The following is a 57,671-nucleotide window of genomic DNA, read 5'->3' on the forward strand; positions in this document are numbered from 1 at the left end:
CGCCCTGGACGCGGACGTCACCACGCTCGAGGCGTCCCGCTCCGGTTCGGGCATCGTGACCGGGCTCGCGGCATCCGACTTCCCTCGGGACGTGGGTCCCGGCGTGTGGGACATCCACTCGCCCCGGGTCCCCACGTTCGAGGAGCTCGCGGGGCGCATCCGCCACGCGGCGCACGAGATCGGCGCCGAGCGCGTGTGGGTTAACCCCGACTGCGGGTTGAAGACCCGCGGCTGGCCCGAGACCGAGGCCGCACTGGACCGGCTGGTCGCCGCGACGGTCACCGTGCGCGCGGAACTCTCCGCCGACGACGCCGCTCGGACGGCCGGCGCGCCCGCAGGTGCACCGGCGAACGTGGACCCGAACGACGCGACGACCGTGTCCGGGAGCGTCACTGTCGCCGCGTCGTCGACCCCTGCCGCGGATACTCCGGCGCAGCGCTGATTCACCCGTAGGAAACGTCCACCCGGTGGCCGCCGCCGCGCGGCCACCGGGTGGACCGAGGAAGGAAGAAGACCATGACCGCAGCCACCCCCGCTCCGCTGGGCACGCCCATCGTCCGGCCCATCCACCACAGTGCCGCGTACGCGTTCGAGACCCTGGCCGACGCCCGCGAGGTCTTCGCCCAGCGCGCGAGCGGTTTCACCTACGCCCGCACGGGTAATCCGAACGTCGCGGCGCTCGAGGCCGAGGTCGCGCGGCTGGAGGGAGGGGAATGCGCGGTCGCGACGTCGTCGGGACAAGCCGCGGTGAGCCTCGCTTTGCTCACGCTGACCGGGCCCGCGAAGGACGCGCACGTCGTCGTCTCCTCGCGGATCTACGGCGGGACGGTGGACCTGCTCACGGACACCCTCGCGGACACGGGCCTGGAGGTCACGTTCGCGGATCCCCGCGAACCGCAGCAGTGGGAGGATGCCCTGCGCCCCGGCACGCGCGTGTTCTTCCTCGAATCCGTGGCCAATCCGCTCACGGAACTGCCTGAACTCGAGGCGATCGCGGAGATCGCGCACCGCAACGGTGTGGTCGTGATCGTGGACAACACCGTGGCCACGCCGCACCTCTACACTCCCGGGCGCCACGGTGCGGACCTCGTGGTGCACTCGGCCACCAAGTACCTCTCGGGACACGGCGGGCCCCTGGGCGGTGTGCTCGTAGACACCGGGTCCTTCGACCCCACCGAGGACCCCGAACGGTGGCCGTGGCTGACCCGCAAGCACCACCGCTGGGGGGACCGTTCCCCCGTGGAGGTCTTCGGTGCCCGGCGAGCGCTGCTGGGTGTGGCCCGGTGCAAGTACCTCAACGACCTGGGCCCGTGCATGGGCGCGACCACGGCCCACGAGATCCTGCAGGGCATCACGACCCTGGGTGTGCGCGTGGAACGCCAGTCCGCCACGGCGGAGCGACTCGCCCTCACCCTGGCCGAGCATCCCGCGGTGGAGCGTGTCCACCACCCCCGCTTCGGGGATCCGCGACAGCAACAGCTGCGGGAGACCGGAGGCTACCGCGGGGTGGGCGGCGTGTTCTCGATCGACCTCAAGGGAACCCCGGAACAGGTCGAGCATGCCGTGAACTCGCTGCGTCTGATCAAACTCGCGGCCAACATCGGTGACGTCCGTACCCTCGTGGCGCACCCCGCGAGCATGACCCACTGCCGCCTCACGCCCGAGCAGTTCCGCGCGAGCGGGATCACCGAGCGGACCCTGCGCGTGAGCGTGGGGCTCGAGGACGAAGCCGATCTCACGGCCGATCTCTTCCAGGCCCTGTCGGTCATCGCCCCCGCGCACGCACCGCAGCCCCGCTCGACGTCGACCACCGCGGCCCACTGAGCTGCCCGCACCCCCCGAAGGAGACCACCCCATGATCCGCACCGACACCCGCCTGCCCGGACTCGCCACGCGCGCCATCCACGACGGCCAACAGCCCGACCCGACCACCGGCGCCGTGGTCCCGCCCATTTACCAGACCTCCACGTTCGTCCAGGACGGCGTGAACCAGTTCCGCACCGGGGGCCACGAATACAGCCGCGGTTCCAATCCCACACGCAGCGGTTTCGAGGAACAGCTCGCCTCCCTCGAGCAGGGCACCCGGGCCTTCGCGTTCGCCTCCGGGATGGCTGCGGAGGACGCCTTGTTGCGCGCGGTCCTTGCCCCGGGGGATCACATCGTGCTCGCCTCGGACGTCTACGGCGGCACGTTCCGCCTCGTGGACCAGGTGCTGTCCAAGTGGGGTATCGAGCACGGCTTCGTGCCGTCCGCCTCCGCGTCCGACGCCGCGGAGACCGTCCTCCCCGGACGCACCAAGGTCCTGTGGCTCGAGACGCCGTCCAACCCGTTGTTGCGCGTCGCGGACATCGCCGCGTGGGCGCAGGTCGCCGACGACGCCGACGCCCTCCTCGTCGTGGACAACACCTTCGCGTCCCCCGCCCTGCAGAACCCGCTCGTGCTCGGCGCCCACGTGGTCGTGCATTCCACGACCAAGTACATCGGCGGGCACTCGGACGTGCTCGGCGGTGCCGTGGTCGTGGGTGACACCGAGTGGCGGGGTCAGCCGCTGTCCGAGCTCATCGGGTTCCAGCAGTTCGCCGGGGGCGCGGTGGCCGGCCCGTTCGACTCGTTCCTCGCGGCCCGGGGGTTGAAGACCCTCCCGCTGCGCATGGAACGGCACTGCTCGAATGCGCTGGAGGTAGCCCGCTTCCTGCGCTCACGCTCCGACGTCCTGGAGGTCAACTACCCCGGTCTCGAGGAACACCCGCAGCACGAGCTGGCTGCACAAACCCTCACCGGCGGATTCGGCGGCATCATCTCGTTCCGGCCCGCCGGGGGCATCGAGGCCGCCCACGCGTTCGTGCGCGAAACCGAGATCTACAACCTCTCGGTGAGCCTGGGGGGTGTAGAGTCCCTCGCGTGCGTGCCCCATAGCATGACCCACGGTTCCCGGGTGGGCACCCCGTACGAGGTTCCCGAGGATCTGGTGCGCCTGTCTGTGGGGATCGAGGACATCGAGGATCACCTGGCGGACCTGGACCGGGCGCTCGGCGCAGCCAGGTGAACCGGTCCTGACCCGGAAGAGGGACGCGTCGACCCGGACCCGGGACAGGTGCCCGTCGATCTTGGCACGGGACAGGGGACCGTCGATCTTGGCCCGGGCAGGTGGCCCCCGAGAATGCAGCCGTCGGCCACCTGCCCGGTGCAACTGACCGAAACGACCTGCGCAGGCCGCCCCAGAGGCAGACGCGCGGGATCCTCGGAGTCACTCCCCGCGCAGCCCCGCGATACTCAGCTTTTTCATCTCCAGCATGCGTTACCCGCGTTGATGAGGACCACGTGGTAGTCCCCGATCCGCAGATCCGCGGTGAGCAGTTCGCCGGCGAACGTCTGCTGGAAATCGGGCACCCCCTCCGACGGATACCGGGACGAACCGGCGAGCGTGCAGTCCGGCAGGGCGTTCCGGTAGAACGCGACTGCTTCCTCCGCGGCGCCCTGGCACCACACATGCGGGATGATCTTTTCTGCATGGGATCCCACCTCGGGGTCGGTGATCGGTGCGGGGTCGCTCCGGGCGGGGGAGCGCGAAGCGTCACTTACCCCGCAGGATGCGGTGCCAGTAGATCCAAGGAAGGCCCCAGCGGTCGAAGAGGAACGTGGACCTGCGTTCCTTCCGCGGGTCGAACACCTTGCTGCTGGGCTTGGGGGTGCCGTCCGCGGTGAACTCCGCCAGCACCAGCGTGCGGCGGGAGACGGTGAACGGACTCACGGTGTACCCGGAGTACCGGGCAGTGGCGGGCTGCCCGCGCATCGCGGACAGGACGTTCTGCGCGACGACCGGTGTCTGCTTCCGCAGCGCACCACCGGAACTGGAGCCCGGGGTGGCCGCGATGTCCCCGAGTGCCCAGACGTTCTCGTACTGACGATGACGCAGCGTCCCGGGATCCACGTCCACGAACCCGCGCGCTCCCTCGGTGGAAAGGCCGCAATCCACCACCCAGTCCGGGGCGATGTGCGGGGGCGTGAGGTGCAGGAAGTCGTACGAGATGTCCTCCGTGGCACCGTCGGATTCGATCGTGATCGCGCTCGTCCTCAAGTCCACCGACCGGACACGGGTACGCGTGCGTAGCTCGATCCCGTAATCGTCGACCGCCCGTTGTAGTTCATCGTCCACGACGGGGACGCCGAAGATCGTGTCTTCCGGGACGGTGAGGACCACCCGCATGTCGTCCAGGACACCGCGGCTGCGCCACAGATCGCACGCCATGTAGAGAATCTTCTGGGCGGCCCCCGCACACGGGCACGTGGTGTCGGGCATCGTGAACACAGCGGTCCCCGAGGTGGCGCCGTCCACGAGTCGCCACGTCTTCGGGGCGAGATCGAACAGATAGTTAGTGGACGCGTTCTCGGACAGGACGGCCTCAGCCGATCCCGGGATGAAGTCCCAGTCGGGACGCGAGCCGGCGGCGAGCACGAGCTGGTCGTAGCCGATCGTCGCGCCGCTGCCCAGGGTCACCGAGGAGAGTTCGGGATGGACCCGTGTCACGACGTCGCGCACCCAGGTGGATCCCTCCGGCATGACTTTGCTTTGCTCCCGCCGTGCATCGCCCAGGGTCGCCAGGCCGGCTCCCACGTAGGACAAGAGCGGGCGGTAGAAATGCTCCGAGCGGGGCTCAACGATCACGACGTCGCTCTCGCCCTTGCGATTCAGGCGCGAGGCCAGGGCGATCCCGCCATTGCCACCGCCCACCACGACGACGCGCGCTCGGTTCGGAGGCTTCACAGCTGCTTCAACGACCATAGCCCCAGACACTACAGCGTTCCGGCGTGTTAAATGGTGGGAGGCCGCGCCCCCTAAGGGGGTGCGGCCTCGACCACTTCTTTCTTTCATGTTAATCCCGGCGGTGTCTTACTCTCCCACACCCTTCCGAGTGCAGTACCATCAGCGCTGTGGGTCTTAGCTACCGGGTTCGGGATGGGACCGGGCGTTTCCCCCACGCTATAACCACCGGAAACCCTGCCACCAACCCCGTGCACGGTGACTACCAGCAACCATGCGTGGGGTGATGAAACCATGGGGTCCCGTGTTTCGTGGACCAAGCTTTATTATATTACCAACCACTACCCCCAGCCCACCCATCAGCCCACAGGCTGGGGGGTGGGGGGTTGTTGGTGGTCAACCACATGGTGGACGCGAACATCACATTCTTCGAATGAAGGCTGTGTGTGTAGAAGTCTTCGGTGTATTAGTACCAGTCAGCTCCACGTCTTGCAACGCTTCCACATCTGGCCTATCAACCCAGTCGTCTACTGGGCACCTCACACCCCACAAAGGAGGTCAGGAAATCTCATCTCGGAGCAAGCTTCCCGCTTAGATGCTTTCAGCGGTTATCAATCCCGAACGTAGCTAATCAGCGGTGCTCCTGGCGGAACAACTGACATACCAGAGGTTCGTCCGTCCCGGTCCTCTCGTACTAAGGACAGGCCTCCACAAATTTCCAACGCACGCAGCGGATAGGGACCGAACTGTCTCACGACGTTCTGAACCCAGCTCGCGTACCGCTTTAATGGGCGAACAGCCCAACCCTTGGGACCAACTCCAGCCCCAGGATGCGACGAGCCGACATCGAGGTGCCAAACCATGCCGTCGATATGGACTCTTGGGCAAGATCAGCCTGTTATCCCCGAGGTACCTTTTATCCGTTGAGCGACGGCCATTCCACAATGTACCGCCGGATCACTAGTCCCGACTTTCGTCCCTGCTCGAGCTGTCACTCTCACAGTCAAGCTCCCTTGTGCACTTACACTCAACACCTGATTGCCGACCAGGCTGAGGGAACCTTTGGGCGCCTCCGTTACTCTTTAGGAGGCAACCGCCCCAGTTAAACTACCCATCAGGCACTGTCCCTGACCCGGATCACGGGCCGAAGTTAGATATCCAGAGTGACCAGAGTGGTATTTCAACAACGACTCCACCACCACTAGCGTGACGGCTTCACAGTCTCCCACCTATCCTACACAAGCCACACCGAACACCAATACCAAACTATAGTAAAGGTCTCGGGGTCTTTCCGTCCTGCTGCGCGAAACGAGCATCTTTACTCGTACTGCAATTTCGCCGAGTTCATGGTTGAGACAGTAGGGAAGTCGTTACTCCATTCGTGCAGGTCGGAACTTACCCGACAAGGAATTTCGCTACCTTAGGATGGTTATAGTTACCACCGCCGTTTACTGGGGCTTAAATTCTCCGCTTCAACCCCGAAGGGTTTAACGAGTCCTCTTAACCTTCCAGCACCGGGCAGGAGTCAGTCCGTATACATCGTCTTACGACTTCGCACGGACCTGTGTTTTTGATAAACAGTCGCTTCCCTCTAGCCTCTGCGACCCCGACCAGCTCACACCGCGTGGGTGTTCACCAACCAGGGCCCCCCTTCTCCCGAAGTTACGGGGGCATTTTGCCGAGTTCCTTAACCATGATTCTCTCGAACGCCTTAGTATTCTCTACCTGATCACCTGTGTCGGTTTAGGGTACGGGCGACTAGAACCTCACGTCGATGCTTTTCTTGGCAGCATAGGATCACCGAATTCCCTCACCTAAGAGAGTCCCATCACATCTCAGGCCCATGACCCGCGGATTTACCAACGGGTCGCCCTACATGCTTAGACCAGGACAACCATCGCCTGGCTCGGCTACCTTCCTGCGTCACACCTGTTAACACGTTTACCTCCCCGGATCAGGTCCCACGCTCCCCACACACTCCCGTGACCGTAAACGGCCACGGATCGTGATGGTTCGGGTGGTTAGTATCCCCGGTTCGATAGGGTCGGTTCTTCGTCGGTACGGGAATATCAACCCGTTGTCCATCGACTACGCCTGTCGGCCTCGCCTTAGGTCCCGACTCACCCAGGGCAGATTAGCTTGACCCTGGAACCCTTGATCATCCGGCGGACGGGTTTCTCACCCGTCTATCGCTACTCATGCCTGCATTCTCACTCGTTGAGGTTCCACCACTGGGTCACCCCGCAGCTTCACTACCCCAACGACGCTCCCCTACCCACAACACCACCTCAACCACAAACGGCTCGGCTATACGGTGTCATGCCACAACTTCGGCGGTGTACTTGAGCCCCGCTACATTATCGGCGCGGAATCACTTGACCAGTGAGCTATTACGCACTCTTTCAAGGGTGGCTGCTTCTAAGCCAACCTCCTGGTTGTCTAAGCAACTCCACATCCTTTCCCACTTAGCACACGCTTAGGGGCCTTAGTTGATGGTCTGGGCTGTTTCCCTTTCGACTATGAAGCTTATCCCCCACAGTCTCACTGCCACGCTTACACTTCACCGGCATTCGGAGTTTGGTTGACGTCAGTAACCTTGTAGGGCCCATCAGCCATCCAGTAGCTCTACCTCCGGGAAGCAACACGCAACGCTGCACCTAAATGCATTTCGGGGAGAACCAGCTATCACGGAGTTTGATTGGCCTTTCACCCCTACCCACAGCTCATCCCCTCCATTTTCAACTGAAGTGGGTTCGGTCCTCCACGCGCTCTTACACGCGCTTCAACCTGGCCATGGGTAGATCACCCCGCTTCGGGTCTAGATCACGCCACTACACAACGCCCTATTCAGACTCGCTTTCGCTACGACTACCCCACACGGGTTAATCTCGCGACGTAACACTAACTCGCAGGCTCATTCTTCAAAAGGCACGCTGTCACCCCAAAAGGCTCCAACGGCTTGTAAGCACACGGTTTCAGGTACTATTTCACTCCCCTCCCGGGGTACTTTTCACCATTCCCTCACGGTACTGATCCGCTATCGGTCATCAGGAAGTATTCAGGCTTACCAGGTGGTCCTGGCAGATTCACACGAGATTTCACGGGCCCCGTGCTACTCGGGAACAACGTCACACCACGCACACCACGGTTTCGTCTACGGGACTCACACCCCCTACGGTCTGGCACTCACCACCAGTTCGACTACCACAGCGCCACAGCGCCCGGGGTGGCGACCCCGAGAACAACGCATCCCACAACCCCGATCATGCAACCCTCGCCAGGTATCACACACAACCGGTTTAGCCACCATCCGCTTTCGCTCGCCACTACTCACGGAATCACTATTGTTTTCTCTTCCTATGGGTACTGAGATGTTTCACTTCCCCACGTTCCTCCTCGCACCCTATGAATTCAGATACGAGTGACCACGCATGATACGCAGCCGGGTTACCCCATTCGGAGACCCTCGGATCACAGCTCGTTTATCAGCTCCCCGAGGCTTATCGCAGATTTCCACGTCCTTCATCAGCTCCTGATGCCAAGGCATCCACCGTGTGCCCGTAACAACTTCTACGCCACACAACACAAAATAATCATCAAAGAACACACCACACACACCCACCACACCACCACAACCAGGAATCCGAAAACCCCTCGACCGTGATCATCGTGTGACCAGATGCACGCGGCGTCAAAGATGCTCGCGTCCACTATGTAGTTGACAAACAACAACCCACCAACACCACACACCCACCACAATGGATGCGTCAGTGTCCCAGGAAACCAACCAACGTAACTTGTTGATCGACAACCCAACAATGTGCCACCACGAACCCCCACACACACCACCACCAACCATCCAAGCCGGCAGTGTTCCCGTGTGCGTAGTATCCGTGTCCGCTTGCTGATATTCCACCCATGAGCAAAACACCCACCACCGACTCAACGGCGCACCACGATCTCGTGGTCTGTGGGGCCACCAGCCACCCGGCCGGTTAGCGTGCTCCTTAGAAAGGAGGTGATCCAGCCGCACCTTCCGGTACGGCTACCTTGTTACGACTTAGTCCCAATCGCCAGTCCCACCTTCGACGGCTCCCCCCACAAGGGTTAGGCCACCGGCTTCGGGTGTTACCAACTTTCGTGACTTGACGGGCGGTGTGTACAAGGCCCGGGAACGTATTCACCGCAGCGTTGCTGATCTGCGATTACTAGCGACTCCGACTTCACGTGGTCGAGTTGCAGACCACGATCCGAACTGAGACCAGCTTTTTGGGATTAGCTCCACCTCACGGTATCGCAACCCATTGTACTGGCCATTGTAGCATGCGTGAAGCCCAAGACATAAGGGGCATGATGATTTGACGTCATCCCCACCTTCCTCCGAGTTGACCCCGGCAGTCTCCTATGAGTCCCCACCATCACGTGCTGGCAACATAGAACGAGGGTTGCGCTCGTTGCGGGACTTAACCCAACATCTCACGACACGAGCTGACGACAACCATGCACCACCTGTACACCAGCCCCACAAGGAGGAAAACCCATCTCTGAGCCGATCCGGTGTATGTCAAGCCTTGGTAAGGTTCTTCGCGTTGCATCGAATTAATCCGCATGCTCCGCCGCTTGTGCGGGCCCCCGTCAATTCCTTTGAGTTTTAGCCTTGCGGCCGTACTCCCCAGGCGGGGCACTTAATGCGTTAGCTACGGCGCGGAAAACGTGGAATGTCCCCCACACCTAGTGCCCAACGTTTACGGCATGGACTACCAGGGTATCTAATCCTGTTCGCTCCCCATGCTTTCGCTCCTCAGCGTCAGTAACAGCCCAGAGACCTGCCTTCGCCATCGGTGTTCTTCCTGATATCTGCGCATTTCACCGCTACACCAGGAGTTCCAGTCTCCCCTACTGCACTCAAGTCTGCCCGTACCCACTGCACACCCGGGGTTAAGCCCCGGGCTTTCACAGCAGACGCGACAAACCGCCTACGAGCTCTTTACGCCCAATAATTCCGGACAACGCTTGCGCCCTACGTATTACCGCGGCTGCTGGCACGTAGTTAGCCGGCGCTTCTTCTGCACGTACCGTCACTTTCGCTTCTTCCGTGCTGAAAGAGGTTTACAACCCGAAGGCCGTCATCCCTCACGCGGCGTCGCTGCATCAGGCTTGCGCCCATTGTGCAATATTCCCCACTGCTGCCTCCCGTAGGAGTCTGGGCCGTGTCTCAGTCCCAGTGTGGCCGGTCACCCTCTCAGGCCGGCTACCCGTCGTCGCCTTGGTAGGCCATTACCCCACCAACAAGCTGATAGGCCGTGAGCCCATCCACAACCAGTACAAACCCTTTCCACCCCCCACCATGCGACAGGAGGTCATATCCAGTATTAGACCCAGTTTCCCAGGCTTATCCCAGAGTCAAGGGCAGGTTACTCACGTATTACTCACCCGTTCGCCACTCATCCACCCAGTGCAAGCACCAAGCTTCAGCGTTCGACTTGCATGTGTTAAGCACGCCGCCAGCGTTCGTCCTGAGCCAGGATCAAACTCTCCGTCAAAAAACATTCAACAGAAACCACCCCACCACCACACCAAACAGCGCAGCAGAACCAGGGCAGGATCCCAGCTGACACCCAACACCCCCAGGAAACGGGAAAACACCCAGGAGACTGTCAGGCCATCAACCAAAAACAAAAAACTTTGGTATCAACAAACTAGACACACTATTGAGTTGACAAACAACAAACCACACCTAAGCTCTTATTCAGAGCCATGAGTTGGAAGTTTTGGTCGCCGCTGATTCGGAACGCTTTTCGCTGTCCTTGCGGCAACTCGACTAGCTTATCCGTTCCCTGTTTCCTTCGCAACTCGGCGTTCGCACGCCGTTGCCGTTCGGAAGTCGGGGAGGTAGCTGGTCGGCCTGCCGGACCAGCGGTTCGCTGTTCGTCCTTGCGGCGACTCGGAATACATTACACACGCCCGCGGGACTGCGCAAAACGGCCCTGGGGTGGGCCCGCCACCCCCTGGCTGCGTTCGCACGCGGCGTCGTCGCCCGTCCCGCGCCGGGCATTGGAACCGCGCCCGCAGACAACGGCCGCATAATCACGTGGCCGTGGTCGCGCAATCGCGTTGCCCGGGTGGCTGCTTCAGTCCCGCAGGAGGTTCTTGCGCACCTTGCCCGTGGCCGTGCGCGGCAGCTCGTCACTGAACACGACCGAGTCCGGCACCTTGAACCCGCTGAGCTGGTTCCGGACGTGGTCGCGCAGTTCCTCCTCCGTGACCGTGGACCCGTTCACCCGCACCACGTGCGCGACCGGGCGTTCGCCCCACTTCTCGTGAGCTACCCCCACGACGGCGACGTCCGCGACGTCCGGATGCGAGTAGAGGGCCTGCTCCACCTCGATGGACGAGATGTTTTCCCCACCGGAGATGATGATGTCCTTGGCGCGGTCCCGCAGCTGGATGTAGTTGTTGGGGTGCATGACCCCCAGGTCACCCGTGTGGAACCACCCGCCCTCGAATGCCTTCCGCGTGGCGGGTACGTCCTTGTAGTAGCCGATCATCACGTTGTTGCCCCGCAACACCACCTCCCCCACGGTCGTACCGTCCGCCGGCACGTCCTCGAGGGAATCGTCCACCACGCGGGCGGATTCCGCCTGGATCATGGCCACGCCCTGCCGGGACATCTGCTGCGCCCGCTCCCGGGGCGAGAGCTCACGCCACTGTTCCTGGGGTTCGCAAATGGTGATGGGGCCGAAGACCTCGGTGAGCCCGTACACGTGGACGATGTCGAAGCCCGCGCTCTCCAGCCGCTCGATGATGCTCGGCGCGGGCGGGGCCCCGGCGGTCGTGATCCTGATGGTGTGTTCGAGTGGGTGAGCCTCCGAGGCGTCCACGATGATCGAGCACACGGCCGGCGCGCCGCACAGGTGGGTGATGCCCTGCTCGTCGAACGCGCGCCAGATCTCGTCCGCGCGCACGGCCCGCAAGCACACGTGCGTGCCGCCCGCGGCGGTCACGGCCCACGTGGTGCACCACCCGTTGCAGTGGAACATGGGCAGGGTCCACAGGTACCGCGTGGCGCCGGTGAACCCATTGTGGAACACCTCCCCGAGGCTGTTCAGGTACGCCCCGCGGTGGCTGTACAGCACCCCCTTGGGGCGCCCCGTGGTGCCGGAGGTGTAGTTCAGGGTGATGGGCGCATTCTCGTCCGCGACGCCGTAGCCGACGCCGCCGTCGTTGCCGCCCGACGCACCCGGTCCTGCCGGCTGGGCGGGCTCGACGTCCATGAACTCCTCGAACGTGGGCACTCCCGACCCCGCGCCGTCGCGAACGGGGTGCACGTCCGCCTGCGGGTCGTCGATCTGCACGAGCGTCACGTCCGACCCGTCACCGAGGGCCTGTGCGACGGTCTCGAGCACCGAGGTGTCCGCGAGCACCACGCGGGCTTCGCAGTGCTCGAGGATGTAGCGCAGTTCCCGCGCGCTCAGTCGCGGATTGAGCGGCACCAACACCGCCCCGGCCGCCGGCACGGCGTAGTGGGCCATGAGTGTCGCGGGAAGATTGGGCGCGATCACCGCGACCGTGGGCCACGAGCACTCCAGCAGCTCCGCGCCCTGGAACGATTCGTTCCCCTCACCCGAGGCCCCCGCGGATCGCTCGGACCCGGCAGTGTCACCCGACTCGGCAGTTCCGGGCGAACCGCCCGTGACCGCTGACCCGGCGGACTCACGCGACCCGGCGGACTCGGGCGACCCAGCGGCGTCGTCCGATCCAGCGGACCCCCGGGAAGCAGCGCCCGCCGAGCCGTCGGAACCGGACAGCAGCGGCAACAGCGCCGTGGCGAACCGGCGCACGTCTCGTTCGAACTGCTCGTAGCTCCACACCCGCGAGCCGTGCACGATCGCCGGGCGGTCGGGGAAGACCTCGGCGCTGCGCTCGAGGAAGCGCAACGGGGTCAGCGGCTCGGTGTTCGCGAACATGGTGCTCCTGAACGGTCATGGCCCGGCACGCGCCGGACGGGCGCGAACCGGGCCGTGTGGGCATGAGCGGATCAGTTGTAGGCGGAGAATCCCGTGATCGACTTGCCGATGATCAGGGCCTGCACCGTCTCTGTCCCCTCGTAGGTGTGCACGGCTTCCACGTCCGCGAAGTGACGTGCAACACGGTTCTCCAACAGGATGCCATTTCCGCCGAGCAGATCGCGAGCGTTGGCTGCGACCTGGCGTGCCGTGCGGGTGGCCGTGTACTTGGCCAGCGAGGCCTGGTGCCCGGTCAGGGTCCCGGCCTCCTCCTTGCGGGTCATCGCCATTACGAGCGTCTGGATGGAGGTGAGCTCGCTCAGCATGCGGGCCAGGCGCTCCTGCACGATCTGCGACGCCGCGAGCGGACGGCCGAACTGCACGCGCTGCGCCGCGTACTGGACCGCGGTCTCGTAACACGCCTGCGCGTGACCCACCGCGGCCCACCCCACGCCGATGCGGGTCGCGAAGAGGACCGAGGCTGTGTCCCGGAAGGAGCGGGCGTTCGGCAGGACGTTCTCGGTGGGGACGAACACGTTCTCCATGCGGATCTGGGCCTGGTGGATGGCCCGCAGGGAGAGCTTCCCGCGCATGGTGGTACCCGTGTAGCCCTCGGAGTCCTGGGGCACCACGAAACCGTGGACCGCGCCGTCCTCGTCGCTGCGGGCCCACACCACGGTGATCCCGCCCATGGACCCGTTGCCGATCCACTTCTTCTCACCGTTGAGGACGTGGCCGCCATCCACGGGGGTCGCTCGGGTCTCCAGGCCGATCGAGTCCGAACCGTGGGCCGGCTCGGTGAGCGCGAAGGAACCAAGCAGCTTGCCCGCGGCCATGTCCGGGAGCCAGCGGTCCTTCTGCTCGTCGCTGCCGCACATGGCGATCGAGCGCATGGCCAGGCCACCCTGCACACCGGCCACGGTGGACACCGATCCGTCCCCGCGGGCCAGTTCCATGGTCACGAGACCCGCGGCGAGCTTGGACATGTTGTCCATGCCCGGGACCGCCACGCCGTCGCGCAGCAGGTCCAGCTCGCCCATCCGGGTCACGAGATCCAGGTTGTACTCGCTCTCGTCCCAGTACCGGGCGATCACGGGCAGGACGTCTTCCTGCACGAAGGACCGGGCGCGCATCCAGTGGGCGCGGTCCTCGTCCGAGACGTCCGTGAAGACCCCCGCCTCGTCCGTTCCCAGGGCCTCGGTGAGCGTGTATTCCGGTTCCAGCGTGCCCGCGGGGAAGTTCTCCGAGGTGGGTGCCGTGTTCTCAGTGGTCATGACTGGTCCTTCGCGATCAGGGGTTACTGCTGGGCGGCGTCGAAACGCCGACCGCGGACGCGCTCGGCGGCGCCGGTGCGGTCCAGGTAGGGGGTGATGCCGCCCAGGTGGAACGGGTAGTTGGCGCCCAGGATCATGCACAGGTCCACGTCCCGTGCGGAGGCGACCACGCCCTCGTCGAGCATGTGCCCGATCTCGTCCGCGAGCGCGTCCTGGACGCGCGTGAGCAGCTCTCCCCCGGCGCCGTCGTCCGACGACGCCGCAACGCCGCTCTCCTGCCGCGTGCGCTCGAGTGCATCGTGGGCCTCGGGCGAGAGGTAGGTCTGCGAGGTCTCGCCGCGCGCGGGCAGCGTGTGGGTCAAACCGGCGTCCGCGACGGCGTCGAGCCACGGGGAGAGGGTGAACCGGTCCGGGTAAGCGTCGTTCATGGTGTGCGTGATGTGCACGAGCACGGCCGGGCCCACGAAGTCGAGCAGCTGCAGCGGTGTCATGGGCAGCCCCATGGGGGCGAGGGCGTGGTCCACGGTCTCCGGATCGCCACCGGCGTCCATGGCGCGGCCAATCTCGTCGAACATGCGGGTCAGCACGCGGTTGACCACGAAGCTCGGGGCGTCCTCCACGCGCACCGCGATGCGCCGCAGCTTGGCGGCGAGGTCGAACGCGGTGGCCAGGGTGGAGTCGTCCGTCTGCTGCGCGGAGATGATCTCGAGCAGCGGGGTGACCTCCACCGGGTTGAACACGTGGAAGCCCACGAGCCGCTCGGGGTGCTTCAGGTCCCGGCCCATGGCCGTGACGGACAGGGACGAGGTGTTAGTCGCGAGGATCGCGTCCTCGCGGATCACGGGCTCCCACTGCGCGAAGACCTGCCGCTTCACCTCGAGCTCCTCGAAGACGGCCTCGATCACGAAGTCCGCGTCCGCGAGGTCCTGCGGGCTCTCGGCCCCCGAGATCAGGGAACCGAGCTGCTCCGCCTGCTCCGCGCTCATGCGGCCCTTCTCGGCCTGGGCGGTGAAGCGGTCGCGGGTGCGCTGCACGCCCGTGGCGAGGCGCTCGTCGTCGAGGTCGGTCATCACCACGGGGACCCGGGCGCCCTGGGCGAGGAGGGACGCGAGCTGACCCGCCATGAGTCCCGCGCCGATCACCGCCGCCTTCTTGATCGGGCGCACGGCAGCGTCCGGGACGTTCGCGGCCTGTTTGCTGCGGGCGCTCACGAGTTCGAACGCGTACAGGGACGCGCGGGCGGCGTCGGACTGCACGATCGAGCTGAAGAGCTGGACCGCGGCGGCGCCGTTGGCCTGGCGGGTGTCCGTGCGCGCACGGCCCACGAGGTCGATTGCGGCCACCGGGCCGGGAGCGGCACCGTGCCACGCGGCGTGGGCCTTGGCGGCAGCCTTGTCCACGGCGGCCTGCCAGGTCTGTTCGTCGGCGGCGGCGCGGCGCGGTTCGTGCTTGCCCTCGAGTGCCTCCACGACCCAGCGTTGCCACGCCGTCTCCCACTCGTCCGTGCCGGGGGCGGCGTCCAGGACGGCGTCCACGAGACCGATCTCCGCGGCCTTGGCGGGCTTGAGGTTCCGCCCGCGCATGGAGTCCGTGACGATGATGTTCAGTGCCGCCTCAGCGCCCACCAGGTGCGGCAGCAGGTAGACGCCGCCCCAGCCCGGAAAGAAGCCCAGCCGGCACTCGGGCAGACCCATGGGTGCCTTGCCGGACGTGGCCAGGCGGAAATCGGTGTGCAGCGCGAGTTCCAGACCGCCGCCGAGGGCCACTCCCGTGATGAGCGAGAACGTGGGAACGGGCATCTCCGCCAGGACGCCGAAGGCCTCGTGCCCGGAGCCGATGTAGTCCTCCGAACCCCCGTCGAACTGTGCGGCGCGGATCTCCTTGAGATTGGCGCCTGCGCCGAACGACTTCTCGTTGCCCGTGACCACCACGGCCTCGACCTGCGAGGTGTCAATGGCCGATAGCTCCCGGCGCAACTCGCGCATGGCCTCCGAACCCCAAATCACGAGCCCGTTGGGCTCGGTGGAACCCAGGGACACCAGGGCGATCGGTCGTTCCCGCCCGGGCAGGACGGGACGGGTCACGTCGATGGTCACGGTGGACGGGAAGGTCTGTTCGCTCACGCTTGGCTCCTGTGTCTGGGCGAAAGGTGGTGTGGCCCACAGTATCGCGAGAACAGTCTGACGTGAGACTGCGTCTCACGTCAAGACATTCAGTGTCACCCGGCCCCCGGATGCCCGGTACGTCCTGGATAGGCTGATCCGGTGACTCTCCAGCTGCCGCTGCACTCGGACCGCTTGCGCTTCCGCTGGCCCACCGATGCCGACATCGAGCCCATGCACTCCTACCAGTCCCGCGAGGACTACGCCATGCATGCATGGCGCGAACCCCGCGACATGGACCACGTGATCAGGACGGTCGAGGCCAATCGCGAACCCGGGTCCTGGTCCTCCGACGGTGACAGCCTGCGGGTCGCGATCTCCCCTCACGACTCCGACGAGCTCGTGGGCGAGATCGTGCTGACCCTCGTGGACGCGGAGTCCGCGCAGGTGGAGATCGGTTGGGCGTTGCACCCGGACCACACGGGCAAGGGGTACGCCGCGGAGGCCGCGCGCACCGCCGTCGACGCCGCGTTCGAGCACCTCGGCGCGCACCGCGTCTTCGCGCGCCTGGACAGTCTCAACGTGGCGTCCGCGAAGGTCTGCGAGCGCGTGGGCATGCGCCAGGAGGCGACCCTGCGGGAGAGCCACTACCAGTTGGGCGAGTGGCGCGACGAACTCGTCTACGCGGTGCTCGTGTCTGAGCGACGCGCGGACTGATCCGCCGCGGGGACACGCACCTCGCCGGAAGGTCGCGCCCCGGCAAACCCGCCGCCCTCGGAGGCGTCCTGCTCCCCACCGGGCCGGGCATCCCGCGCGAGCTGCACGCCGCCCGGGGCCAGGGCCTCGTACACCGAGCGCGCCGTCCGCTCGGCGACGTCCCGCGCGTCGACCCCCTCGGGGACGATGACGACCACGGGCGCCGTGCCAGCACCGTCGTCCGCGGAGCGAAGTTGCTGAACCGGGCGCCCGGGAACGAACGAGAGCCCGAAGAGGGTGCACAACCACGCGATGCGCCGATTGAGTCCCGCGGCCAGCCGCTCGCCGTCCGAGGCCTGGGGATCGTGCAACCACGTGCGCAGGTAGGCGTTGTGCACGGCCACGATGGCGGAGGCCAACGAGATCGCCGTGACCCGCCGGTCGGGGCCGTCTGGCAGGACGCGGCGCAGGAACTCCCGGAACACCCGCTCGTACCGGTGGGACGTGGCGAGCTCCCGGTCCCGCAACGCCTCGACCCGCTGCAGCAGTCGGTGTCGTGCGAGCGCACGGTCCGCGTGGTCCAGGTTGTACCGGAACACGAGCTGCACGCCCTCACTCACCCCCGCCTGGGCGGTGAGGTGCGGGCGGTTGAGCAACTGCTCCAGCCGCTCCAGGTTGGACGCGTGATCCGCGAACACGATGTCCTCCTTGGACCCGTACTTGCGGAAGAACGTGGCGCGACTGACCCCCGTGGCGTGCGCGAGCTGGTCCACTGTGGTGGCGTCGTAACCCTGCGCAGCCAACAGTCGGATCGCTGTGGTGACGGCGTCGCCGCTCACCCCGGGTGCGGTACTCATCTGGCCTCCTGCGGTGATGGTAACCGTGCGGCGAGGCCGCCGCGGTGCGGCGACCACGTCCGCGGGCCGCGCCGGTCCGGGAGCCGGCCCGCCGACGCGCTCAGCCCCCGAAGGCCTGCGTGACCTGGCCCGGGACGGACACGCGCACCGAGTAGAGGGAACCGGCGGTGGGCTGGACGCCGTCCGGGAGGTCCTCGCGCGACGTCGTGATGTACAGCGTGCGCAGGTCCTCACCACCCAGCGTGCACGCGGTGGTTTGCGTGGCGCCCACGGCGACGACGGTGTCCAGGGCCCCGTCCGGGAGGTAGCGGTGGACCTGCCCCGCGCCGTAGAGGGCGACCCACACCGCGCCCTCGGAGTCCACGGTCAACCCGTCCGGGCTCACCGAGACGCGGCCCGGCTCGTAGCTCTCCTCCGGGTCCGTGGCGGCCGCGGCGGCGTGGTCGTCCAGGACGGGCGCGACGAACGTGCGACGGTTCTGCAGGCCGGCCTCGGGGCTCCAGTCGAAGACCGAGACCTCGTGGGTGGGGGTGTCGTTGTAGTACGCGAGGGTGCCGTCCGGGGACCACGCGATCCCGTTGGAGATGCTCACGTTCTCGAGGACGGGCTGCCACGACAGATCCGGCGCGACCCGGTACAGCGTGGCCGCGCCCTCGGTCTGCTCGTACGCCATGGACCCCACGTAGAAGGAGCCGTCGGGGGCCACACCGCCCTCGTTCATGCGGATCTCGGGGTCCCCCCACATGGGGATCTCCCGCTCCACTGCGCCCGTGGGATCGGTCAGGACCACTCCCCGTTCCACCGCGATGATCTGCCCACCCGAACGGCGCGGACGCACACACGCGGCCACGGCGTCCACGTGCTGGCGGCGCGGCTGGTCGTCCGGGGTGAACGTCATGACGTCCCCGGCGAGCATGTCCACCCAGGCCAGCCCGTTCCATTCCTTGCTCCAGCACGGCCCCTCACCGTGGTGCATCCACGACGGGGTGATCCTCTGGGCGGTGAGCTGCTTCACGACTGCGACCTCCTGGGGCTGTTGTGGGCGGGGAGCGACATGCTGGGAATCCTGTCGCGGTCGTACGTGATCTGCGTGTACCCGTGCGGGGCGGGCTTGCCGTCCTCCCCGAGGTTCACGAACACGATCTTGTCGATGCTCAGGATCAACTCGCGGGTGATCATGTTGCGCACCTGCGCCCGCATGGTCAACGAGGTGCGTCCGAACGTAGTGGCACTGAGGCCCATCTCGATGATGTCCCCCTGCACCGCGGAGGAGACGAACTCGATCTCGGACATGTACTTGGTGACCGCCCGCTGATTACCCAATTGCACGATCGCGTAGATCGCCGCTTCCTCGTCGATCCAGCGCAGCAGCGATCCCCCGAACAGGGTGCCGTTGGCGTTGAGGTCTTCCGGCTTGACCCATTTGCGGGTGCGGAACGAGATGTCACCGTGGTGCTGCATGCCCCCAGCCTAGGGGACCGCCTGGAGACCGGGCAGCGAACGGCCCAGCTGGCGGGGACCAGGAACGTGGTGTCCACCCCGTAGTGCTCGATGTCCGCGAGCACTTGCGAGGGCACGAATGTCCTGCGCACCAGGGTCGTGTTGCCCCGCACAAGCGCGCGCACGGTGAACGAGTTCAATGCACCGATGTGGAACAGCGGCGCCGTCGCCCCCCGAAGCCTCCCCGCCCCGCGAACCGTCCGGGATCCAGGGCACGGCGGGGTCCGTGTCCATGACGACGCTGCCGCCCTCGTAACCCTCCGCGAGCGGCAGTGCCGTCTCCAGGACGGGGACGTGACCGGGCTCCACGATGGTCACCGCGGGGGTCGATCGGGTGTGCAGGCCCGCGACCTCGCGCGGGGCGAGTCGGAAGTTCAGGGGCTCGAAAACCGCGCCGAGCCATTACGCGGCGAACATGGTGCGCAGGAAGACCTCGGAGTTCAACCCCAGTGAGGCGACCCGGTCCCCGGTGCCCACCCCGGAACGCGCGAACGCGCCCGCGAGACGCCGCACGCTCTCGGTGAAGTGGGCGTAGTCCACCGTCTCGTCCTCGTAGATCACTGTGGGGTGCTCGGGGCCGTAGCGCGCCTGGTAGAGCAGACCTCGCACGGGGTTGATGTTCACGGGGTGGCTCATGGCGGCTCCTGACATGGGCACGGGCACCCCGCAAGTCCCCCGAGTGATATGCGCCACCCTAGCAAGCGGTCACGGCGTTGTGGTCACTGCATCGGTGATGCACACTGGTCCAGCCGTCACGTGTCAGCAGCATCCGTCATGGGCCCCGGCTCCGCGATCCTCACCCGTTCGCGCGGCGGTCCCGGTGTGGAAGGAAATCCTCATGTCCGATCAACGCCCCCTTGCCATGGTCACCGGTGGTTCCTCCGGCATCGGGTTCGAACTGGCCAAGCAGTTCGCCCGGCACGGCTACGACGTCGCCCTGTCCGGTTCGAGTGACCGCGTCCATGAGGCGGCCAGGAGCATCGAGGAGCTCGGCGCACAGGCCTACCCGTTCCAGGCGGACGCCGCCACCTACGACGGTGTCGAGGGCTTCTGGAACTTCGTGGCCGAGCTGGGTCGTCCCCTGGATGCCGCGGCCCTCAACGTCGGTATCGGACTGGGCGGGGCGTTCATGGACACCGACCTCCAGGACGAGTTCCGGCTCATCGACATCAACGTCAAGGGCACCGTGCACATGGCCAAGCGCGTCGTGCAGCACATGGTCCCCAACGGCCACGGGCGCATCCTCATCGTGTCCTCCATCTCCGCCACGACGCCCACTCCCTACGAGACCGTCTACGGCCCCTCCAAGGCATTCGGTTTCTCCTTCGCGGAATCATTGCGCGAGGAGTTGCGTGACACCGGCGTGACGGTCACGGCGCTCTTGCCCGGTGCCACGGACAGCGACTTCCACTCCAACGCCGGCATGGACAACACGGCGCTCGGGCCGGGCGCCACCAAGAACGACAAGGTCCTCGTGGCCCAGCAGGGCTTCGAAGCATTGCTCAATGACGTGGACGAGGTCGTGGGCGGCGATGAGGAGACGAAACAGACCCGCGAGGACAACCGCACCACCCCCGAGCCGGTGAAGGCGCACCGGCAGGCGGAACTGACCCGCCCGCGCGGCGACTGAGAGCGGGACGCAAACCGGTGATGATGGTGCGTTCGTCCGTCATGATGCGTGCATGACCGAAACCTCCACGGCCTCCACCGCGCAGACACCCGACCCCGGGCCAGAGTTCCAGCGCAAAGTGCTGACCGTGCTGGCGCTGGGCCAGATCCTGGGTGGGCTGGGAACGGGTGCGACCCTCGCGTTGGGTGCCCTGCTCGTCACGGAGGTCTCCGGGAGCAGTGCGGTGTCCGGGTTGGCGGCCACCATGAACACCCTGGGTGCCGCCATTCTGGCCATCCCCCTGGCGCGGTTGGCGCAACGTCGTGGTCGGCGGATCTCCCTGACCACCGGCGCCCTCGTGGCGGTTGCAGGGGCGGCCGTGATTGTGGCCGCCGCCGCGCTGAATGTTTTCCCGCTGCTGCTCGCGGGCATGGGATTGCTGGGCTCCGGGATGGCTCTGAACCTGCAGTCCCGCTTCGCCGCGACCGACGTCGCTCCCGCGCGTACCCGCGCACGCGACCTCTCGCTCATCGTGTGGTCCACGACCGTGGGCTCCGTGGTGGGCCCCAATCTCTTCGGGCCCAGCGAGACACTCGGGCGGGTGCTGGGGCTGCCCCAGTTCACCGGCGGGTTCGTGATCGCACTGTGTGCCCAGGTGCTGGGGGCCATCGTGTACTTCATCGGATTGCGCCCGGACCCGCTCAAGGTCGCCCTGTCCCGCGGTGAATCGGTGGCCTCCACACCCAGCCCGGCCGGCGGGTTCACCCTTTTGCGCACCGTCCCCGCGGCTCGGCGCGCGGTGCTCGTGGTGGCCCTGTCCCACGCGGTGATGGGGGGTCTCATGTCCATGACGCCCGTGCACCTCACGACCCACGGGGCCACGCTGTCCGCGGTGGGGCTGACCATCTCCCTGCACGTGGCGGGGATGTATGCCCTTTCCCCCGTCTTCGGCTGGCTCGCGGACAAACTCGGTCGCGCCGCCACGGTACTCGCGGGCCAGGCCCTGTTCGCGGTCGCGCTCGTGCTCACATGGTTGGGCGCCGACCACCAGGGACTCGTGTTGGCGGCCCTGATCTTGCTGGGACTGGGCTGGTCCGCGTCCACGGTGTCCGGGTCCACGATGGTCACCGAGTCCGTGGCGACCCACGACCGCCCCGGACTGCAAGGAACCTCCGACCTCACGATGAACCTGTGCGGCGCGGCCGGTGGGGCCCTCGCGGGGCCGGTCCTGGCGCTCGTGGGTTTCTCCGGACTCGGCCTGATGGCCCTCGTGTTGGTGGCAATCACCACGGTGACGGCGATGCGCTCGCTGCGTTCCGGGAGCGACACCCCGAATCCGGCTGAGGCCTGAATCGCCCCTGGTGCATCGGCATACCGTTCAACAAGTTGTGAGTCACATCATAATGAGCTGAAAGGATCCTCACCGTGCTCCCCAACCGTCGCCAACTCCTGACGGGCGCCGCCGTCGCGGCGCTCGCCACCCCGGCATTCACGACCGGTGCCGCGGCAGCGCCGTCGAAGATCGCGTTCAACACCGCCGGGATCGACGCCGCCCTGGCCAACCTCGTGCGCGACGGCGCCGTGGGCGTGACCACCTCGGTCGTGGGCCCGGGCGGGACCTATCTGAGCGCCGCCGGCAAGCGGGACCTGCAGAAGGACAGCGCCCGGCCCCAGGACCGCGCGCGGATCGCCTCGATCACCAAGGCGATGATCGCGGTGCTCGTGATGCAGCGCATCGAGGCGGGGCAATGGACTCTGCGCACGACCATCGACCAGGTCACCCCGGGGCTCTACCCGGGCCACGGCGGCGTGACCGTGGCGCAACTGATGAACCACACCTCGGGCATGCCGGACGGGATCTACTCCTTGCTCCCGGACCGGGAGTGGTACACGTGGACCATGCAGGACCTGGAGGCCGCGGTGGTCCCGTACCACTCCGAGCAGGAACTCGTGGAACTCAGCCGCAGGCTGCCGTGGGAGTTCGAGCCCGGGACCGGCTGGTCCTAATCCAACGTCGGGTACGTGGTGCTGTCCATGTTGCTAGAGGCCGCCACGGGGCCGCGCATCCAGGACCTCGTGCGGGACCGGGTGTTCAAGCCCGCCAAGATGCAGCAGTCACGGCTCGAGGAGTCCACGCTGGTCCGAGGCCGCTACCTCCTGCCGTACGGCAAGTTCCAGGCCGGGCTGGCGCCGCTGCCACTGGTCAACCCGTCCATCTTCTCCGGCGCGGGCGGGGTGTACGCGACCGCGGAGGACATCACCGACTTCACCGGCGCCCTCATGACCGGACGGTTGCTGCGCAAGGACCTCGTGGACGCCATGGTCACTCCCGTGGGCGCGGCTCAGCAGGCGCGCTACGGCTACGGTCTCTACCTCATCAACGGTCCCTGCCGCACCGCGGCGGGCACCCCCGAGGTGCTCATCGGTCACGACGGCGCCGGGTTCGGCACCCGTGCGGTGTCCTTCACCACGCGGGACGCCTCCCGCCGGATGGCCCTGGCCTACACGGGCCGCTCCTACGTGGAGGAGGGTCCGGACCCGGATGCGGCCATGAACGCCGCGCTCATCGCGGGCTTCCGTGCCACGTGCCCGACGAGCGCCCCGACCACACCGGCTTCCGGCAAGGGGCCGGCCTCCGGCGGCGCGGGCTCGCTACGGTTGTAGCGCCGAGCAGGCCGTAGTACCGCGCCGACCGTTGTGTCACGTCGGCCGTGGTTTCACACCAGGGGGTGCATCGGGCCTCAGCGACCGGTGCGCTCCCGGTGTTTGCACCCGGGCCAGCAGCACGGGCGGCGCTTGCCCTCGTGCATTTCCTCCTCGGTGCGCCGGATCCGCCGCTGCCGGGTCTCCGGCTTCTTGGCGTCCGTCACGTTCGTCGCATTCTCCGCGGGCGACGCCGCAGTCCGGGTCGTGTTGGTCATGGTTCTCTTCCTGCGCTGTCACCTGTCGCCGTGGATCCCCGGCAAGCAGCAGCGTGCCACGCAACGGATCGAAGACGTCCACTACTCGATTCATGAATATCCGGGGCGACGCCCCGCCCCCACCGGGCTCACGCCAGGTAGAACCCACCGTCCGAAGTGAGGACCTGGCCGACGATCCATGCGCCGTCGTCCGTGGCGAGCCAGCCGATGAGGTTCGCGGGATCGCTCGGCGCCCCGAAGCGGCCGAACGGGGTGCCGTCGATCAACTCCTGGATCTGACCGAGTGGACGGTCCGTGGCATCGGGGGACAGGTACCCGGTGTCCACCGGTCCGGGGTTCACGGTGTTGAGCACGATGCCGAGTTCGAGCAGCTCCGCGGCCACGGTCGCGGTGACCCCGGCGAGCGCGGCCTTGCTCGTGGCGTACGCGACCTCGCCGCGCATGGGCCCGTGCCCCTGTCCCGAGGTCATCCAGAAAACCCGCCCCGTCGGTGCGGTGAACCTCCGCTCGCGGTCGCCCCGGATGCGTTCTCCCGGCCGCGCCGGAGCGGTCGGGGCGTCGGCCTTGAGGAGCGCGAACGCCCGGGTCAGCAGCAGCGTGGAGCGGGTGTTGGTCTGCCAGAACGCGTCCAGCGCCTCGGGGGTCATGTCCAGGATGGAGCCGTCCCCACCGCTCCTGGCGTGGTTGCACACGAGGATGTCCAGCGACCCGGTGAGCTCGCTCGCGGCATCGATGAGCGGTTGGATCCGTCCGGGGTCCCGCAGGTCCGCGCTCATCTGCCCCAGCCGCGCACCCTCGGTGAGTTCGGCCCGCAATGCGCTCACGACGCCGCTCAGATCGTCCGCACCCCATGGCTGGTCCTCGTCGTGCGGGCCGTAGTGGTGGATGAATACACTCGCGCCCAGCCGCGCGAAGGTGCGGGCAACGGCGAAGCCGATGCCGCGGCGTCGTGACACCCCGGTGACCAGCGCCGTTCGACCGCGCAGGGGCAAGGTTCCGGGTGAAGCCGTCATGAATCCAGTCTGCCAGCGCCGCTTACTGAGACCGGATCGATGGATTGTCTCAATAAGACTCCTACTGAGACAATCAGGATCAGCAGCTCCATCAAGGAGCACCATGGCCACCTCCAACTGGCCCGCGATCGGCCACGAGCTCGCAGATCGAGAATCTCACCGTCCGGGCCCGGAAGTTGTCATTGGCCGCGGTGGGCGCGCGCATCGGAGGGAACGCGGAGCTGGTGGCCCGCACCGTGAAGGCCATGCGCGCCGCCATTGCCGCGGCCTCGCATCTGGATTCCCGACGCCGCGTCACGGCACCGCTGCGCGCGGTCGCCGACCTGTGCTGCTCCGAACCCGCGTTCACGGCGAGAATGGTGGAAAACCTCGCGGGCATTTCCAAAGCCACGGCCTACCGCACGGTCGATGCGCTCACTGACGCCGAGCTGTTACGACAGGAGCCGTCCATCAAGGTGCGGGGCCAGAAAGCGTGGGTGGTCCCGGCCGTGGTGAAGGCCCTGGACGACTTCGTCGAACGGGCCGGGCGCAGGACGTTCGGCTCCTGACCCCGGAACGGCGTGATGCCGCCCCACTGCATAACAGGATCGACTCCTGCACAGCGGGGCGGCATCCTTCATGGGCGACTTCGGGATCACGGCCGCCACCCGGGCGATCCCGAGGTGGCCGGGGTTAACCCAGCAGCCCACCCACCCGGCGCATGAGGTCGGCCAGGCGAGCGGCGTCGTCGTCCTGGAGTGCGGAGAAGAAGAGCTCCTGGACGTCCCGCGCGTGGGCGGGGCGCAGTGCGCGGAAGGCGCGCAGGCCCTCGGCGGTGAGCACCGCCTCGAAGCCGCGGCCGTCGCACTCCACGCGACGGCGTTCCACCCAGCCGCGCTTGCCCAGCACACCGATCTGGTAGCTCAACCGCGACGGCGAGAAGATCAGGCGGTGCGCCAGCTCACCCATGCGCATCCGATGCTCGGGCGCGCTGTAGAGCAGCAGGAGCAACTGGTAGTCCATGAGCGAGCAACCGTGATGCTTGAGCCGCTCCTCGATCCGGGCGGTGAGCAGCGCGGTGGTCTCGAAGTAGACCTGCCACGCGTCCCAGTCCTGCCGGGACGCGTCCGAGATACCCGCACGCGCCGCATCATCGAGGGATTCCGCGCCACCGATGCATGCCGCGCCGGTGGTGTCCGCGCCGTCCGAACCCGTCACGGTCTCGGACGGCGCGGTCTCGGCTTGCGCGGTCTCGACGTGCGCGGACCCGGACGGCGCAGCCTTGGACGAAGCAACGGCGCGGGTGGCCGTGTCGCTCACGATCCCACCGAGGCCAGCAGGCTCGCGAAGTCGGGGACGTCACTGAACTCATCCTTGACCTCGCGGCGCAGACCCGGCCGAGCGGCGTCGCCATGGGAGACGCCGTCCGTGGAACCGGCACTGCCCTGCGAGCCCGCGAGCAGCATGGCGCCGAGCGAGGCGCCCACGCGGTCGATCCGGCGCTGCAGGTCGTTGTGGCCCCAGTCCTCGGACGCCGCGTAGATGCCCAGGGGCAGCACGAGGGCCTTGAGGTAGCTCAGCAGCGGCCGCATGGCGGTGTCCAGCACGAGCGAGTGCCGCGGGGACCCGCCCGTAGCGGCGACCACGGTGGGCAGGTTCTCGAGCGCGGACTCGTCGATCACGTCGAAGAACTGCTTGAACAGCCCCGAGTAGGACGCCTTGTACGTGGGCGACGCCGCGATCAGGCCGTCCGCGGTGAGCACGGTGTCGATCGCGTCCTGCACGGCGCGCGAGGCCACGTGGGTGATCATCATGTCGGTCAGCCCGTGGGCCAGATCTCGCAGCTGGATCACCTTGATGTGCACGTGCTGCCCGGCGTTCTCGACCGTGGTGCTCGCGGCCTGGGCGATCGCCTCGCCCAGGCGCGTGGTCGTGGAGTCCTCCGACAGTCCCGCGGTCACCACCGCGAGGTTCAACCGATCGGTCATGGTGTCCTTCTCTCTGACGTGGTACGTGAACTTACTTGGCGTTCTCGTGATCGCGCTGCGCGGCCTCCGCCTGCTGTGCGCGATCCTTCGCGGCCTGCGAATCCGGGCCGCCACCGGGGATCGGGTCCTTGCCCGCGGCGTGGCGCGCCACGAGAGACTCGTGGGTGGGAGCGTCCGGCACGTGGGCCGGCCGAGCGGCGTCGAACTCCTTGCGCAGCACCGGGACGACCTCCTCGCCCAGGATGTCCATTTGCTCGAGGACGGTCTTGAGCGGCAGCCCGGCGTGGTCCACCAGGAACAGCTGGCGCTGGTAGTCGCCCGCGTACTGACGGAAGGCCAGGGTGCGCTCGATGACCTGCTGCGGGGACCCCACGGTCAGCGGGGTCTGCTCGGTGAAGTCCTCCAAAGACGGCCCGTGACCGTAGACCGGCGCGTTGTCGAAGTAGGGGCGGAACGTGCGGATGGCGTCCTGCGAGTTCTTGGCCATGAACACCTGGCCGCCCAGGCCCACGATCGCCTGATCGTAGGAACCGTGACCGTAGTACTCGTAGCGCTGACGGTAGAAGTCCACCATGCGCTCGGTGTGCTCCTTGTTCCAGAAGATGTTGTTGTGGAAGAACCCGTCACCGTAGAACGCGGCCTGCTCCGGGATCTCCGGGGAGCGGATGGAACCGTGCCACACGAACGGCGGGACGTCGTCCAGCGGGCGCGGCGTGGCTGTGAAGCCCTGCAGGGGCGTGCGGAAGCGACCGGAGTAGTTCACGCTCTGCTCGCGCCACAGCCGGTACAGCAGCTGGTAGTTCTCCACGGCCAGCGGGATGCCCTGCCGGATGTCCTTGCCGAACCACGGGTACACGGGCCCGGTGTTGCCGCGACCCAGCGTGAGGTCCACGCGCCCGTCCGCGAGGTGCTGGACGTACGAGTAGTCCTCCGCGATGCGCACGGGGTCCGTCGTGGTGATCAGCGTGGTGGCGGTGCCCAGCTGGATCTTCTCGGTCTGCGCCGCCAGGTGGGCCATGAGGATCGGCGGGTTTGCGGGCGCCACGAACGGCGGGTTGTGGTGCTGGCCCATGGCGAACACGTCCATACCCACCTCCTCCGCCTTTCGAGCGATGGCCACGGTGGCCTTGATCCGTTCGTTCTCGGTGGGGGTCTTGCCGGTGGTGGGGTCCTGGGTCACGTCCCCGATGGTGAAGATGCCGAGTTGCATGTCGGCCTCCTTGGCTTGTGGTCGACGACGCCGCAGCGCGGGTGCCGCAGCTCCGTTCCGTAGGTCTTTCAAATTTGAATTACCTATATAATGCGCCGCCGCGGAGATTTATTCCAGGGAAAATATCCGGGTGTGGCGAACGGCACTCCGGCCTACAGTGGTGTTATGAGATTATCCATCGGGCGGCTGATCGCTCTCCTGGTCCTGCTTCTTGCGCTGACCGGGTGTTCGGGTCACTATCCCGCGGACCCGCACGGGACACTCGAGCACGTGACCGGCGGGGAACTCCGTGTGGGTGTCTCGCACAGTCCTCCGGAGACGGATCTCGGACCCAACCCACCCACGGGCACCGAAGTGGATCTCGTGCGGCAGTACGCCGAGACCGTGAATGCTCACGTCACCTGGACTCCCGGTGGCGAGGAGGATCTGGTCAAGCAGCTGAAGAACGGCCACCTGGACCTGGTCATCGGTGGGCTCACGAAGGACAGCCCGTGGGACACGGAGGTGGGCATCACCCGCGGTTACGCCGAATCCACCGACGAGTTCGGCGACACCCGGAAACACGTCATGGCGGTACGCAACGGGGAGAACGCATTCCTCATGGACCTCGAAGCATTCCTCGCCGACCATGGAGGCAGGTCATGAGCGCGCAACACCACCCGGTGGACGACGAGCAACTTCCGCCGGAGATCACCCGAGCGCTCACCCGGGCCGTGCGCCTGGAATGGCTCACCATCGGGACCCTCGCGGTCACGGTGATCCTCGTGTTCCTCGTGCTGGGGAACTCACAGGCCATGAAGACGGCATGGGTCGAGGACCTGTTGTCCTTCATCCCGCCCATAGCGTTCCTGGTCGGCGTACGGATCACCCGCCGCCCGGCCACCGCGAAGCACCCCTTCGGCCATCACCGCTCCGTGGGGATGGCCCACCTGGTCTCGGCCACCGCGCTGCTGGTCATGGGGACATATCTGATCGTCGACTCGGGCAGCAAACTCCTCACGGCGGAGCACCCGTCCATCGGCGGGATCCAGCTGTTCGGCACCACGGTGTGGCTCGGCTGGTTGATGATCGGGGTCCTGGTTGTCACGGGCATCCCGCCGGTGATCCTGGGGCGCATGAAGTTGAAACTCGCGACGCCCTTGCACAACAAGGTGCTCTTCGCGGACGCGGACATGAACAAGGCGGATTGGATGACCTCCGCCGCGGCCACCGCGGGTGTGATCGGGATCGGCCTGGGGTGGTGGTGGGCGGACGCCGTAGCGGCCATCGTGATCGCCGTGTCCATCCTCAGGGACGGGATCACGAACCTCCGCGCCGCCGTGGCCGGGCTCGCGGATGCCCGTCCCACCACCGTGGACAACAAGAAGCCTCACCCGCTCAACGCGGACGTGGACGCCTTCCTCCGACAGCTGGAGTGGGCGCGCGCGGGTGCCGCACGCGTACGCGACGAGGGTCAGGTGTTCCAGGTCGAGGGATTCGTGGTTCCCCGCACCCCGGACGTCGCGACTCCCGATCGCCTGGACGCCGCCCGCAAACAGCTACTGGCCCTGGACTGGAAGATTCGCGACGTGGTGCTCATCCCCGTCAACACGCTTCCGCGGGTCCTGGAGGCCGAGGAGTTCGAGGGTCATTCGCACTAGATTGTTGAACAATCCTCCCGCGTGCGGCATTCTGGAACTCGGCACTGAGACGGAGGTCACGCATGACGGTCATCGATCTGAACAGCGACGTGGGCGAGTCGTTCGGCAACTGGCACATGGGCGACGACGCCGCCATCTTCCGTTCCGTCTCCTCCGCCAACGTGGCCTGCGGGTTCCACGCCGGGGACCCGGGCACCATGGCACAGACGTGCCGGGACGCGGTGGCCGCAGGAGTCACCGTGGGCGCCCACGTGGCGTACAGGGACCTGGCCGGTTTTGGCCGACGGTTCCTGGACTGCTCCCCCACCGAACTCGCCGATGACGTGCTCTACCAAATGGGTGCACTCGAGGCGATGGCGCGCTCGGCCGGCGCGACCATCGAATACGTCAAACCCCACGGGGCGCTGTACAACACGATTGTCCACCACGAGGCACACGCGCAGGCGGTCGTGGACGCGGTCAAGGCGTTCGGCGGTGACCTTCCGTTGCTGCTGCTGCCCGGTTCCGTGGCCCTGGACAAGGCCGAGCGGGCGGGACTGCGCGGGGTGGCCGAGGCATTCGCCGACCGCGGGTACACCCCCAAGGGCACGCTGGTCTCCCGCCGCGAGCAAGGCGCTGTGTTGCACGACGCCGCCCAGGTCACCGAGCGCATGATCGGCCTGGCCGAACACGGCACGCTGACCGCGGTGGACGGCTCCACGGTGCATCTCGCCGCCGAGAGCATTTGCGTGCACGGGGACACCCCCGGGTCCGCAGCCATGGCCGCCGAGGTCCGCGCGGGTCTGGAGCGCGCGGGCATCACGATCCGGTCGTTCGTGTGAGCGACCGCGACTCGACGACGCACGGTCCGGGCGCCGCCCACGACGGCACGGGCGTGCCCTCCCCGGCCACTCCGCGAGCCGCCAACGTGACGCGGAGCGGATCCGGCGCGCCGCGCACCGCACCCCGGGACCGAGCCACCGCGCCTGCCACGTCCTCGTCGGCAGCACCCGACACGGCCACCCCGCCGCGGACGGGTCTGCGCTGGGCCGGCACGCGGGCCTTCCTGATCGAGTGCCCAACGCTCGAGCACGTGATGCGGCTGCATGCCCACCTGAGTGCCCACCCGTACCCGGGTCAGCTCGATGTCCTGGCCGCCGCGGAGACCGTATTGCTGACCTTCACAACTCCCGCCGCGGCGCGGAGGGCCGCGAGCGACGTCGTCGACATCCGGCTCGCTTCCACCGAACCGGCCGCGGGTAAGGACGTGGCAATCGACGTGGTCTACGACGGCGAAGATTTGGCCGCCGTGGGAAAGCTGACCGGGCTCGGCGAGCGCGGCGTGATCGAGGCGCACACGGGAGCCGACTGGACGGCGGCGTTCGGCGGGTTCGCGCCGGGATTCGCGTACCTTGTGGCCGACGGCGATCCGCTCGAGGTGCCGCGCAGGGACTCGCCCCGCACCGCGGTGCCGGCCGGGTCAGTGGCGCTCGCGGGACGCTTCTCGGCCGTCTACCCCCGGCGTTCCCCCGGGGGTTGGCAGCTGATCGGTCACACGGACGCGCCGCTGTGGGACGTGGACCGGGAGGAGCCCGCCCTGATCCGACCGGGTGACACCGTGCGCTACCGGGCGGTGCGCGAACTCGTGACGGTGTCCTCGAAAACGGCACTACCCGCGTCGCGCCGGGAGCGGAAACACGCCCTGATGATCGAAGATCCCGGGATGCAGTCCCTGCCCCAGGACCGCGGCAGACCCGGCCGAGGCGACCTGGGCGTGGTGGCCTCCGGCGCGGCGGACCGCGCGTCGGCCGAGCAGGCCAACCGGCTGGTGGGCAACTCGCCCGAGGCCGCCGTGATCGAGACGCTGCTGGGTGGGCTGTCGGTCACGGCCCGCGGGCACCACGTACTGGCCCTCAGTGGCGCGCCCACTCCGGCCCGGATCGAGGGACCCCTCGGCGGACGCGCCGTCACGTGCCACGCTCCGTTCGCCCTGTACGACGGCGAGCGCCTCACCCTGGGAGCCCCGGATAGAGGCCTGCGCACCTATCTGGCAGTGCGAGGTGGGATCGACGTACCCGAGGTGCTGGGGAGCCGCTCCTCGGATGCGCTCTCCGGGATCGGACCGGACCCGTTGAGCGCCGGTGACGAGCTCCCGGTTCTCAAGGCCGCCGCGGGCCGGACCGTGGGGTTGCCCGAACCGCCGGCGGTCACGCTTCCTACCCCCGGAGAGACCGTCACCCTGCGGGTGAGCCCGGGGCCCCGTGACGATTGGTTCACACCGGAAGCACTCGAGACGTTCACCTCGCGGGACTGGGTCGTGAGTGAGCAGTCCAACCGCGTGGGGGTGCGCTTCGAGGAACCCCCCGAGGGCCCGCCGCTCGAGCGTTCCCGCGAGTGCGAACTGGCGAGCGAGGGCGTGGTGGCCGGTTCCCTGCAGGTCCCCCACTCGGGGGTTCCCGTGCTCTTCCTGGCCGACCATCCCGTGACGGGCGGCTATCCCGTGATCGGGGTCGTACTTCCGGAGGACCTCCCCCTCGCCGCGCAGCTACCCCCGAGCAGCGCGGTCCGCTTCACGTTCACCGATCCGCCCCACCCCGCATCCGACACCGCAGGAGACACACCATGAAGAAGGTCCTGATCGCCAACCGCGGGGAGATCGCGGTGCGGATCGCGCGGGCGTGCGCGGACGCCGGCCTGACCTCGGTGGCCGTGTACTCCGAACCTGACGCCGACGCCTTCCACGTGCATATGGCCGACGAGGCCTACGCCCTGCCCGGTTCCGCCTCCGCGGACACCTACCTGCATATCGACCGTCTGCTCGCCGTGGCCTCCCGTTCCGGCGCGGACGCCGTGCACCCGGGCTACGGGTTCCTGTCCGAGAACGCGGACTTCGCGCAGGCCGTGGCGGACGCCGGCCTCACCTGGATCGGTCCGTCCGCCCGGGTCATCCGCGAGCTGGGCAACAAGGTCACCGCCCGGGCCATCGCCGTGAGCGCCGGCGCTCCCCTGGTTCCCGGCACGGATGGTCCCGTGGACGACGCCGCTGCGGCCCGGTCATTCGCCGAGGAGCACGGACTGCCCATCGCCATCAAGGCCGCCTTCGGCGGTGGTGGTCGTGGGATGCGCGTGGCCAGGACCATGGACGAGATCGACGCGGCGTTCGAGGCGGCGGTGCGCGAAGCGACGTCGGCGTTCGGGCGGGGCGAATGCTTCGTGGAGCGTTTCCTGGACAAGCCCCGCCACGTGGAGGCCCAGGTCGTGGCAGACGCCCACGGTTCCGTGATCGTGGTGGGCACGCGTGACTGCTCACTGCAACGGCGGAACCAGAAGCTCGTGGAGGAGGCCCCTGCGCCGTTCCTGACCGATGAGCAGCGCACGACGATTCATGAATCCGCGCGCGCCATCTGCCGGGAGGCCGGGTACACCGGGGCGGGCACGGTCGAGTACCTCGTGGCCCCGGACGGGCTGATCTCCTTCCTAGAGGTCAACACGCGGCTGCAGGTGGAACACCCCGTCACGGAGCAGACCGCGGGCGTGGACCTCGTGCGGGAACAGTTCCGCGTGGCCGACGGGTTGGCGCTGAGCCTCACCGAGGACCCGTCACCGAACGGGCATGCGTTCGAGTTCCGACTCAATGCGGAGGACCCGGCCCTCGGGTTCCTCCCCACTCCCGGCGCGGTGGAGGCGTTCGAGGCGCCCACGGGCTCGGGGGTGCGCATGGACACCGGCGTGCGTTCCGGGTCCGTGGTGCCCGCCGAGTACGACTCCCTGCTGGCCAAACTCATCGTGTGGGGCGAGGACCGGCAGCAGGCCCTCGTACGCTCGCGCGCCGCGCTGCGGGAGCTCGTGATCCGCGGGGTGCCCACAGTGGTCCCGTTCCACCGGGCGGTCCTGGAGGAGCCCGCGTTCACGTCCCCGGACGGGATGGGGGTGTACACCACGTGGATCGAGGACGAGTTCACACGCAAGCTGGAGGCCTTCCCGTACGTGGCGTCCGGGGCCGGCGAGCGCACCACGGTCACGGTGGAGATCGACGGGCGCGCCCATCAACTGGGCCTGCCCGCAGACCTTGCCGCCGCCCTCCTGGGTGGCGGATCCGTGGCAGGTTCCGGGTCCGCTTCGGCCTCCCGGGGCGCCGAATCGCGGTCCGGTGAGACCGCGGGAGCGGGGGCAGAAACCGGGGCGTCGTCGTCGCCCAATGCGGACTCGGCAGGAACGAGCCTGGTGGCGCCCATGAACGGGACGGTCGTGACGTGGGCCACGCAGGACGGCGCCGAGGTGGCCGAGGGCGACACCGTCCTCACGCTGGAGGCGATGAAGATGGAGACGCCCGTCCGCGCTCATCGCTCCGGCACGCTGACCCGGGCGGACCTGGCGGAGGGGTCCGCCGTGTGCAAGGGGCAGACGCTGGGAGAGATCGCGTGACGGCCGTCGAGCCGCGCGAGAACGCCCAGGCGAGTGCCCAGGCGGCCCGGCAGTTGCGCGCCCGCATCTCGAACGGCCAACTGCCCCCGGGAGCGAAACTCTCGGAACAGGCCGTGGCCCGGGAGCTGGGAGTCTCGCGCAACACCTTGCGCGAGGCGTTCACCATGTTGGCGGCGGAGCGTCTCGTGGATCGGATCGCGCACCGGGGTGTGTTCGTCGCACAGCCCGACGCCGACGACGTCCGCGACCTCTACGCTGCCCGCTGCGTCTTGGAGCCGGGCACCATGCTGTGGGATGTGCCCGATCCGCAGTCGCTGTCCCGGCTTAGTGCGCTCACCACCTCGGCGCTCGCCGCCCGGAATGCCGGGGACGTGATGGCCATGGCGGATGCGAACCAGGGCTTCCACCGGGAGCTCGTGGCGTCGTCCGGTTCGGCGGAGCTGGTCGCGGTCATGGATCGGTTGTCGGCGCGGATGCGGCTGGTGTTCCACGCGATGTCCACGGATCCGCAGTTCCACGCGCGCTACGCGGTGCGCAATACCCAGGTGCTGCGATCCCTCGAGTCCGGCGACCGTGACCGGGCCGTGCACCTACTCAGGGAGTCCCTGACCGCGGCACGGGACGAGATCCTCGCGCACCTGACCTGACGGGGTCGGGTGGGCGGGATCAGGACCAGAGCTTCGCGAGGCCCGCCAGGGAGTTCCACGCGAGATACACCGTGAGCAACCAGGCGAGGACACCCACCACGAGCAGCCACACCGGGTAGCGGTAGCCGTGCAACAGATCCCTGCGGCGCCATGCGACCCACAACAGGATGGCGAAACCGACGGGCAGGATCAGGGCGTTGAACGCACCGGCGAAGATGAGCAGGGTCTGCGGTGCCTGGCCCATGAAGAGGTAGACCACCGCGCACACCGCGATGAAGGCCACGGTGAGCAGGTTCCGGGTGCGCGGCTTGCCCTGGGACGAGGTCACGAAGGAGATGGACGTGAACGCGGCCCCGATGACCGAGGTCAGCGCCGCGGCCCACAGCACCACACCGAAGATCCGTACACCGATCTCACCGGCCGCGGCACCGAAGGCCTCCGCCGCCATGTTGTCGCTCGTGAGGGAGACCCCGCCTGCCACCACACCGAAGATCGCGAGGAACAACAACACACGCATCACGCACGTGACCAGGATGCCCAGCACGGAACTGCGCGTGATCTCCCGGACGCTCTCCACACCGGTGACTCCCGAGTCGATCATGCGGTGCGCGCCGGAGTACGTGATGTACCCGCCCACCGTGCCGCCGATCAGCGTGGTGATCACCAGGACGTCGATCCGCTCCGGCAACACCGTGTTCTTCAGCGCCTCCCCCACGGGCGGAGCCGCCACGATGGCCACGTACAGCATGAGCAGGATCATGACGGCGCCCAACAGCACCACGATGCGGTCCAGCGCGAGTCCCGCGCGCTTCGAGAGGAAGATCAACACGGCGATCGCGGCGGAGATCCCCCCGCCGATCTTGGGATCCAGGCCCAACATGGCGTTAAGGCCCAGACCGGTTCCCGCGATGTTGCCGATGTTGAAGACCGCACCGCCCAGGAAAACCAGCGCCGCGAGCACCGCCCCGGCACCGGGCAACACCCTCCCGGCCAGTTCCTGCGCCCGGCGACCCGAGATCCCGATGACCCGCCACACGTTCAGCTGCACGGCGATGTCCACGAGGATCGAGATGAGGATGGCGAACGCGAAGGCAGCGCCCAACTGCACCGTGAAGACGGTGGTCTGGGTGATGAAACCGGGCCCGATGGCACTCGTGGCCATGAGGAACATGGCCCCCAACAGGGCACTGCGGTGCCCGGTGGTGCGCTGGGGCGTTTTCCCGCCCTCGGTCACGGACTCGCCGGGCTGCGGGCTGGGACTGACAGAGGACATGCTTCCATCCAAGGGGTCACGCGAGCGGGGACACATTCGTGCAATGAAGGCAGCCTATAGGTTGTTCAACAATCTGCCCAGCGAACTGTGGGACAACTGACGGCGCGGCGGCAATGTCCGAGGCATCCCCAGACCATGCCCGAGATTCTGGGTAGCGAAAAGCCACTTCGGACGGACCGAAGTGGCTTCTCGATGCCTCGATTTCCATTAACGGCTTCGCGCTGCCTCAGCAGTTGAGAAGCGGCTCACCCTCCGCGGGTGCGGCGCGCTCAGCGCAGGATCGGCAGCTGCATGGGATAGCGGTACACCACGCCCCGGCCGGCCCTGACCGCGGCCATGATGTGGCACACGAGCAGCAGGACCCAGTACGCGGCGATCAGCAGCAGCCCCACGGGCGAGAGGATCACCGTGAACAGCAGGATCCAGCCCACCAGGTTGACGAGCCACATGGTCACGTTGAAGTTGAACGCGCCCGCGGCGGCCGACCGCAGGAACGGGCTCTTGTCCTTGTAGACGAACCACACGATGAGCGGGCCCAGGAAGCCGAGCCAGCCCACGGAGACGATCGCGGCGATCGGGCCCGCGAGGTGGGTCAGCACGGCCACGGTGCGCTCGTCGTCCCGGGGCCCGGAGGAACCCGCGCGGTAGCCGTTGGGACCCTGGGCGTGCGGGCCGCCCTGCGCGTACTGCTGGCCGCGGGGGTCGGGCCCGCCGGGGCCCGTGGGTCCCTGCGAGCGGTAGTCGGGACGCGGTTGCTGCGGTTCGTAGCTCATATCATCTCCGTGGTGTCCGAGCCGGGAAGGCTCACTGGTCGTGTCGTGGCTCCAGCCTAGGCGGAGGCGCCGTCCGGCACGGAGGGGTTATCCGCAGTCTCGGGGAGGGGTTTCTCCCTGTCGGATGCCGCGGCACGGGCGCTGTGTTTGCCGCCGCCGGCAGAGCCGCGCAGACCCACCCACTTGTCGTAGCCCCAACCGCCCAGCACACCCACGAGCAGAGCGAGCGCGAGCATGACGAACAGTCCGATGACCCCGGTGGTGAGACCGGCCTCCGGGATCGCGTCGAAGAACAGCGCGGAGCGGATGGACGTGAAGATGTGATGCAAGGGCTCGATCGGGGCGATTGCACGGAAGAATCCGGGAACCGCCTCCAACGGGACCACGGCGCCCGCGGAGGGCAGGCCCATGAAGACGAGGTAGGCCAGGCACAACAACATGCCCACGCTACCGCCCACGGAGATCAGGGCCAGGGCGATGGCCGAGACCGTGGACATCGCGAGCCACCCGAGCAGGAACACGAGCAGCCCGTGAGGAACGGGCATGCCCACGGCGGAGGCCACCCACATCATGAGCGCGGACGCGGGCAGTGCCGCGACCACGAACGTCAGCCACTTCATGAGAAAGCCCACCGGGCGGGGCAGCACGGCGCGTTCGTAGTCCTTGAAGAACGGGCCCATCTCGAAGGGCGCCATGCCCATCCGCGCATCCATGAGCAGGTTCAGGGCAACGGACCCGGAGAACCCCACCACGAGCAGGAGGATGGAGTAGTAGAAGGCGCTCATCCCCAGCGCAGTACCCTCCTGGAGGTCGTTGTACGGCTTGGAGACCATGGACACCGGGTCGGCCAGGGTCTTCTTGGCCACGGAACTGACCGTGGGCGAGAGATTCTGGGCGATCTGCTCCGCGGAGCCCTCCTGGGCCTTCTGCACCTGCCGCGCGAACTGCTGGACCTCGGGGCCGCCCTGCGCGGCTTGGCGCTGTAGCTGCTGGGATTGTTGCTGCTGGGACTGCTGAAGTTGCTGCAGCACCTGGTTGTATGCCTGTTCCTCGGCGGGAGCCACAGATTCCGAGAGCTGCTCGCCGAGCTTCTTGCTGGCCTCGCGCACGCCGGGCTCGACCGCCCCCGTGGCCAGTCGGGTGCCCAGGGAACCGGCCTGCGGGTCCGTGTAGACCGTGACCTCGGGGCGCGCGGCGTTATCCCGGGTGAGGGACCCCTCGATGAGACTCACGGTGTCCTCGGAGAAGGACTCGGGCACCACCACGGCGGCGTAGAGCTCACCGCGATCCAACTGTTCCCGTGCCTCGTCGATGCTGAGCTGCCGGAGGTCGATCTTGTCCTCCTCCGCGGCCTTGTCCGCGAACTTCTGGACGAGGTCCTTGCCCAGGTTCTCCTGGCTGGCCTTGCCGTCGGCCTGGGGCACCTCCGCGCCCTTGTCCTGGTTGACCACGGCAATGGGGAACTCCTTGAAGTGCTTGTCCGGGCTGGACAGGCCTCCCAGGTAGAGGGCGGTGCCGATCACGCCCACGGCGATGATCGCGAGCATGGGCAGCAGCCAGAACCCGACCTGGCCGAAAGGCCGTCCGAGTCGGGCCCGGAGGGAGTGGGCGGGAGCGTGTTTGGGTGTCACAGGTTTCTCCTGGCGCGAGGAATGCACGACGTGTCTGGGGGTTCCTGATCACGATACACTGATGTATCGAGATGTGAAGACGAGGCGATGGATACGTGAGCAACCAGACAGACGCACCCGCTGCACCCGCTGCGGACCTCTCGGAGGGCACGCGGCCCGTCACGAATGACCCTGCCACACAGCAGGCCGCGCGGGACAGGCGTTCCCGCAGCGCCACGCGGCTCAAACTGATCCGCAGCGCCCCGGCCGTCTTCGCGCGGCAGGGGATCGACGGCGCCTCGGTGAGCGACCTGTGCGCGGCCGCCGGTTTCACGCGCGGTGCGTTCTACTCCAACTTCGAGTCCAAGCGGGAACTCGCGATCCTCGCGTTCGAGGACCTCGCCACCCAGCTCGTGGACACCCTCGGCACGGAGCTGGACCACTGGCTCGGCTCGGGACTGGACGTAGAGGACGTGGTCACCCGCATCATCGAGGGCGTGACGGACCAGGTGGCCAACGTGAACCAGCAGGCCCTGCGCGTGGAACTGTCCCTCGCGGCGTTCCGCTTCCCCGAGGTGCGCCAGCAGATGGCACCCATCCGCGCGCGGGTCTACCACGCCATCGAGCAGGCCCTCGTGCGGGTCGCGCAGACCCAGCGCCTGGAGTTCCTGGTCTCCCCCGGGGACGTGGCCCGCATGCTGCTCACCAGCTACTCGGGCCAGCTCGCGGACCACATGGCCATGGGCGGCTCCGGGCACGGCGCGCAGCAGGTGATCCCCACCATGTGGCTCGCGTTCACGCGCCCCGCCTGATCCCCGACCCCCTGCTCCTCGGGGTGCTCGTCCTGTTGGTGGTGTTCCGCAGTTCCGAACAACTGGCGATCGTCTACGGATTGGCCGTGACGGGCACGTTCCTGCTGACCACCACGCCGTTCTCGGTCTACGCGCACCCCAACACGGTCTCCACTCCCCTCGCGCTGAGCGAGAATGCCCAGTTCAACAGGGTCATCCACGAGAAGGTGTTCATCGCGCACGGTTCCCGCCAACGTCCCGCACATGGCACCTCAGGACGCAGTCACGGTGGATCGCACGGGTGCGGAGTCCGATCACATCACCCAGTTGACCCTGCACTACGGGTTCCTGGACGACCCGGACGTCCCCGCCGGCCCGCGGATCGCGCGTGACCAGGGGGTGGACATCGACCCGGACATCGCCCCCGGAAGTCCCGCAGCCGCGGGACGACCGGGGGCGATCGAACGCGAGCCGGACGGACCGGTCACACCACGAACGGCAACACGAACAACATGGTGAGCGACCAGATCAGGTGGGTCACGATCCCGGGGACCAGGGAACGCGTGCGCTCGCGCAGGTACCCCACGAACGCGCCGAGTGCGGCGGCAGCGAGCGCAAGCAGGGGGATGCCGGCCAGGGACGTGACCGCGGTATAGGCGATCGTGGTCACGAGGATCCGGCGGCCCCGCGGGAGCACGCGCCACAGCGCGCCGCGGTAGTAGGTCTCCTCCGCGACGCCGTTGACCGCGGTGGTCAGGGCCACCATGAACAAGCTCCCCACGCGGGCGTGGTTGAGCAGTTCGTGGACGGGCCCGGCCAGGAACGGCACGAACCGCACCATGAAACCGCCCGCGATGAAAAGCGCCGCCAGCAGCAGACCTCCGATCACCGCGTCCCGCAAGCCCTTGGGGGTAACCTTCCAGGGCAGGCGCTCCCCCGTCATCCGCACGGCGATCGAACTGCCCACGATGTATACCCCCGCGAGGATGAAGGTCGCGGGGGTGAACCACGGGTCCCCGGCGGGGATGCGCAGGGACCACGCGAGACCCGCGGCGGCCAGGAGGCCCGTGATGATCACGACCCACACGGTGCGCTTGCGCGTGGCCTGGGTGGCGTCCCCGTAGGGGCTGACCCGGTACTCGCTCACATCATCACTTCCTGCGCCGATTGAGTGCTCGGAGGGTGTTGGTCAGGACGGCGGCGAACGCGGTCCAGCCCGCGTACGGGCTGAGCACAGCGCCCTTCTCGGGGGACACCTTTGCGCTACGGCGCACGAGGTCCGCGCTGCTGAGTGTCAACAGGACAGACTCCACGGAGGACGCGGTGAGCTGCTTGCGGTGGAAGAACAGGATGCTCCACCCGGCGTTGAGCACCAGGTTGGTCCCGAGCGCGGCGATGTAGGCGCGCTTCTCCTTCTCCTGCTTCTTCTCCCCGAGATCCGCGATGGACAGCGCGCCCACCGCGGCGATGTCCGCGTACAGCGCCGTCCATGCCACGGGGAACAGCCAGGCCGGGGGCTGGAACCGGGGCTTGCGCAGTGTGCGGTACCACCGCGAACCGGGGTCGGTCGCCAGGGAACCGGCCACCGCCGTGGCCGCCACGGCCCCCGCGGTGGTCAGGAAGACCCGGCGCCACCGGCCGAGGTCCTCGTTCTTCACGGCGGCGCGCACCGCGTCGGCGAAGGACGTGTGCCCGCCCTCCGGGGCACCGATGTAATCGTCCAGGTCCCGTTCGTGCAGCACGGTGTCGTGCTGGAGGCTACCGATCAGAGGCCGCGCGAGCCGGGAGCTGATGGGGGTCGCCAGCCCGATCCAGTACGCCGCGAGCTCGGCGGTGGTCACGGGCGCGGTGAGCATGAACCGCCCGCCCTTGCCCACAGCCCGGGCGTACTGGTCCAGCATGTCCGCGTACTCGATGGCGTCCGGACCGCCCACGTCGAACGTGCGGTTCACGTCCGACGGCAGGTCCGCCGCCCCCGCGAGGTAGTGCACCACATCCGCCACGGCGATCGGCTGGATCCGGTTGCGCACCCACTTGGGGGCGATTGCACCCGGCAGTCGCTCGGAGAGGTGACGGATCATGATGAAGGACGAGGACTCGTCCCCGATCACCACACCCGTCTGCAGCGCCGCAGTGGGCACCCCGGAGTCCATGAGCGCCTGCCCCACCTCCACGCGCGAACGCAGGTGATCGGACAGTTGCTCGACCGGTTCGTCCGTGGGGTGCAGTCCCCCCAGGTAGACGATCCGCTGCACGTGGGCGTCGTGGGCGGCCCGCGCGAACGTCTCCGCCATCTCCACTTCTTCCTGTACGAAGTTCTCGGAGTCGCCCATGGAGTGCAGCAGGTACCACGCGACGTCCACGTCCTTCAGGGCGCGGGCGACGTCGCTCGCGTCCGAGGCGTCCCCCTCCACCACTTCCGCGCGGCCGGGTTCGGCGCTCTGCCCATCGGGGACGACAGCGTCCCCCCAGGGGAGGCCGCGCACCTTCTCCGCACTGCGGCTGAGCAGGCGCACCCGCCACCCCCGCTGCAACAGTTCCTGGGCCACCTGGCCGCCAATGTATCCCGTGGCTCCCGTGACCAGGGCGAGCCGTGCGGTCTCAGTCATGCGAACTCCCAACCGTGAACGATCCGTGGATGACCGCGGCGGCCACCCCATCCATGTCGATCGTATGCCGAGCATCCGACGCCACTCACGGGCAGGGCTCCGTCACCCGCGGACGTCCACGTCCTCGAAGATCAGGAACGTCTGCGTGTCCACGACCTCCGGCATGGGTTGGATGCGGTCGAAGATCACCTCCCGCAGTTCCGCCGTGCCCCGGGCGCGCACGAGGAGCATGACGTCGAACGTGCCACCCACCAGTGCGATGTGCTGCACCTGGGGGATCTTGCGCAGCTTCACGCACAGGGACGGCCACGTGTTCTGCTTCAACCGCACTGTCACGTATGCCGAGGCCTCGAGCCCCGCCCGCGCGGGATCGATCACCGCGGTGTAGCGCAGCACCACGCCCTGTTCGTGCAGCCTGCGGATGCGCTCGTAGGCGTGCGCGCGGGAGATGTGGACCTTGGCCGCGAGCGCGGTCACCGATTGCCGTGCGTCCGCCGAGAGTTCCTCCAGGATCCGCCGATCCGTGTCGTCCAGTTCGGGGCGCTCCCGCTCCGCCATCCGGTACTCCTTCTCTGTCATCGTGCCCCGCGGTCTCTCGTCATGGGCCTCGCGCGCCATGACCATGGGCCTCACGCCCCTTCGCGACGGCCCGCGCGCTTCGGGGGTGACGACGACGCCGCGCCGAGCGCCGTCGTCACCGGACGCGACGCGGTAGACGAAGCAGCATGACGCACGTCACTACCAAGCATATTGTCCATGAGAGCGTCCCAGAATCACCGTTCGTCCACGAATTTCCCCCGGTGTGGAGACGAGGCGGCCGAATTTTTCATACTGTGCGGACGATGTGTCCACCCCGCCCTTCGCTGCGAGCTGCCGCGGAACGAGGTGCCGGGCACCACCGAGTTCCACACAGAGAAGAAAGGGACGCACCATGAGCGAGCCCACCCCCGCCGGTGGCGAATCCGCCGCCGAGGAGCACACCCCGTCCGTGAATCCGGCGGTGGAGGCCTCCAAAAACTTCGGGATCACCCCCGAGCAGTACATGCTGCCCGCGAGCAGCGAGATCCGGCTGCTGAACCCCGACGGCAGCGCGGTCCCGGAGTCCGAGCAGGGTCAGGAGCCCGGCCACGAGTACCCCATGCCGGAGAACCCCCGCCTGCTGGACGCCTACGAGAAGCTCGTGGTGGGCCGGCGCATCAACGACCAGAACATGGCGCTCGTGCGACAGGGCCGCATGGCGGTCTACCCGTCCAGCCACGGCCAGGAGGCCTGCCAGGTGGCGGCTGCCCTGTGCCTCGAGGACGACGATTGGTTGTTCCCCACCTACCGTGACTCCGTGGCCGTGATGTCCCGCGGTGTGGATCCGCTGGAGGTCATGAGCACCTACCGCGGGGACTGGCACGGCGGCTACGACCCCCGCAAGCACAAGGTCTCCGTCCAGGCCACTCCGCTGACCACGCAGCTGCTGCACGCCGTGGGCGTGGCCCACGCCGCCAAGCTGCGCGGCGAGAACACGGTGACGTTGGCCATGTGCGGTGACGGGGCGACGTCGGAGGGGGACTTCCACGAGGCCCTGAACTTCGCGGCCGTCTTCCAGCTGCCCGTCCTGTTCCTGGTGCAGAACAACGGGTACGCAATCTCCGTGCCGCTGTCCTCGCAGACGCGCGCGCCGTCCCTGGCCCACAAGGGTGTGGGCTACGGGATGGCCAGTGAGCGCGTGGACGGCAACGACCTCGCGGCGCTGCTCTCCGTCCTGGGCCGCGGCGTGGAGCTGTGCCGCCAGGGCGGTGGTCCGCTGCTCGTGGAGGCCATGACCTACCGCATGCAAGCGCACACCAACGCGGACGACGACACCCGTTACCGCCAGCGCGACGAGGTCAGGGAGTGGGTGGCCAAGGACCCGATCACCCGCATGCAGCGCTACCTCTCCGACCAGGGCGTCCTGGACGACGCCGCGTCCCAACGGATCTCGGAGCACGCCGAGGCCATGGCCAAGCGGCTGCGCGAGGCCATGGCCTCCAAGCCGGAACTGGATCCCCAGGACCTGTTCCGCTTCGTCTACCACGAACCCACGACCCAGTTGCGCGAACAGGCCGCTCAGCTGGCCGACGAGCTCTCCCGAGAGGAGGCGTGATGAGCGTTTCGAAAGTCAGTTTCGCCAAGGCGCTGAACACCGCACTCGCGGACGCCATGGAGGCGTCCCGGGAGGTCGTGGTCTTCGGTGAGGACGTGGGGACCCTGGGCGGGGTCTTCCGCATCACGGACGGGTTGACCGCGCGCTTCGGCCGCGAGCGCTGCTTCGACACCCCGCTCGCGGAGTCGGGGATCATCGGCACCGCGGTGGGCATGGCCATGAACGGCATGCGCCCGGTCGCGGAGATGCAGTTCGACGCGTTCGCGTACCCCGCGTTCGAGCAGGTGGCCTCCCACGTGGCCAAGATGCACAACCGGACCCGCGGCAAGCTGCCCATGCCCCTGGTCATCCGCATCCCCTACGGCGGTGGCGTGGGCGGTGTGGAACACCACTGCGACTCCTCCGAGTCCTACTACGCGCACACCCCGGGGCTGAAGGTCTTCACCCCGGCGTCCGTGACGGACGCCTACGTGATGCTGCGTGAGGCGATCGACTCGCCGGACCCCGTGGTGTTCTTCGAGCCCAAGCGGCTGTACTGGTCCACCGCGCAGGTGGACCTCGAGGAGCTGCGCTCGCAGTACGAGAACGGGACGCTGCCGCGCCGGGAGGGCCGCGCCGTCGTCGCCCGCGAAGGCAGTGACGCGACCCTGATCAGCTACGGGCCGTCCGTGCCCGCGTGCCTGGCCGCAGCCGAGGAAGCCGCCCGGGACGGGATGTCCGTGGAGGTCGTGGACCTGGGCTCCGTGGTCCCCTACGACGACGAGACCGTGGCCGCCTCGGTGCGCAAGACCGGGCGCGCCGTGGTCGTGGCCGAGGCCCAGGGCTTCGCGTCCGTGGCCTCGGAGATCGCCGCGCGCACCCAGGAACGCTGCTTCCACTCGCTCGCCGCGCCGGTGCTGCGGGTCACGGGATTCGACATCCCCTACCCCTCGCCGTCCTTCGAGCACCACCACATCCCGAGCTCCGAGCGCATCCTGGATGCCCTGGACGACCTGCAATGGGAGGACTGACCCGTGAGCATCAATGTGTTCAACCTGCCCGACCTGGGCGAAGGGCTCACCGAGGCGGACATCCTCCGCTGGCTCGTGGCCGAGGGTGACACCGTCACCATGGACCAGCCGATCGTGGAGGTGGAGACCGCCAAGTCGGCCGTGGAGGTACCCACCCCGTTCGAGGGCGTGGTGCACACGCTCCACGGCGCCGAGGGCGACACGCTGCTGGTGGGCCAACCGCTGATCTCCGTCTCCGACGGCATCGAGGCCCCGGAGTCCGCCGCGGGTTCCGGATCCGACGACGACGCTCCCGAGCCCACCCACGGGGCCGGGTACCGCGAGGAGGAGCTCGCGGGCACCCGCCCGTCGGCCGAGCTCTCCGTGGACGAGGCCGACCCCGAGGCCGGCGAGGACGAGTCCTCCGGCAACGTGTTGATCGGTTACGGGACGTCCGCCGCGGGGTCCTCCCGGCGGCGGCGGCGCAAGCGCGGCGGTCCTGCCGCTCCGGACGGCGCTGCCCCCACGGGCGCGGCTGCCCACACGCACGACGCGCTGACCGCGGCACCCCGGATGGCCCCCACGGTCGTCTCGCCACTCGTGCGCAAGCTCGCGCGCGAACACGGCGTGGACATCACCGCGCTCGCGGGCACCGGCCCGGGCGGTCTCATCATGCGCCGCGACGTCCTCGTTGCGCTGGACCAGGTCGAGGACCAGCGTTCCCGGGCCGACGCCGCCGGGCCGGCTCCCACGGGTCTGGCCACGGCCGGTCCCGCGGCCCCGGGTCTCACGACCGGTGCACCCGTTCCGCCGCCCCCGGCACCGGGTGGACCGGGGGCTCAGGGTGGACCTGCGGGCCTGGCCGGGGCTCCGAAGCCGCCCGCGGCGCCGTCGTCCTCGCCGGAGCTCGGTGGGACGGGTCAGGACGTGGACCCCCGCACGGGGTTGGGCGTGGCCGTCCGGGAGCCCGTCAAGGGTGTGCGCAAGACCATTGCGGACGCCATGACGCGCTCGCGAGGCGAGATCCCCGAGGCCACCGTGTGGGTGGACGTGGACGCCACCGAGCTGCTGCGCTTGCGCGCCGAGCTCAAGGCCGCGGACCCGCAGACCACACCCAGCCTGCTCGCGCTGATCGCGCGGTTCACGTTGGCCGGGCTGCAGCGGTTCCCGCAGTTGAACGCGCGCATGGACACCGCGCCGGACGGATCCCGCACGATCACCCGGTTCCAGGGCATCAACCTGGGGCTCGCCGTGGAGTCCGAGCGCGGGCTCATGGTGCCCAACCTGCGCAACGCGGACCGGCTCAGCGCCGTGGAGCTCACGGGGGCCATGCGGGAGGTCATCGACGTCGCTCGCTCCGGCAAGGCCTCCCCCGCGCAGCTGAGTGGTTCCACGTTCACGCTGAACAACTACGGGGTGTTCGGCACGGACGGGGCCACGCCCATCATCAACCACCCGGAGGTCGCGATCCTGGGGATCGGTCGGATCATCGACAAGCCGTGGGTGGTCAACGGTGAACTCGCGGTGCGCAAGGTCGCGACCCTGTCGATCGCTTTCGACCACCGCGTGTGCGACGGCGGCGCAGCGGGCGGCTTCATCCGCTTCGTCGCCGACTGCATCGAGAACCCCGCGGGGGCGCTGGCGCGGATCTGATGTTCCCTGCGCGGGGTGCCCTACTGCTGGCACCCCGCTCTCCTGACGACGGCGCGTGGACCTCGGTCCGCGCGCCGTCGTCGTGCGTGCGGGACGGTTTGGGCCGCGCCGACCTCAACGGATCAGCTCTCGCTCCGCCCAGCCCGTGAGTCGTTCAGTGAGGGACGCGGGGAGGTCCCCGGCCGTCATGGCGTCCCGCGCCCGCTCGACGGCGATCTCGACCATCCGCGCCACGGCCGCGTCCGCTCCGGAGCGGGACAGCAAATCGCGGGCCTGGGCAACGTCGTCGGGCGAAGCGGTTCGCTGCGCGCAGCGTTCCCGGAGCGCCCGCCACGCGGGGCCGTGCGGGCCGGACTCCACGAGGCACCCCAGTACGGTGCGGCGACCGGAGGTCAGGAACCGGGCAGGGGCGTCGTCGTCCTCCGAGCCCGTGCACGCGCTCAACTCCCCGGCGAGTGCGTGGGCGACGCCGAGCGCGCGGCCGGCCTGCGCGAGGGCCGTGACCTGCGCGGTCGGGGCGCCGCCGAGCACCGCTCCGGCGCGCAGCGGTGCTTCGAAGCACGGGACAGCGCTGCCGATCCGCAGGGCGTCGAGGACCTCCTGGCGGGAGACCGCACCCGCGCGCCGGGCATGTTCAGCGGCCATCCGATCCCCGGCGGCGGCGTGGAACGCGGCGTGGTCCAGGATGTCCAGGAGCTTGAGCAGGCGGGACTCCGGGGCGTGGGACGTCGCGATCATCCGGTAGGCGCCGGACAGCGCGAGGTCGCTCGCGAGGGCGTCGTCTGCCTCACCGGCGGCATCGGTGTGGGCCGAGCGCGCCATGGTCGCGCTGTTGGGCGAGAGGTCACTGGGCGTTGCGCCGCCGGGTGTCGTCTGCACGCCGTCGCGGAGCTCGAGGGACGCGCGGAGCAACTCGAAGGCGGCCGCCACCGCGTTGAGGACCGAACGGGTGGGCCGGGCCGGATAGGACTCCGCCGCGGCCATCACGAGCCCCTGTTGCAGCCCGTCCCCGGGGCCGGTCACGCGGGCCACGCACTCCCAGACGTGCTCGTAGCCGGGACTCAACTCCGCGGCCCGGCGGCCGGAGTGCTCCAGGAAACCGCGCAGTGCCGAGGCCGGGGTGAACTCCTGGGACCTACGCCCGGTTCCGCTGCTGGTGTAGGAGGACGTGGGCGTCATGGCACCATTCCAGCACACGCGTCAATGAGGGCTCAGACCCCTGGCATGAACGCGAGCTTGACGGCGATGAACAGCATGACCAGCCCCACGCCCACGTCCACGATCCGCCAGGTCAGCGGGGTGTTGAGCACGTGGGACAGGGCGCGCGCACCCCAGCCCAGCGCGGAGAACCAGATCACGGAACCGGTCATGGCACCGGCGGCGAAGATCCAACGGTGGTCACCGTGCTGATTGGCCAGGTTCCCGAGCATGAGCACGGTGTCCAGGTACACGTGGGGGTTCAGCCACGTGAGGGCCAGGGTGGTGAGCACCGCGGTGCGCAGTGAGCCACCGCCCTCCTGAGCCGCCTCGAGGGTCTGGGGTTTCAGCGCCGACTTGAACGAGAGCACGGCGAATCCCACGAGGTAGAGGACCCCGGCCCAGCGGAAGATGTCCAGCAACCAGGGCGCGCGTTCGATCAGGAACCCGATGCCGGCGGTTCCCAGGGCGATCAGCACCACGTCCGAGGCGATGCAGATCGCCACCACGACGCCCAGGTGTTGGCGGCGGATGCCCTGTCGCAGTACGAAGGCGTTCTGGGCCCCGATGGCCACGATGAGGGCCAGGCCCGTGAGGACACCGGGCAGGAAAGCTGTAGTCACCCGAACAAGTTACCGCCCACGTGAGCTTGCCGACATTCGGTTTACGGTGCCATGGCACAGCACGTATAGTTTCTGAAGAAATTATTGCGGACGCCCGATGAACCGGGTGTCCGACGCCGTAGAAAGGACGTGCCATGACCGTCATGACCGCTGAACATTTGGCCCTCGCGATCACCGAGGAGGATGCCGACCGTCTGTTTTTCGACGCCCGCACCGCAAACCACTTCACGGACGAGCCCGTGACCGAGGACGAGAAGCGCGCCATCTACGAGATCACCAAGATGGGCCCCACCGCGTTCAACTCCCAGCCCCTGCGCATCACGTGGCTGGAGACCCCCGAGGCCCGCGAGCGCCTGGTCCAGCACATGAGCGGCAGCAACCAGGAGAAGACCCGCAAGGCCCCGCTGACCGCGATCCTGGCCTACGACGAGAACTGGCACACCCGCTTCCCCGAGTTCCTCCCCGCCGCCCCGCAGCTGCAGGGCATGTACGACAACAACGATGATCTGCGCCTGACCAGCGGCAAGGCCAACTCCCACATCCAGGTGGGCTACTTCATTGTGGCCGCGCGCGCCGCGGGTCTGGCCGCCGGGCCCATGACCGGTTTCGACGCCGAGGCCGTGGACCGGGAGTTCTTCGCCGGGACGGGCAAGCGCTCGATCGTGGTCGTGAACCTGGGGCACCCCGTGGCCCCCGCCTACGAGCGCGGTCCCCGTTTCCCCGAGGACGACGTCACCGAGACCCTCTGACCCGGGTCAGTCCCCGCTCGACTCCTGGGCCCGCGCGAGCTTGGCCAACACCGGCAGTGCGGCGTCCAGGAGGTCGAGTTCCTCGGCACTCAATTCGGACAGCACATCCGCGACCCGTTCACTGCGGTGCTGATCCTCACGCGCGAGCACCTCTTCCCCCTGCGGGGTCAGCGACACCAGGACGGCCCGCGCATCGGTGGGGTCCGGATCGCGTTGTACGAGTCCGGCCTTGCTCAGCCGGTCCACGCTCTGCGTGGCCGTGGGTGTGCGCACCCCGAGGTTCGAGGCGATGCTCGTCATGCGGGCACCGCCCGGTTTGAGCATGGTCAACAAGCTGATCTGCTGACTCGTGAGCTCCCGCGCCCCCTCCATGCTGCGTAGGAAGTACACCCCTTGGCGCAGCACCGCACGCAGTCGCGCGGCGCTGCGCAGCATGCGGGCTCGGCGGTCGTCGGCGGCCGGAGCGTGCGAGGAGTCCATGACTCACAATCCTAAGCATGCGCGGTACGGCCTCCTCCCGCGTGAACCCCGCGGAGCGCGCCCGTGTGCTTGAATCGTGGCCCACGGTTCCGGCCCCGGGAGGCAGCGGCATGCAGGAGATCCTTTCGGCCCTCGACGGGCTGCTCCCGCGCGCGAGTGAGCACGCGGCGACCGCGGTGCACGGTAGTGGTCGGTACTGGTCCGGGCCGTTGGACGTCCAGCGGCTGGCGGTTTCGGGGGTGGGGCTGGCAGTGGCGGGCGCCCAGCAGCTCGCCCGCACCATGGGCCATCGGGACAGCGTCATCACGGCGCGGCTGCCGGAGGTCATCGCGGCGTTCGGCTCGGTCTCCCACCTCCGCCTCGACGGGCAGTCCCTGCCCGGCTTCGCCCCGTGTTCCGGTTTCTTCCCCGTGTCGGACGGCTGGCTGCGCACGCACGCCAATTACCCGCACCACCGCGAGCGTTTGTTCCGCGCCCTGGACATCACGCACGACGACGCCCTCGCACCCGCCCTCGCCCAGCTCACCGGGGAGCAGGCCGAGTCCCGGATCGTCGCCGAAAGCGGCATTGCCGCTCGCGTGGCCACGGAGCAGGAATGGCGCGCAGATGCGGCGTCCGAGCCGGGGCCGTGGCTCGAGCTCACCCCGGCGGACATCCCCGTCCGAGTGTTCGACCGTGCCGGTTCCGGCGCGTCGACCCGTTCATCCGATTCCGCAGGCTGTCCGTCCAGTTCCGCGAAGGGCCCGTTCGCGGCACCGCGGAGGACGGCGTCGCTCACTCCCCTGGCGGGCGTACGCGTGGTCTCCCTGACCCGGGTGATCGCGGGCCCCACGGCCACCAAGTTCCTGGCAGCCCTGGGCGCGGACGTGCTGCGCATCGACCCGCCCGCCCTGCCCGAACTGCTCGGCCAGCACCTGGACACCGATTCGGGGGTGCGCTGCGTGTCGTGGGATCTGGCGAATCCCGCGCGGGCGGAGGATCTGGCCGACGCCCTGGACGCCGCGGACGTCCTGCTCACGGGGTACCGGCCCGGCTCCCTGACCGATCTCGGTCTCGCCGCCGCGAGCATCCGCGACCGCTTCCCCCACCTGGTCCACGTGGAACTCAGCGCGTGGGAGCCTTCCGGCCCCCGGGGCGGGCAGCGTGGATTCGACAGCATCGTCCAGGCCGCCACGGGGATCGCCCATCACTACGGTGCGCGGGACCAGCGCGGGAGGTGGCGCCCCGGGGCCCTACCGGTCCAGGCCCTGGACCACACCGCGGGCTACGGCATGGCCGCCGCGGCCTGCGCGCTGCTCGCCACGGGGACTGCGGGCCACGCACGGGTGTCCCTCGAACGCACCGCGCGGGCCCTGTTGGATGCGCGCATTCTCCGGACTGCGCAGGACGCCCATCTCTCCCCCGCGACCCTAGCCGCGCCCACCGACCACGGGATGCTCGAGTACGTCCCGTCGCCGGTCCGCGTCGACGGCGCTCGGCCTCCGGCGCAAGCACCGCGGTGCGAGCACGACGGCGTCATAGGTCCCGCAGCACCTGTGCGAACCGCTTGACGCCCTCCCGGATCCGCGCGGGAGCAACACCGGAGAACGCGAGCCGCACCGCGTCCGAGTCCCGGCCGTCCATGTAACACGCCGAGCCCGGTACCAGCACCACCCCATGGGCGATCGCCTCCGCGAGGACGTCCTTGCCTGCCAACTCGTCCGCCGTGACCCACGTGAAGAACCCGCCCGTGGGCGTGGTCCACCGCGCCGAGGACGGCATGAACTCGGTCAACGCCGCGTCCATGGCTTCCCAGCGCTCGCGATACAGCGTCACAGCGTCGTCGAGCGCGGGCTCCCAGTGCTCGGAACCCACCCACGCCGTGACGAGGGACTGTGCCAGGTTGGACGGGTGGATCACCACGGACTCCGCGGCGATCTGCAACCGGCCCCTGACCTCCGGGGGAGCCGCGATCCAGCCGATCCGCAGCCCCGGAGCGAAGATCTTGGAGAAGCTGCCCAGGTGGATCACGTGCTCCGGGTCCATCCCATGCATCGAGGCCAGTGGCTGCGCGTGGTCGAAGGACAGCAGAGCGTAGGGATCGTCCTCGGTGATCATCACGTCCCGATCGGCGCACACCCGCACCAGTTCGCGCCGCCGCTCCACCGGCATGGTCACGCCCGTGGGGTTCTGGAAACTGGGGATCACGTACACGAACGGGACGCGCTCACCCTGCGCCGCGGCGTCGTCCAACGCGTCGGCGACGGCGCTCGGGTCCATGCCGTGCTCGTCCACCGGGACGTGACGCACGTCCACCTCGTACGCGCCGAACACGCCCAGCGCACCCACGTAGGTGGGGCCCTCGGCCAGGATCACGTCCCCGGGATCGCAGAACAGCTTGGTCACGAGGTCCAGCCCGGCCTGGGACCCGGTGGTCGGCAGGACGTCCGCCTCCGTGACCGTGGACCCGCCCCGCGCCATGAGCCGCACGCTCAGTTCGCGCAGGCCCGCGGTCCCCGCGCCGGAACCGTACTGCAGGATCTCACCGGCGCGCTCACGGATCAGCTGCGCGGCCAGATCCCCCACGGTCCCGCCCGGCAGCACGGACAGATCCGGGTTGCCCCCGGCCAGGGACACCACCGAGGGGTCCATGGCCGTCTCGAACACCGCGCGCACCGGGGAGGGCCGGAACTCCCCCGCGCGGGACGCGAACGCGCTCATCGCTGGCCCCCGTAACGGGCACCCGAAATGCCATAGGCGGGGCCGTCCGCGGACGCGCCGGCGCCCAGGCTGATGAGCGAGATCAGCTCGTAGACCACGTGGGCCGCGGCGATCCCGGTCAGTTCGGCGTGGTCGTAGGCGGGGGCGACCTCCACGACGTCGCACGCGACGACGTCCAGCCCGCGCAGACCGCGCAGGATCTCGAGGACCTCGCGGCTCGTGATGCCACCGGCCTCGGGCGTGCCGGTGCCGGGGGCGTGGGCGGGGTCCAGGACGTCGATGTCCAGGGAGACGTACAGCGGGCGGTCCCCCACGCGCTCGCGCAGAGCCGCGACCACGGCGTCCACGCCGGAGCGCATGACGTCCGCGGAGGAGACGATCTCGAAACCGAAGCGGGCGTCGTCGTCCAGGTCCTGGGTGCCGTAGAGGGGCCCGCGGGTGCCCACGTGCATCACGGCGTCCGTGTCGATGATGCCTTCCTCGAACGCCCGGCGGAACGGAGTGCCGTGGGTGTACTCGGCACCGAAGTAGGTGTCCCACGTGTCCAGGTGGGCGTCGAAGTGCAACAGCGCGATCGTGCCGTGCCGTGAGTGGGCGGCGCGCATGAGCGGCAACGCGATCGTGTGGTCCCCGCCGATCGCCACGACCTTGGTGGACTCCCCCATGAGCTCCTTGGCGGCGGTCTCGATGGACGCGATGGCCTCGGGGATGTCGAACGGGTTGCCCACGATGTCCCCGGCGTCCGCGACCTGCAGGTGGGCGAACGGCGAGTGGTTCTGCGCGGGGTTGTAGGGGCGCAGCAACCGGGAGGACTCGCGCACGTGATTCGGACCGAAGCGCGCACCGGAACGGTAGGAGACGCCCGAGTCGAACGGCACGCCCACCACGGCGATGTCCGTGTGCTCCACCTGATCCGTGCGGGGCAACCGCGCGAACGTGGCCGGCCCGGCCCACCGCGGTGTCAGGGCGGCGTTGACGGGGCCCACCCGTTGCTCACCCGCTGCATTGGTTTCGACGACGCGTTCCGGTTCCACTGCTGAACTCCTTACCTCCCGGGGATCACCCGGGGACGTGCACCGCGATTCTCGGGGCGTGGTTCCCACGAACACGGCACCCGCGGCGGCGTGAACCGCCACCGCGGTGATACTTTTTGTGACCTGGTGCATAAAACCCTAGTGCCAACCACCCCGCCCACGAGCGCATCCGCTCGCGCGCGCGGACACCCCGAGTTCTGTCGAGGAGACCCCCGTGAACGTCCTGGTCATCGTGCTGTACCTGATCGCCATGGTGGTGATCGGGCTGTGGGCGGCACGCCGCGCCCGCACCGCCACCGATTACCGGGTGGCCGGGCGCCGGCTGGGAACGGGGTTGTACACCTCCACGATGGCCGCCGTGGTCCTGGGCGGCGCCTCCACCGTGGGCGGTGTGGGTCTCGGGTACCAGTACGGGATCTCCGGGATGTGGCTCGTGGTGGCGATCGCCGTGGGCCTGGGGGTCCTGAGTCTGTTCTTCGCCGCGCGCATCCAGTCGCTCAAGGTCTTCACCGTCTCCCAGATGCTGCAGTTGCGCTACGGCGCCAAGGGCGGGGCCACGGCGTCCTCCTTCGTGATGCTCGCGTACACGATCATGATCGCGGTGACCTCCACCGCGGCGTACGCGGCGATCTTCTCCGTCCTGTTCCCGATCTCCCGGCCGTGGGCCATCCTCCTGGGTGGCGCCGTGGTGATCGCATACTCGGTGCTCGGTGGCATGTGGTCCATCACCCTCACGGACCTCATGCAGTTCGTGTTCATGACCGTGGGGATCTTTGCGATCCTCCTGCCGTTCTCGCTGGCCGCCGGGGGTGGGTGGTCCGGGATCCGTGAGCGGCTGGACTCCTCCTTCTTCGACCTGGGCGCCATGGGTCTGCAGGGGATCATCACGCAGTTCGTGATCTACGGATTCGGCATGCTGATCGGCCAGGACATCTGGCAGCGCGTGTTCACCGCGCGCTCCCCCGGGGTCGCCCGCTGGGGCGGGGTGATCTCCGCCGGGTATGTGGCCCTGTACGGCGTGGCCGGCGCCCTGATCGGCACCGCTGCGGCCGCCGTTCTTCCCACCCTCGAGATGCCGGACGAGGCCTTCGCGACCATGGCCCAGCAGCACGTCCCCGTGGGCCTGGGTGGTGTGGTGCTCGCCGCGGGCGTCGCGGCCATGATGTCCACCGCCTCCGGGGCCACGATCGCCGCGGCCACCGTGGCGCGCGTGGACGTGGTCCCCACGCTGCGCGGCCTGTTCGGGGCGTCCGACGCCGACGTCGCCCGCTCCCGCTCCGAGGACGCCTCCGTCCTCAAGGACCGCGTCTACGTGGTGGTCGTGGGCCTGCTCATCACCGTGATGTCCATGCTGGTCAGCTCCACCGTGGTGGCCCTGACCATCGCCTACGACCTGTTGGTGGGCGGACTGCTCGTCGCGATCCTGGGTGGGCTGCTGTGGCCGCGCGCCACCGCGGCCGGCGCCATGTGGTCCATGGGGGTGGGGGTCGTAGCCACAGTGGCGGGCATGATGGTCTTCGGGGTGCTCGCCAACGCACCCATCTACATGGGGCTGATCGCCTCCGCAGTGGTGTTCGTGGCGGTATCACTCATGAGCAGGCCCACCCCGTCCGACGTCAGTCAGGAATGGAACCGACGGATTCAGGAGTCCAAGGCATGAGCAACGAGAACACGGTCACCGGCGCCCCCGGGGGGTTCGAGAACCCGGCGGGGGCGGCGTCGTCGTACCCCGAGCGCACCACGGCCCGCGCTGTCCTGGAGACGCTGCGCGGCTACGGGATCGACACGGTCTTCGGCATCCCGGGCACGCACTCGCTCGAGTTCTACCGGCCGCTGCGCGAGCTGGGGATCCGCCCGATCACCACGCGCCACGAACAGGGCGCGTCCTACGGCGCGGACGGTTGGTCCCAGGTGCGCGGGCTGCCCGGCGTGGTCATCACGACCTCCGGACCCGGCCTGCTCAACTCGCTGTCCGGCGCGGCCACCGCGTACGCCGAGTCCCGGCCCATGATCCTGCTCTCCCCGGGGCGGCCCGTGGGACACGACTTCCGGGACATCGGCTCGCTGCACGAGACCAAGAACCCGTCCGCCGCGGTCAATGCGATCGTGGGCGTGTCCCGGCGTGTGACCTCCGCCGCCGAGGCCGTGACCATGATCCACGACGCCATGCGCGACTTCGCACACTCCCGGCCGCGGCCCATCCACATCGAGATCCCCCTGGACATCCTCGAGGCCCCCGCGGACGTCCCCGAGTCCGCGACCGCACCCCGCCCCCTGGGCGAGCCCGCGCCGGCACCGGAGGCCGACGTCGTCGCGGCCGTCGAAGCGCTCGCCGCGAGTGAGCGCCCGGTCATCCTGGCCGGCGGTGGTTCCCTGGCCGCCGGGGAGCACCTGCTCGAGCTGGCCGAACTGCTCGAGGCACCCGTGATCACCACGACCAACGGCAAGGGAGCGATCCCCGAAAAACACCGGCTCTCCCTGGGCGCGGACCTGCGGCTGAGCACGGCCCACGAGTTCCTGCGCTCGCGGGACGCCCTGCTCGTGATCGGCTCCAAGGTGGGCGAGGCCGAGCTGTGGGGCGGCGACATCACCCCGCAGGGGCCCGTGGTGCGCGTGGATATCATGCGCGACCAGATGCTGTGCAACCTCACCCCGGACGTCGAGGTCCCGGGCAACTCCGCCGCGGTGGTCCCCCAGTTGCTCGCGGGTCTGCGGGCGCGGGCCGACGCCGGGGGCCCCGGCGACGTCGCGCCCTCCGCGCGGACGGCGCCAGACCTGCGCGAGGTCTTCGATGCGATGGACGAGGAGGGCCGCACGTGGGCCCCCGAGCTCGCGGCGCTCAACGAGACCATCATGGACGTGGTCCCGGACGACACGATCCTGGCGGGCGACTCGTCCCAGGTGACCTACATGGGATCCACCACGTTCTTCCGCGCACCCGTTCCCCACTCCCTGCTCTACATGGGGACGTACGCGACGCTGGGTTACGGCCTGCCCGCGGCGATCGGCGCCAAGCTGGCCGCACCCGAGCGCCCAGTGGTGTGCCTCGTGGGGGACGGCGCCCTGATGTTCTCCATCCAGGAACTGATGACCGCGGTGGAACTGGGCCTGGACCTGCCCGTGATCTGCGTGGACAACGGCGGCTACGGGGAGATCCGGCAGAACATGGTGGACCGCTCCATCCAGCCGCTCGGTGTGGACCTCGTGCAGCCGGACTGGGTGCGCTTGGCCGAGGGCTTCGGCGCCACCGGCCTCCCCGCGACCATGGACACCCTCGCGGACACGGTGCGCACGGCGCTGGAGACCAAGAGGACGAGTTTGGTGCACCTCAAGATCTGAGTGTGCCCGCCTGGGGCGCGGCCGGGTGAGGCGTGCGGCCGGACGGAGGCGCATGCTTCACCCGCTCGACCGTCACGTTGCCCCTTCCACCTCCCTGGGCATTTCTAGTGGAGCAAATGCACGCAGGGCGGCAGAAATCTGCTTCAACGGAGTAAAAGCAAAGGCGCATCCAGCGCTCGCTCCGCAATCACGTGAGTCATCCGTTGGATCCAGGAGTGGGCACCCACTGGCCGTCGCGAGGCCCGAGGTCTCCTAGCTGTACAGCTAGGAGATCGCCATCGTGGACGACCACTTGGTGGAGGAGACGCGCCGTCGCGTGGAGAGCGGCGAGCTCACGGACACCGGCCAGATCCATCGCGTCTACAAGAGCGACTCCCCCTAATTCTCACAACCGCAATCTAAGACCCATGACAGGAAGCACCATGACCCCTCCCACCCACACCACCTCGGCCCCGGCCGACGCCTCCGTGCAACGCCACCTCCGCAGCGCGATCGACGTGGCCGTGCGCAACGCCTCCGAGGACGGCGGCCCGTTCGGCGCCGTCGTCGTGACCGCGGACGGGCGCGAGTTCACGGCGGTCAACCGCGTCACCGCGGACAACGATCCCACCGCCCACGCCGAGGTCTCCGCGATCCGCGCCGCGTGCGCCGCCCTGGGCACGTACGACCTCAGCGGCGCCGTGCTCTACTCGAGCTGCGAACCGTGCCCCATGTGCCTGTCGTCCTCGCTGTGGGCGCGCTTGGACGCCGTGTACTTCGCCGCGGACCGCCACGACGCCGCGGACGGCGGCTTCGACGACGCCGCGTTCTACGACTTCTTCACCGCCACCCGGGCCCAACGGGACGAACTGCTGCCCGTGCGCCACGTGGACATCGACAACCGCACCAAACCCTTCGACACATGGGCGGCCAACACCTCCCGCACCGCGTACTGACCCGAATCCATCCACTGCATCATCGCTAGATTCGGACACTTCGCCACCTGGTCGACGGTGGGAAAAACAGAAGATCGCCGAACCTGCGGCCACCGGCCGTGAACGGAGGCCTCTGACATGACAAGCACCACACTCCTCAGGGGACGCCGGTGTAGTACTCGTCCAGGGGGACCT

At 68.3% G+C, this 57,671-nt stretch carries 48 protein-coding genes, 3 rRNA genes and 2 pseudogenes (1 of these 53 cut by a window edge); 25 read left to right on the plus strand and 28 right to left on the minus strand.

The genetic code is table 11. The features are described from left to right. From metE to HBK84_RS11295, 3 genes are all read left to right on the plus strand, one after another. Positions 1-442: the final stretch of a 5-methyltetrahydropteroyltriglutamate--homocysteine S-methyltransferase gene (metE, locus tag HBK84_RS11285; protein ID WP_167318928.1), read on the plus strand. 2,048 nt of this gene lie to the left of the window's left edge; 442 of the gene's 2,490 nt are visible here — the last part of the coding sequence; its start codon lies beyond the left edge, outside the window; the stop codon is at positions 440-442. A 74-nt stretch (positions 443-516) separates the two neighbouring features. Then, positions 517-1,824 carry an aminotransferase class I/II-fold pyridoxal phosphate-dependent enzyme gene (locus tag HBK84_RS11290; RefSeq protein ID WP_144931683.1) on the plus strand — a complete coding sequence of 436 codons (1,308 nt, stop codon included), beginning with the start codon at positions 517-519 and terminating at the stop codon, positions 1,822-1,824. 31 nt (positions 1,825-1,855) lie between these two features. Next, positions 1,856-3,046: a cystathionine gamma-synthase gene (locus HBK84_RS11295; protein WP_167318929.1), complete on the plus strand. Its 1,191-nt coding sequence runs from the start codon at positions 1,856-1,858 to the stop codon at positions 3,044-3,046. Between the two features lie 236 nt (positions 3,047-3,282). On the opposite strand, the gene HBK84_RS11300 is transcribed toward HBK84_RS11295, so the two are convergent. The 8 genes from HBK84_RS11300 to HBK84_RS11335 form a co-directional block, all read right to left on the minus strand. Further along, entirely contained in the window at positions 3,283-3,522 is a 240-nt protein-coding gene (locus tag HBK84_RS11300; protein ID WP_159450032.1) for a VOC family protein, read from the minus strand. A 52-nt stretch (positions 3,523-3,574) separates the two neighbouring features. Continuing rightward, complete coding sequence (locus HBK84_RS11305) at positions 3,575-4,765, minus strand: FAD/NAD(P)-binding oxidoreductase (protein ID WP_167318930.1); 1,191 nt, start codon at positions 4,763-4,765, stop codon at positions 3,575-3,577. A 113-nt stretch (positions 4,766-4,878) separates the two neighbouring features. Beyond that, positions 4,879-4,995, minus strand: a 5S ribosomal RNA gene (rrf, locus tag HBK84_RS11310). Between the two features lie 213 nt (positions 4,996-5,208). Then, positions 5,209-8,336, minus strand: a 23S ribosomal RNA gene (locus tag HBK84_RS11315). A 437-nt stretch (positions 8,337-8,773) separates the two neighbouring features. Then, a 16S ribosomal RNA gene (locus HBK84_RS11320) occupies positions 8,774-10,305 on the minus strand. The 16S, 23S and 5S rRNA genes sit together here, the layout of an rRNA operon. A 588-nt stretch (positions 10,306-10,893) precedes the next feature. Continuing rightward, positions 10,894-12,729 (minus strand): AMP-binding protein, encoded by a 1,836-nt coding sequence (locus HBK84_RS11325; RefSeq protein ID WP_167318931.1) that lies wholly within the window; start codon positions 12,727-12,729, stop codon positions 10,894-10,896. Between the two features lie 71 nt (positions 12,730-12,800). Then, complete coding sequence (locus tag HBK84_RS11330; RefSeq protein WP_098055340.1) at positions 12,801-14,042, minus strand: acyl-CoA dehydrogenase family protein; 1,242 nt, start codon at positions 14,040-14,042, stop codon at positions 12,801-12,803. A 23-nt stretch (positions 14,043-14,065) separates the two neighbouring features. After that, positions 14,066-16,165, minus strand: a complete 2,100-nt coding sequence (locus HBK84_RS11335) for a 3-hydroxyacyl-CoA dehydrogenase NAD-binding domain-containing protein (protein ID WP_167318932.1) — start codon at positions 16,163-16,165, stop codon at positions 14,066-14,068. Positions 16,166-16,306: 141 nt separating this feature from the next. Between HBK84_RS11335 and HBK84_RS11340 the strand changes: the two genes are divergently transcribed. Next, entirely contained in the window at positions 16,307-16,861 is a 555-nt protein-coding gene (locus HBK84_RS11340) for a GNAT family N-acetyltransferase (protein ID WP_094067136.1), read from the plus strand. On the opposite strand, the gene HBK84_RS11345 is transcribed toward HBK84_RS11340, so the two are convergent. The 4 genes from HBK84_RS11345 to HBK84_RS11360 form a co-directional block, all read right to left on the minus strand. Beyond that, complete coding sequence (locus HBK84_RS11345) at positions 16,825-17,697, minus strand: TetR/AcrR family transcriptional regulator (protein WP_098055335.1); 873 nt, start codon at positions 17,695-17,697, stop codon at positions 16,825-16,827. The two genes, HBK84_RS11340 and HBK84_RS11345, sit on opposite strands and share 37 nt — an antisense overlap. Before the next feature lie 100 nt (positions 17,698-17,797). Beyond that, positions 17,798-18,712: an SMP-30/gluconolactonase/LRE family protein gene (locus tag HBK84_RS11350; protein ID WP_167318933.1), complete on the minus strand. Its 915-nt coding sequence runs from the start codon at positions 18,710-18,712 to the stop codon at positions 17,798-17,800. Continuing rightward, entirely contained in the window at positions 18,709-19,158 is a 450-nt protein-coding gene (locus HBK84_RS11355) for an acyl-CoA thioesterase (protein WP_084118111.1), read from the minus strand. The genes HBK84_RS11350 and HBK84_RS11355 overlap by 4 nt, the downstream gene beginning before the upstream one ends. 441 nt (positions 19,159-19,599) lie before the next feature. Continuing rightward, positions 19,600-19,833, minus strand: coding sequence for an AMP-binding protein (locus HBK84_RS11360; protein ID WP_085108455.1), 234 nt, complete (start codon positions 19,831-19,833; stop codon positions 19,600-19,602). 202 nt (positions 19,834-20,035) lie between these two features. On the opposite strand from HBK84_RS11360, the gene HBK84_RS11365 reads away from it, so the two are divergent. The 3 genes and pseudogenes from HBK84_RS11365 (at position 20,036) to HBK84_RS12925 (ending at position 23,470) form a co-directional block, all read left to right on the plus strand. Next, positions 20,036-20,827 (plus strand): SDR family oxidoreductase, encoded by a 792-nt coding sequence (locus HBK84_RS11365; RefSeq protein WP_206069156.1) that lies wholly within the window; start codon positions 20,036-20,038, stop codon positions 20,825-20,827. Between the two features lie 52 nt (positions 20,828-20,879). Continuing rightward, a complete protein-coding gene (locus HBK84_RS11370; RefSeq protein ID WP_167318934.1) occupies positions 20,880-22,157 on the plus strand; it encodes an MFS transporter in 1,278 nt (425 codons plus the stop codon). 74 nt (positions 22,158-22,231) lie between these two features. Beyond that, positions 22,232-23,470, plus strand: a pseudogene (locus HBK84_RS12925) (serine hydrolase domain-containing protein). Positions 23,471-23,547: 77 nt separating this feature from the next. Here HBK84_RS12925 and HBK84_RS11385 read toward each other — a convergent pair. Continuing rightward, positions 23,548-23,727, minus strand: a complete 180-nt coding sequence (locus HBK84_RS11385) for a hypothetical protein (RefSeq protein ID WP_206069229.1) — start codon at positions 23,725-23,727, stop codon at positions 23,548-23,550. Positions 23,728-23,855: 128 nt separating this feature from the next. Next, positions 23,856-24,740 carry an SDR family oxidoreductase gene (locus HBK84_RS11390; protein WP_167318937.1) on the minus strand — a complete coding sequence of 295 codons (885 nt, stop codon included), beginning with the start codon at positions 24,738-24,740 and terminating at the stop codon, positions 23,856-23,858. A gap of 224 nt (positions 24,741-24,964) precedes the next feature. Between HBK84_RS11390 and HBK84_RS11395 the strand changes: the two genes are divergently transcribed. Further along, a complete protein-coding gene (locus tag HBK84_RS11395) occupies positions 24,965-25,288 on the plus strand; it encodes a hypothetical protein (protein ID WP_240918996.1) in 324 nt (107 codons plus the stop codon). Between the two features lie 124 nt (positions 25,289-25,412). On the opposite strand, the gene HBK84_RS11400 is transcribed toward HBK84_RS11395, so the two are convergent. Genes HBK84_RS11400 through HBK84_RS11410 form a run of 3 tightly spaced genes read right to left on the minus strand, consistent with a single transcriptional unit; the run spans position 25,413 to position 27,917 of the window. Further along, complete coding sequence (locus tag HBK84_RS11400) at positions 25,413-26,039, minus strand: MarR family winged helix-turn-helix transcriptional regulator (RefSeq protein ID WP_240918997.1); 627 nt, start codon at positions 26,037-26,039, stop codon at positions 25,413-25,415. Then, on the minus strand, positions 26,036-26,707 hold the full coding sequence (locus HBK84_RS11405; protein ID WP_144932693.1) for a CE1759 family FMN reductase: 672 nt from the start codon (positions 26,705-26,707) through the stop codon (positions 26,036-26,038). The genes HBK84_RS11400 and HBK84_RS11405 overlap by 4 nt, the downstream gene beginning before the upstream one ends. Positions 26,708-26,738: 31 nt before the next feature. Continuing rightward, entirely contained in the window at positions 26,739-27,917 is a 1,179-nt protein-coding gene (locus HBK84_RS11410; protein ID WP_144999223.1) for an LLM class flavin-dependent oxidoreductase, read from the minus strand. 165 nt (positions 27,918-28,082) lie between these two features. Between HBK84_RS11410 and HBK84_RS11415 the strand changes: the two genes are divergently transcribed. The 6 genes from HBK84_RS11415 (at position 28,083) to HBK84_RS11440 (ending at position 34,608) form a co-directional block, all read left to right on the plus strand. After that, a complete protein-coding gene (locus HBK84_RS11415; protein ID WP_144999221.1) occupies positions 28,083-28,562 on the plus strand; it encodes a transporter substrate-binding domain-containing protein in 480 nt (159 codons plus the stop codon). Beyond that, entirely contained in the window at positions 28,559-29,557 is a 999-nt protein-coding gene (locus HBK84_RS11420; RefSeq protein ID WP_167318938.1) for a cation transporter, read from the plus strand. Before HBK84_RS11415 ends, HBK84_RS11420 begins: the two co-directional genes overlap by 4 nt. 62 nt (positions 29,558-29,619) lie before the next feature. Next, positions 29,620-30,378 (plus strand): LamB/YcsF family protein, encoded by a 759-nt coding sequence (locus HBK84_RS11425; protein WP_167318939.1) that lies wholly within the window; start codon positions 29,620-29,622, stop codon positions 30,376-30,378. Between the two features lie 254 nt (positions 30,379-30,632). Further along, positions 30,633-32,162 (plus strand): 5-oxoprolinase/urea amidolyase family protein, encoded by a 1,530-nt coding sequence (locus HBK84_RS11430; RefSeq protein ID WP_240919143.1) that lies wholly within the window; start codon positions 30,633-30,635, stop codon positions 32,160-32,162. Beyond that, entirely contained in the window at positions 32,159-33,961 is a 1,803-nt protein-coding gene (locus HBK84_RS11435; protein WP_167318940.1) for a biotin carboxylase N-terminal domain-containing protein, read from the plus strand. Before HBK84_RS11430 ends, HBK84_RS11435 begins: the two co-directional genes overlap by 4 nt. After that, entirely contained in the window at positions 33,958-34,608 is a 651-nt protein-coding gene (locus HBK84_RS11440; protein ID WP_167318941.1) for a GntR family transcriptional regulator, read from the plus strand. The genes HBK84_RS11435 and HBK84_RS11440 overlap by 4 nt, the downstream gene beginning before the upstream one ends. Positions 34,609-34,627: 19 nt before the next feature. On the opposite strand, the gene HBK84_RS11445 is transcribed toward HBK84_RS11440, so the two are convergent. The 3 genes from HBK84_RS11445 to HBK84_RS11455 all read right to left on the minus strand — a co-directional run bounded on the left by HBK84_RS11445 (position 34,628) and on the right by HBK84_RS11455 (position 38,285). Further along, positions 34,628-35,881, minus strand: a complete 1,254-nt coding sequence (locus HBK84_RS11445; RefSeq protein WP_240918998.1) for an NRAMP family divalent metal transporter — start codon at positions 35,879-35,881, stop codon at positions 34,628-34,630. 269 nt (positions 35,882-36,150) lie between these two features. Then, positions 36,151-36,654: a DUF4870 domain-containing protein gene (locus HBK84_RS11450; protein WP_085108480.1), complete on the minus strand. Its 504-nt coding sequence runs from the start codon at positions 36,652-36,654 to the stop codon at positions 36,151-36,153. A gap of 56 nt (positions 36,655-36,710) precedes the next feature. Continuing rightward, the gene (locus tag HBK84_RS11455) at positions 36,711-38,285 is read right to left on the minus strand and encodes a DUF3533 domain-containing protein (RefSeq protein ID WP_167318942.1); all 1,575 of its coding nucleotides are present in this window, start codon (positions 38,283-38,285) and stop codon (positions 36,711-36,713) included. Between the two features lie 95 nt (positions 38,286-38,380). Here HBK84_RS11455 and HBK84_RS11460 point away from each other — a divergent pair, with 95 nt between their 5' ends. The 3 genes and pseudogenes from HBK84_RS11460 (at position 38,381) to HBK84_RS12935 (ending at position 39,574) form a co-directional block, all read left to right on the plus strand. Then, positions 38,381-39,076, plus strand: a complete 696-nt coding sequence (locus tag HBK84_RS11460; RefSeq protein WP_052160858.1) for a TetR/AcrR family transcriptional regulator — start codon at positions 38,381-38,383, stop codon at positions 39,074-39,076. 41 nt (positions 39,077-39,117) lie between these two features. Next, a pseudogene (locus HBK84_RS13165) lies at positions 39,118-39,162 on the plus strand (hypothetical protein); the annotation flags it as partial. Between the two features lie 157 nt (positions 39,163-39,319). Then, positions 39,320-39,574, plus strand: coding sequence for a hypothetical protein (locus HBK84_RS12935; RefSeq protein WP_240919151.1), 255 nt, complete (start codon positions 39,320-39,322; stop codon positions 39,572-39,574). Here HBK84_RS12935 and HBK84_RS11470 read toward each other — a convergent pair. From HBK84_RS11470 to HBK84_RS11480, 3 genes are all read right to left on the minus strand, one after another. Next, on the minus strand, positions 39,540-40,202 hold the full coding sequence (locus HBK84_RS11470; RefSeq protein WP_167318944.1) for a CPBP family intramembrane glutamic endopeptidase: 663 nt from the start codon (positions 40,200-40,202) through the stop codon (positions 39,540-39,542). The two genes, HBK84_RS12935 and HBK84_RS11470, sit on opposite strands and share 35 nt — an antisense overlap. 4 nt (positions 40,203-40,206) lie before the next feature. Next, positions 40,207-41,664 carry a tryptophan-rich sensory protein gene (locus HBK84_RS11475; protein ID WP_167318945.1) on the minus strand — a complete coding sequence of 486 codons (1,458 nt, stop codon included), beginning with the start codon at positions 41,662-41,664 and terminating at the stop codon, positions 40,207-40,209. Between the two features lie 102 nt (positions 41,665-41,766). Then, entirely contained in the window at positions 41,767-42,222 is a 456-nt protein-coding gene (locus tag HBK84_RS11480; protein WP_064846879.1) for an Lrp/AsnC family transcriptional regulator, read from the minus strand. Positions 42,223-42,595: 373 nt separating this feature from the next. Between HBK84_RS11480 and HBK84_RS11485 the strand changes: the two genes are divergently transcribed. Genes HBK84_RS11485 through HBK84_RS11495 form a run of 3 tightly spaced genes read left to right on the plus strand, consistent with a single transcriptional unit; the run spans position 42,596 to position 46,440 of the window. Further along, entirely contained in the window at positions 42,596-43,798 is a 1,203-nt protein-coding gene (locus HBK84_RS11485) for a thiamine pyrophosphate-dependent dehydrogenase E1 component subunit alpha (protein WP_167318946.1), read from the plus strand. Further along, positions 43,798-44,808: an alpha-ketoacid dehydrogenase subunit beta gene (locus tag HBK84_RS11490; protein ID WP_167318947.1), complete on the plus strand. Its 1,011-nt coding sequence runs from the start codon at positions 43,798-43,800 to the stop codon at positions 44,806-44,808. Before HBK84_RS11485 ends, HBK84_RS11490 begins: the two co-directional genes overlap by 1 nt. Positions 44,809-44,811: 3 nt before the next feature. Further along, positions 44,812-46,440 (plus strand): dihydrolipoamide acetyltransferase family protein, encoded by a 1,629-nt coding sequence (locus HBK84_RS11495; RefSeq protein WP_167318948.1) that lies wholly within the window; start codon positions 44,812-44,814, stop codon positions 46,438-46,440. A gap of 114 nt (positions 46,441-46,554) precedes the next feature. On the opposite strand, the gene HBK84_RS11500 is transcribed toward HBK84_RS11495, so the two are convergent. Together HBK84_RS11500 and HBK84_RS11505 are read right to left on the minus strand one after the other, a co-directional pair. After that, a complete protein-coding gene (locus tag HBK84_RS11500) occupies positions 46,555-47,619 on the minus strand; it encodes a polyprenyl synthetase family protein (protein WP_167318949.1) in 1,065 nt (354 codons plus the stop codon). 32 nt (positions 47,620-47,651) lie between these two features. After that, positions 47,652-48,260 (minus strand): LysE/ArgO family amino acid transporter, encoded by a 609-nt coding sequence (locus HBK84_RS11505; protein ID WP_167318950.1) that lies wholly within the window; start codon positions 48,258-48,260, stop codon positions 47,652-47,654. A 134-nt stretch (positions 48,261-48,394) separates the two neighbouring features. Here HBK84_RS11505 and HBK84_RS11510 point away from each other — a divergent pair, with 134 nt between their 5' ends. Beyond that, positions 48,395-49,009, plus strand: coding sequence for a malonic semialdehyde reductase (locus tag HBK84_RS11510; RefSeq protein ID WP_167318951.1), 615 nt, complete (start codon positions 48,395-48,397; stop codon positions 49,007-49,009). A 6-nt stretch (positions 49,010-49,015) separates the two neighbouring features. Here the strand turns inward: HBK84_RS11510 and HBK84_RS11515 are convergent, their stop codons facing one another. Continuing rightward, positions 49,016-49,489, minus strand: coding sequence for a MarR family winged helix-turn-helix transcriptional regulator (locus HBK84_RS11515; RefSeq protein WP_064846851.1), 474 nt, complete (start codon positions 49,487-49,489; stop codon positions 49,016-49,018). Positions 49,490-49,506: 17 nt separating this feature from the next. Here HBK84_RS11515 and HBK84_RS11520 point away from each other — a divergent pair, with 17 nt between their 5' ends. Continuing rightward, entirely contained in the window at positions 49,507-51,039 is a 1,533-nt protein-coding gene (locus tag HBK84_RS11520) for a CoA transferase (RefSeq protein ID WP_167318952.1), read from the plus strand. Here the strand turns inward: HBK84_RS11520 and HBK84_RS11525 are convergent. Then, complete coding sequence (locus HBK84_RS11525) at positions 51,005-52,189, minus strand: PLP-dependent aminotransferase family protein (protein ID WP_167318953.1); 1,185 nt, start codon at positions 52,187-52,189, stop codon at positions 51,005-51,007. The genes HBK84_RS11520 and HBK84_RS11525 overlap by 35 nt on opposite strands. Continuing rightward, on the minus strand, positions 52,186-53,223 hold the full coding sequence (speB, locus tag HBK84_RS11530; RefSeq protein WP_035964397.1) for an agmatinase: 1,038 nt from the start codon (positions 53,221-53,223) through the stop codon (positions 52,186-52,188). The genes HBK84_RS11525 and speB overlap by 4 nt, the downstream gene beginning before the upstream one ends. A gap of 214 nt (positions 53,224-53,437) precedes the next feature. Here speB and HBK84_RS11535 point away from each other — a divergent pair, with 214 nt between their 5' ends. From HBK84_RS11535 to HBK84_RS11545, 3 genes are all read left to right on the plus strand, one after another. Next, positions 53,438-54,883, plus strand: a complete 1,446-nt coding sequence (locus HBK84_RS11535) for a sodium:solute symporter (RefSeq protein WP_167318954.1) — start codon at positions 53,438-53,440, stop codon at positions 54,881-54,883. Beyond that, positions 54,880-56,562, plus strand: a complete 1,683-nt coding sequence (locus HBK84_RS11540) for a thiamine pyrophosphate-binding protein (protein WP_167318955.1) — start codon at positions 54,880-54,882, stop codon at positions 56,560-56,562. The genes HBK84_RS11535 and HBK84_RS11540 overlap by 4 nt, the downstream gene beginning before the upstream one ends. Before the next feature lie 422 nt (positions 56,563-56,984). Next, complete coding sequence (locus HBK84_RS11545) at positions 56,985-57,497, plus strand: nucleoside deaminase (protein WP_167318956.1); 513 nt, start codon at positions 56,985-56,987, stop codon at positions 57,495-57,497. The last annotated feature ends 174 nt before the right edge of the window (positions 57,498-57,671 follow it).

It is taken from the genome of Kocuria sp. KD4 (genome assembly GCF_011769905.1).
Lineage (GTDB): Bacteria > Actinomycetota > Actinomycetes > Actinomycetales > Micrococcaceae > Kocuria > Kocuria marina.

Coding starts and splice junctions, on each gene's coding strand:
- HBK84_RS11290 (WP_144931683.1), top strand. CDS start 517: ATGACCGCAGCCACCCCCGCTCCGCTGGGCACGCCCATCGTCCGGCCC.
- HBK84_RS11295 (WP_167318929.1), top strand. CDS start 1,856: ATGATCCGCACCGACACCCGCCTGCCCGGACTCGCCACGCGCGCCATC.
- HBK84_RS11325 (WP_167318931.1), bottom strand. CDS start 12,729: ATGTTCGCGAACACCGAGCCGCTGACCCCGTTGCGCTTCCTCGAGCGC.
- HBK84_RS11330 (WP_098055340.1), bottom strand. CDS start 14,042: ATGACCACTGAGAACACGGCACCCACCTCGGAGAACTTCCCCGCGGGC.
- HBK84_RS11345 (WP_098055335.1), bottom strand. CDS start 17,697: ATGAGTACCGCACCCGGGGTGAGCGGCGACGCCGTCACCACAGCGATC.
- HBK84_RS11355 (WP_084118111.1), bottom strand. CDS start 19,158: ATGCAGCACCACGGTGACATCTCGTTCCGCACCCGCAAATGGGTCAAG.
- HBK84_RS11360 (WP_085108455.1), bottom strand. CDS start 19,833: ATGAGCCACCCCGTGAACATCAACCCCGTGCGAGGTCTGCTCTACCAG.
- HBK84_RS11365 (WP_206069156.1), top strand. CDS start 20,036: ATGTCCGATCAACGCCCCCTTGCCATGGTCACCGGTGGTTCCTCCGGC.
- HBK84_RS11370 (WP_167318934.1), top strand. CDS start 20,880: ATGACCGAAACCTCCACGGCCTCCACCGCGCAGACACCCGACCCCGGG.
- HBK84_RS11385 (WP_206069229.1), bottom strand. CDS start 23,727: ATGACCAACACGACCCGGACTGCGGCGTCGCCCGCGGAGAATGCGACG.
- HBK84_RS11390 (WP_167318937.1), bottom strand. CDS start 24,740: ATGACGGCTTCACCCGGAACCTTGCCCCTGCGCGGTCGAACGGCGCTG.
- HBK84_RS11405 (WP_144932693.1), bottom strand. CDS start 26,707: ATGACCGATCGGTTGAACCTCGCGGTGGTGACCGCGGGACTGTCGGAG.
- HBK84_RS11410 (WP_144999223.1), bottom strand. CDS start 27,917: ATGCAACTCGGCATCTTCACCATCGGGGACGTGACCCAGGACCCCACC.
- HBK84_RS11415 (WP_144999221.1), top strand. CDS start 28,083: ATGAGATTATCCATCGGGCGGCTGATCGCTCTCCTGGTCCTGCTTCTT.
- HBK84_RS11420 (WP_167318938.1), top strand. CDS start 28,559: ATGAGCGCGCAACACCACCCGGTGGACGACGAGCAACTTCCGCCGGAG.
- HBK84_RS11425 (WP_167318939.1), top strand. CDS start 29,620: ATGACGGTCATCGATCTGAACAGCGACGTGGGCGAGTCGTTCGGCAAC.
- HBK84_RS11430 (WP_240919143.1), top strand. CDS start 30,633: ATGCGGCTGCATGCCCACCTGAGTGCCCACCCGTACCCGGGTCAGCTC.
- HBK84_RS11435 (WP_167318940.1), top strand. CDS start 32,159: ATGAAGAAGGTCCTGATCGCCAACCGCGGGGAGATCGCGGTGCGGATC.
- HBK84_RS11445 (WP_240918998.1), bottom strand. CDS start 35,881: ATGTCCTCTGTCAGTCCCAGCCCGCAGCCCGGCGAGTCCGTGACCGAG.
- HBK84_RS11450 (WP_085108480.1), bottom strand. CDS start 36,654: ATGAGCTACGAACCGCAGCAACCGCGTCCCGACTACCGCTCGCAGGGA.
- HBK84_RS12935 (WP_240919151.1), top strand. CDS start 39,320: ATGGCACCTCAGGACGCAGTCACGGTGGATCGCACGGGTGCGGAGTCC.
- HBK84_RS11475 (WP_167318945.1), bottom strand. CDS start 41,664: ATGACTGAGACCGCACGGCTCGCCCTGGTCACGGGAGCCACGGGATAC.
- HBK84_RS11480 (WP_064846879.1), bottom strand. CDS start 42,222: ATGGCGGAGCGGGAGCGCCCCGAACTGGACGACACGGATCGGCGGATC.
- HBK84_RS11485 (WP_167318946.1), top strand. CDS start 42,596: ATGAGCGAGCCCACCCCCGCCGGTGGCGAATCCGCCGCCGAGGAGCAC.
- HBK84_RS11490 (WP_167318947.1), top strand. CDS start 43,798: ATGAGCGTTTCGAAAGTCAGTTTCGCCAAGGCGCTGAACACCGCACTC.
- HBK84_RS11500 (WP_167318949.1), bottom strand. CDS start 47,619: ATGACGCCCACGTCCTCCTACACCAGCAGCGGAACCGGGCGTAGGTCC.
- HBK84_RS11510 (WP_167318951.1), top strand. CDS start 48,395: ATGACCGTCATGACCGCTGAACATTTGGCCCTCGCGATCACCGAGGAG.
- HBK84_RS11515 (WP_064846851.1), bottom strand. CDS start 49,489: ATGGACTCCTCGCACGCTCCGGCCGCCGACGACCGCCGAGCCCGCATG.
- HBK84_RS11520 (WP_167318952.1), top strand. CDS start 49,507: ATGCGCGGTACGGCCTCCTCCCGCGTGAACCCCGCGGAGCGCGCCCGT.
- HBK84_RS11525 (WP_167318953.1), bottom strand. CDS start 52,189: ATGAGCGCGTTCGCGTCCCGCGCGGGGGAGTTCCGGCCCTCCCCGGTG.
- HBK84_RS11540 (WP_167318955.1), top strand. CDS start 54,880: ATGAGCAACGAGAACACGGTCACCGGCGCCCCCGGGGGGTTCGAGAAC.
- HBK84_RS11545 (WP_167318956.1), top strand. CDS start 56,985: ATGACCCCTCCCACCCACACCACCTCGGCCCCGGCCGACGCCTCCGTG.